Source organism: Sphingomonas sp. (assembly GCF_031372575.1).
In the GTDB taxonomy this organism is placed as follows: Bacteria; Pseudomonadota; Alphaproteobacteria; order Sphingomonadales; family Sphingomonadaceae; genus Sphingomicrobium.
Window position 1 is genome coordinate 1 of the sequence record NZ_JANMLM010000111.1, and the last position, 56,690, is coordinate 56,690.

The 56,690-nt window shown below is 63.9% G+C and carries 55 protein-coding genes and 2 pseudogenes (1 of these 57 running past the window's edge); 16 read left to right on the top strand and 41 right to left on the bottom strand.

The genetic code is table 11. From position 1 onward, the window contains the following. Positions 1–692, bottom strand: a pseudogene (locus RMN73_RS11240) (helicase); the annotation flags it as partial. 102 nt (positions 693–794) lie between these two features. On the opposite strand from RMN73_RS11240, the gene RMN73_RS11245 reads away from it, so the two are divergent. Then, on the top strand, positions 795–2,243 hold the full coding sequence (locus RMN73_RS11245; protein WP_309603421.1) for a M23 family metallopeptidase: 1,449 nt from the start codon (positions 795–797) through the stop codon (positions 2,241–2,243). Positions 2,244–2,301: 58 nt separating this feature from the next. Here RMN73_RS11245 and RMN73_RS11250 read toward each other — a convergent pair whose 3' ends face one another. From RMN73_RS11250 to RMN73_RS11290, 9 genes and pseudogenes are all read right to left on the bottom strand, one after another. Then, on the bottom strand, positions 2,302–3,564 hold the full coding sequence (locus RMN73_RS11250; RefSeq protein ID WP_309603422.1) for a DUF3422 domain-containing protein: 1,263 nt from the start codon (positions 3,562–3,564) through the stop codon (positions 2,302–2,304). Positions 3,565–3,842: 278 nt separating this feature from the next. Beyond that, positions 3,843–5,597 carry a D-aminoacylase gene (locus tag RMN73_RS11255; RefSeq protein WP_309603423.1) on the bottom strand — a complete coding sequence of 585 codons (1,755 nt, stop codon included), beginning with the start codon at positions 5,595–5,597 and terminating at the stop codon, positions 3,843–3,845. After that, positions 5,597–7,180 (bottom strand): serine hydrolase, encoded by a 1,584-nt coding sequence (locus tag RMN73_RS11260; RefSeq protein ID WP_309603424.1) that lies wholly within the window; start codon positions 7,178–7,180, stop codon positions 5,597–5,599. Before RMN73_RS11260 ends, RMN73_RS11255 begins: the two co-directional genes overlap by 1 nt. After that, the gene (locus tag RMN73_RS11265) at positions 7,177–8,295 is read right to left on the bottom strand and encodes a hypothetical protein (protein ID WP_309603425.1); all 1,119 of its coding nucleotides are present in this window, start codon (positions 8,293–8,295) and stop codon (positions 7,177–7,179) included. The genes RMN73_RS11260 and RMN73_RS11265 overlap by 4 nt, the downstream gene beginning before the upstream one ends. 5 nt (positions 8,296–8,300) lie before the next feature. After that, positions 8,301–9,358: pseudogene (locus RMN73_RS11270) on the bottom strand (DUF1611 domain-containing protein). Positions 9,359–9,362: 4 nt separating this feature from the next. Beyond that, on the bottom strand, positions 9,363–11,639 hold the full coding sequence (locus tag RMN73_RS11275) for a TonB-dependent receptor (RefSeq protein ID WP_309603426.1): 2,277 nt from the start codon (positions 11,637–11,639) through the stop codon (positions 9,363–9,365). Between the two features lie 109 nt (positions 11,640–11,748). Then, positions 11,749–13,029: a peptide MFS transporter gene (locus RMN73_RS11280; protein WP_309603427.1), complete on the bottom strand. Its 1,281-nt coding sequence runs from the start codon at positions 13,027–13,029 to the stop codon at positions 11,749–11,751. Next, positions 13,026–14,036, bottom strand: coding sequence for a dipeptide epimerase (locus RMN73_RS11285; RefSeq protein ID WP_309603428.1), 1,011 nt, complete (start codon positions 14,034–14,036; stop codon positions 13,026–13,028). The genes RMN73_RS11280 and RMN73_RS11285 overlap by 4 nt, the downstream gene beginning before the upstream one ends. Further along, a complete protein-coding gene (locus tag RMN73_RS11290) occupies positions 14,037–16,067 on the bottom strand; it encodes a serine hydrolase (protein WP_309603429.1) in 2,031 nt (676 codons plus the stop codon). A gap of 130 nt (positions 16,068–16,197) precedes the next feature. Here RMN73_RS11290 and RMN73_RS11295 point away from each other — a divergent pair, with 130 nt between their 5' ends. Then, entirely contained in the window at positions 16,198–16,872 is a 675-nt protein-coding gene (locus RMN73_RS11295) for an XRE family transcriptional regulator (RefSeq protein ID WP_309603430.1), read from the top strand. Next, complete coding sequence (locus tag RMN73_RS11300; RefSeq protein WP_309603431.1) at positions 16,869–17,339, top strand: hypothetical protein; 471 nt, start codon at positions 16,869–16,871, stop codon at positions 17,337–17,339. Before RMN73_RS11295 ends, RMN73_RS11300 begins: the two co-directional genes overlap by 4 nt. 571 nt (positions 17,340–17,910) lie before the next feature. Here RMN73_RS11300 and RMN73_RS11305 read toward each other — a convergent pair. The 5 genes from RMN73_RS11305 to RMN73_RS11325 form a co-directional block, all read right to left on the bottom strand. Then, positions 17,911–19,599 carry an ATP-binding protein gene (locus RMN73_RS11305; RefSeq protein ID WP_405051567.1) on the bottom strand — a complete coding sequence of 563 codons (1,689 nt, stop codon included), beginning with the start codon at positions 19,597–19,599 and terminating at the stop codon, positions 17,911–17,913. 83 nt (positions 19,600–19,682) lie between these two features. Beyond that, positions 19,683–20,438, bottom strand: a complete 756-nt coding sequence (locus RMN73_RS11310) for a TIGR02186 family protein (protein ID WP_309603432.1) — start codon at positions 20,436–20,438, stop codon at positions 19,683–19,685. Further along, positions 20,435–21,343, bottom strand: a complete 909-nt coding sequence (locus tag RMN73_RS11315) for a sulfite exporter TauE/SafE family protein (RefSeq protein WP_309603433.1) — start codon at positions 21,341–21,343, stop codon at positions 20,435–20,437. Before RMN73_RS11315 ends, RMN73_RS11310 begins: the two co-directional genes overlap by 4 nt. Before the next feature lie 61 nt (positions 21,344–21,404). After that, positions 21,405–22,559 carry a hypothetical protein gene (locus RMN73_RS11320; RefSeq protein WP_309603434.1) on the bottom strand — a complete coding sequence of 385 codons (1,155 nt, stop codon included), beginning with the start codon at positions 22,557–22,559 and terminating at the stop codon, positions 21,405–21,407. Continuing rightward, on the bottom strand, positions 22,556–23,959 hold the full coding sequence (locus RMN73_RS11325; RefSeq protein ID WP_309603435.1) for a glycosyl transferase family protein: 1,404 nt from the start codon (positions 23,957–23,959) through the stop codon (positions 22,556–22,558). Before RMN73_RS11325 ends, RMN73_RS11320 begins: the two co-directional genes overlap by 4 nt. Before the next feature lie 378 nt (positions 23,960–24,337). Between RMN73_RS11325 and RMN73_RS11330 the strand changes: the two genes are divergently transcribed. From RMN73_RS11330 to RMN73_RS11345, 4 genes are all read left to right on the top strand, one after another. After that, on the top strand, positions 24,338–24,526 hold the full coding sequence (locus RMN73_RS11330; RefSeq protein WP_309603436.1) for a Flp family type IVb pilin: 189 nt from the start codon (positions 24,338–24,340) through the stop codon (positions 24,524–24,526). 45 nt (positions 24,527–24,571) lie between these two features. Beyond that, positions 24,572–25,021 (top strand): hypothetical protein, encoded by a 450-nt coding sequence (locus RMN73_RS11335; protein ID WP_309603437.1) that lies wholly within the window; start codon positions 24,572–24,574, stop codon positions 25,019–25,021. Positions 25,022–25,058: 37 nt separating this feature from the next. Further along, positions 25,059–26,246 (top strand): 23S rRNA (adenine(2503)-C(2))-methyltransferase RlmN, encoded by a 1,188-nt coding sequence (gene rlmN / locus RMN73_RS11340; protein ID WP_309603438.1) that lies wholly within the window; start codon positions 25,059–25,061, stop codon positions 26,244–26,246. Positions 26,247–26,311: 65 nt separating this feature from the next. Then, the gene (locus RMN73_RS11345) at positions 26,312–27,589 is read left to right on the top strand and encodes a cyclopropane-fatty-acyl-phospholipid synthase family protein (protein WP_309603439.1); all 1,278 of its coding nucleotides are present in this window, start codon (positions 26,312–26,314) and stop codon (positions 27,587–27,589) included. On the opposite strand, the gene RMN73_RS11350 is transcribed toward RMN73_RS11345, so the two are convergent. Together RMN73_RS11350 and RMN73_RS11355 are read right to left on the bottom strand one after the other, a co-directional pair. Beyond that, the gene (locus RMN73_RS11350; protein WP_309603440.1) at positions 27,586–29,634 is read right to left on the bottom strand and encodes a S46 family peptidase; all 2,049 of its coding nucleotides are present in this window, start codon (positions 29,632–29,634) and stop codon (positions 27,586–27,588) included. The genes RMN73_RS11345 and RMN73_RS11350 overlap by 4 nt on opposite strands. 99 nt (positions 29,635–29,733) lie before the next feature. Further along, positions 29,734–30,363, bottom strand: coding sequence for a hypothetical protein (locus tag RMN73_RS11355; RefSeq protein ID WP_309603441.1), 630 nt, complete (start codon positions 30,361–30,363; stop codon positions 29,734–29,736). 92 nt (positions 30,364–30,455) lie between these two features. Here RMN73_RS11355 and RMN73_RS11360 point away from each other — a divergent pair, with 92 nt between their 5' ends. From RMN73_RS11360 to RMN73_RS11375, 4 genes are read left to right on the top strand one after another with little or no spacing between them, the layout of a single operon-like run. Beyond that, positions 30,456–31,703, top strand: a complete 1,248-nt coding sequence (locus RMN73_RS11360) for an argininosuccinate synthase (RefSeq protein WP_309603442.1) — start codon at positions 30,456–30,458, stop codon at positions 31,701–31,703. A 57-nt stretch (positions 31,704–31,760) separates the two neighbouring features. Further along, positions 31,761–33,311: a hypothetical protein gene (locus tag RMN73_RS11365; RefSeq protein ID WP_309603443.1), complete on the top strand. Its 1,551-nt coding sequence runs from the start codon at positions 31,761–31,763 to the stop codon at positions 33,309–33,311. Further along, entirely contained in the window at positions 33,295–34,941 is a 1,647-nt protein-coding gene (locus RMN73_RS11370; RefSeq protein ID WP_309603444.1) for a hypothetical protein, read from the top strand. Before RMN73_RS11365 ends, RMN73_RS11370 begins: the two co-directional genes overlap by 17 nt. Further along, a complete protein-coding gene (locus RMN73_RS11375; RefSeq protein WP_309603445.1) occupies positions 34,938–36,026 on the top strand; it encodes a glycosyltransferase family 2 protein in 1,089 nt (362 codons plus the stop codon). The genes RMN73_RS11370 and RMN73_RS11375 overlap by 4 nt, the downstream gene beginning before the upstream one ends. On the opposite strand, the gene RMN73_RS11380 is transcribed toward RMN73_RS11375, so the two are convergent. Together RMN73_RS11380 and RMN73_RS11385 are read right to left on the bottom strand one after the other, a co-directional pair. Further along, complete coding sequence (locus tag RMN73_RS11380; protein ID WP_309603446.1) at positions 35,919–36,344, bottom strand: GtrA family protein; 426 nt, start codon at positions 36,342–36,344, stop codon at positions 35,919–35,921. The two genes, RMN73_RS11375 and RMN73_RS11380, sit on opposite strands and share 108 nt — an antisense overlap. Continuing rightward, positions 36,341–37,087, bottom strand: coding sequence for a methyltransferase domain-containing protein (locus tag RMN73_RS11385; RefSeq protein WP_309603447.1), 747 nt, complete (start codon positions 37,085–37,087; stop codon positions 36,341–36,343). Before RMN73_RS11385 ends, RMN73_RS11380 begins: the two co-directional genes overlap by 4 nt. A gap of 82 nt (positions 37,088–37,169) precedes the next feature. On the opposite strand from RMN73_RS11385, the gene RMN73_RS11390 reads away from it, so the two are divergent. Further along, positions 37,170–38,951, top strand: a complete 1,782-nt coding sequence (locus RMN73_RS11390) for an AcrB/AcrD/AcrF family protein (protein WP_309603448.1) — start codon at positions 37,170–37,172, stop codon at positions 38,949–38,951. Here the strand turns inward: RMN73_RS11390 and RMN73_RS11395 are convergent. From RMN73_RS11395 to gluQRS, 9 genes are read right to left on the bottom strand one after another with little or no spacing between them, the layout of a single operon-like run. After that, positions 38,948–39,580 (bottom strand): MarC family protein, encoded by a 633-nt coding sequence (locus RMN73_RS11395; protein WP_309603449.1) that lies wholly within the window; start codon positions 39,578–39,580, stop codon positions 38,948–38,950. The two genes, RMN73_RS11390 and RMN73_RS11395, sit on opposite strands and share 4 nt — an antisense overlap. Next, positions 39,577–40,173 (bottom strand): hypothetical protein, encoded by a 597-nt coding sequence (locus tag RMN73_RS11400; RefSeq protein ID WP_309603450.1) that lies wholly within the window; start codon positions 40,171–40,173, stop codon positions 39,577–39,579. The genes RMN73_RS11395 and RMN73_RS11400 overlap by 4 nt, the downstream gene beginning before the upstream one ends. Further along, positions 40,170–41,042, bottom strand: a complete 873-nt coding sequence (gene folD, locus RMN73_RS11405; protein WP_309603451.1) for a bifunctional methylenetetrahydrofolate dehydrogenase/methenyltetrahydrofolate cyclohydrolase FolD — start codon at positions 41,040–41,042, stop codon at positions 40,170–40,172. The genes RMN73_RS11400 and folD overlap by 4 nt, the downstream gene beginning before the upstream one ends. Continuing rightward, complete coding sequence (locus RMN73_RS11410; protein ID WP_309603485.1) at positions 41,039–41,341, bottom strand: YggT family protein; 303 nt, start codon at positions 41,339–41,341, stop codon at positions 41,039–41,041. The genes folD and RMN73_RS11410 overlap by 4 nt, the downstream gene beginning before the upstream one ends. Before the next feature lie 50 nt (positions 41,342–41,391). Beyond that, the gene (gene egtD / locus RMN73_RS11415) at positions 41,392–42,339 is read right to left on the bottom strand and encodes an L-histidine N(alpha)-methyltransferase (RefSeq protein WP_309603486.1); all 948 of its coding nucleotides are present in this window, start codon (positions 42,337–42,339) and stop codon (positions 41,392–41,394) included. A 4-nt stretch (positions 42,340–42,343) separates the two neighbouring features. Then, complete coding sequence (gene egtB, locus RMN73_RS11420; RefSeq protein ID WP_405051569.1) at positions 42,344–43,582, bottom strand: ergothioneine biosynthesis protein EgtB; 1,239 nt, start codon at positions 43,580–43,582, stop codon at positions 42,344–42,346. Continuing rightward, positions 43,552–44,121, bottom strand: a complete 570-nt coding sequence (locus RMN73_RS11425) for a cob(I)yrinic acid a,c-diamide adenosyltransferase (protein WP_309603452.1) — start codon at positions 44,119–44,121, stop codon at positions 43,552–43,554. Before RMN73_RS11425 ends, egtB begins: the two co-directional genes overlap by 31 nt. A gap of 18 nt (positions 44,122–44,139) precedes the next feature. Beyond that, positions 44,140–44,346: an HIG1 domain-containing protein gene (locus RMN73_RS11430; RefSeq protein ID WP_309603453.1), complete on the bottom strand. Its 207-nt coding sequence runs from the start codon at positions 44,344–44,346 to the stop codon at positions 44,140–44,142. 10 nt (positions 44,347–44,356) lie between these two features. Continuing rightward, complete coding sequence (gluQRS, locus tag RMN73_RS11435) at positions 44,357–45,187, bottom strand: tRNA glutamyl-Q(34) synthetase GluQRS (protein ID WP_309603454.1); 831 nt, start codon at positions 45,185–45,187, stop codon at positions 44,357–44,359. A gap of 174 nt (positions 45,188–45,361) precedes the next feature. On the opposite strand from gluQRS, the gene RMN73_RS11440 reads away from it, so the two are divergent. From RMN73_RS11440 to RMN73_RS11450, 3 genes are all read left to right on the top strand, one after another. After that, on the top strand, positions 45,362–45,928 hold the full coding sequence (locus RMN73_RS11440; protein ID WP_309603455.1) for an HNH endonuclease: 567 nt from the start codon (positions 45,362–45,364) through the stop codon (positions 45,926–45,928). A gap of 28 nt (positions 45,929–45,956) precedes the next feature. Next, positions 45,957–46,532 (top strand): T6SS immunity protein Tdi1 domain-containing protein, encoded by a 576-nt coding sequence (locus RMN73_RS11445; protein ID WP_309603456.1) that lies wholly within the window; start codon positions 45,957–45,959, stop codon positions 46,530–46,532. A 185-nt stretch (positions 46,533–46,717) separates the two neighbouring features. Further along, entirely contained in the window at positions 46,718–47,215 is a 498-nt protein-coding gene (locus tag RMN73_RS11450; RefSeq protein WP_309603457.1) for an Hsp20 family protein, read from the top strand. Positions 47,216–47,262: 47 nt separating this feature from the next. Here RMN73_RS11450 and RMN73_RS11455 read toward each other — a convergent pair whose 3' ends face one another. From RMN73_RS11455 to argH, 3 genes are read right to left on the bottom strand one after another with little or no spacing between them, the layout of a single operon-like run. Further along, a complete protein-coding gene (locus RMN73_RS11455) occupies positions 47,263–48,138 on the bottom strand; it encodes a UTP--glucose-1-phosphate uridylyltransferase (protein ID WP_309603458.1) in 876 nt (291 codons plus the stop codon). Then, complete coding sequence (locus RMN73_RS11460) at positions 48,135–48,446, bottom strand: lipoprotein (RefSeq protein ID WP_309603459.1); 312 nt, start codon at positions 48,444–48,446, stop codon at positions 48,135–48,137. The genes RMN73_RS11455 and RMN73_RS11460 overlap by 4 nt, the downstream gene beginning before the upstream one ends. Further along, positions 48,443–49,819, bottom strand: a complete 1,377-nt coding sequence (argH, locus tag RMN73_RS11465) for an argininosuccinate lyase (protein WP_309603488.1) — start codon at positions 49,817–49,819, stop codon at positions 48,443–48,445. Before argH ends, RMN73_RS11460 begins: the two co-directional genes overlap by 4 nt. A gap of 16 nt (positions 49,820–49,835) precedes the next feature. Here argH and RMN73_RS11470 point away from each other — a divergent pair, with 16 nt between their 5' ends. Continuing rightward, complete coding sequence (locus RMN73_RS11470; protein ID WP_309603460.1) at positions 49,836–50,417, top strand: TlpA disulfide reductase family protein; 582 nt, start codon at positions 49,836–49,838, stop codon at positions 50,415–50,417. Between the two features lie 9 nt (positions 50,418–50,426). Here the strand turns inward: RMN73_RS11470 and RMN73_RS11475 are convergent, their stop codons facing one another. The 10 genes in view from RMN73_RS11475 to sufB are tightly spaced (at most 42 nt apart) and all read right to left on the bottom strand, a layout consistent with a single transcriptional unit that may run on beyond the window. After that, positions 50,427–51,191 (bottom strand): glutaminyl-peptide cyclotransferase, encoded by a 765-nt coding sequence (locus RMN73_RS11475; protein ID WP_309603461.1) that lies wholly within the window; start codon positions 51,189–51,191, stop codon positions 50,427–50,429. Beyond that, positions 51,191–52,015: a 2,3,4,5-tetrahydropyridine-2,6-dicarboxylate N-succinyltransferase gene (gene dapD / locus RMN73_RS11480; RefSeq protein WP_309603462.1), complete on the bottom strand. Its 825-nt coding sequence runs from the start codon at positions 52,013–52,015 to the stop codon at positions 51,191–51,193. The genes RMN73_RS11475 and dapD overlap by 1 nt, the downstream gene beginning before the upstream one ends. Continuing rightward, positions 52,012–52,686, bottom strand: a complete 675-nt coding sequence (locus RMN73_RS11485; RefSeq protein ID WP_309603463.1) for a pyrimidine 5'-nucleotidase — start codon at positions 52,684–52,686, stop codon at positions 52,012–52,014. The genes dapD and RMN73_RS11485 overlap by 4 nt, the downstream gene beginning before the upstream one ends. A 31-nt stretch (positions 52,687–52,717) precedes the next feature. Beyond that, the gene (locus RMN73_RS11490; protein WP_405051570.1) at positions 52,718–53,059 is read right to left on the bottom strand and encodes a HesB/IscA family protein; all 342 of its coding nucleotides are present in this window, start codon (positions 53,057–53,059) and stop codon (positions 52,718–52,720) included. Between the two features lie 8 nt (positions 53,060–53,067). Then, positions 53,068–53,541: an SUF system Fe-S cluster assembly protein gene (locus RMN73_RS11495; protein ID WP_309603489.1), complete on the bottom strand. Its 474-nt coding sequence runs from the start codon at positions 53,539–53,541 to the stop codon at positions 53,068–53,070. A 2-nt stretch (positions 53,542–53,543) separates the two neighbouring features. Next, positions 53,544–54,734 (bottom strand): cysteine desulfurase, encoded by a 1,191-nt coding sequence (locus RMN73_RS11500; protein ID WP_309603465.1) that lies wholly within the window; start codon positions 54,732–54,734, stop codon positions 53,544–53,546. Beyond that, positions 54,731–55,465, bottom strand: coding sequence for a SufD family Fe-S cluster assembly protein (locus RMN73_RS11505; protein WP_309603466.1), 735 nt, complete (start codon positions 55,463–55,465; stop codon positions 54,731–54,733). The genes RMN73_RS11500 and RMN73_RS11505 overlap by 4 nt, the downstream gene beginning before the upstream one ends. Next, entirely contained in the window at positions 55,462–56,205 is a 744-nt protein-coding gene (gene sufC / locus RMN73_RS11510) for a Fe-S cluster assembly ATPase SufC (protein ID WP_309603467.1), read from the bottom strand. Before sufC ends, RMN73_RS11505 begins: the two co-directional genes overlap by 4 nt. 42 nt (positions 56,206–56,247) lie before the next feature. Next, positions 56,248–56,637, bottom strand: a complete 390-nt coding sequence (locus RMN73_RS11515; protein WP_309603468.1) for a hypothetical protein — start codon at positions 56,635–56,637, stop codon at positions 56,248–56,250. Beyond that, a protein-coding gene (sufB, locus tag RMN73_RS11520) for a Fe-S cluster assembly protein SufB (protein WP_309603469.1) crosses the window boundary here: on the bottom strand, positions 56,634–56,690 show its 3' portion. The gene runs 1,425 nt beyond the window's last position; the window shows 57 of its 1,482 coding nt (coding positions 1,426–1,482); the start codon falls outside the window, past its right edge; the stop codon is at positions 56,634–56,636. The genes RMN73_RS11515 and sufB overlap by 4 nt, the downstream gene beginning before the upstream one ends.

The window sequence follows — 56,690 nt, forward strand, 5'->3', positions numbered from 1 at the left end:
AGGTAATCGACCTCGCCGCGCTGGAACATCGCCACCTGGGCATTGCGCGTGGCGGGCGACAATGCCCCCATCACCACTGCCGCCCCGCCCTTAAAGCGGCGCAGCATCTCGGCGATCGCATAAACCTGCTCGGCGCTGAACGCGACGATCGCCGAGCGCGGGGGCAGCCGCGACAATTTGGCCGATGGTGCGTGACGAAGAGTCGAGAAGCGCGGGCGGCTGACGATCTCCGCCTCGGGCAATAATTCGCGGATCATCGGGCGCAAGGTGTCGCTGCCGAGGATCAACGTCTCCTCGCGACCCCGCGCCCGGAGCAGCCGGTCGGTGAACACATGGCCGCGCTCGGGGTCGCTGCCGAGCTGTGCCTCGTCGATCGCGGCGAAGGCGAATTCCTTGGGAAAGATGCCTTCGTGCGTCCGGTCATCCCTGCCGCCGGTCACGGGCATGCTTTCGGCGGTGCACAACACATAGCGCGCGCCCTTGGGCACGATCCGCTCCTCGCCGGTGATCAGCGCGACCTGGTGTGCACCCTTGATCGCCACCACGCGTTCGTAAACCTCGCGCGCCAGCAGCCGCAGCGGGAAGCCGATCACGCCCGACGAATGGGCGCACATTCGCTCGATGGCGAGATAGGTCTTGCCGGTATTGGTGGGGCCAAGGATCGCCCTGACCAGGCTGTCGCCGTGCGGCATGACGCTAATTTGGCACGGGCCCCGCGAAGTGCAAGCGGTGATGGAAGTTAAAGTGGTTTTAACCTTGTTCGGCCACGGTCGCGCCAAGGAGTGAATGGGTCGATGCGCGAAGCGTGGCTGGGGCAAGGGTTTGGACGGGCGGCGGTGGCAGCACCAGTCGGCTTCGTGTCGTTCGACGCCCCGCGCCCGGCGGGTTCGCTGGTGGTCGATCTCGGCGAAAATCTGTTCTCGAACACTTGGTGGCGCGGGCTGGTGACGCTGGGCTTGCTATGCACCGCCGCCGCGCTGACCGCGCCCGATTTCGGGCCGCTCCCGGCGGGCCATGCGCCCTTTCTCTCCGGCGCTTCCCGAGCGCAATGGCGCGCGGTCGGGGTCGATTCCTTGTCGCGTGGCTCGGACAGCGGGATGCGGATGGCGCCCGGCGCGTTGGTCGAACCGCTGCAACAAGCGCCCGAGCGGACCGCGATCGACCTGTTCGCCACCCTCGGTCAGGACGGCTTGGCGCGAAGCCTCGCCCGGCTTGGCGCGTCGGATGGCGATGCGATCATTGCGGCTAACCTCGTCCACGCCGCCGTCCCACGCCTTGCGCCGGGAACCCAGCTCACTATCCGCCTCGGCCAGCGCGATAGCGCCGGTCGCCGCCCGGTCGAACGCCTTTCATTGCGCGCCTCGATGGAACTCAAATTATTGATCGAACGCGGCGCTGGCGGGCTCGGCCTGACGCGCATCGCGGTGCCGATCGACTCTGCCCCGATGCGGGTGCGCGGGGTCGCGGGCGACGGGCTCTACTGGGCCTTGCGCACCGCCGGCGCGTCGAGTGCTACCTCGGCATCCTATCTCAAAGCGCTGGCGCAGGAGATTGACGTTGGCGAGATCGCGCCCGGCGACCGCTTCGACCTGGTCATCGCCAGCCGCACCAGCGCCGATGGCCAGCGCCAGGAAGGCGATCTGCTTTATGCCGGGCTTGACCGGACAATGGGCGGCAAGTTGCAACTCGTCCGCTGGACGGCGGGGGGCAAACCCGTCTGGGTCAATGCAGCGACCGTCGGCCAGGTCCAGCGCCAGAGCGAAGGCATGATCTGGCCCGTCGCGGCGCGGATCAACTCGACCTTCGGCCCGCGCCTCCACCCGATCCTGCGCTTCGTGCGGATGCACCGCGGGATCGATTTCGGCGCGCATTGGGGAATGCCGATCCACGCCGCCGCCGACGGGCAGGTGGTCCGGGCCGGCTGGGCGGGTGGCTACGGCCGCCAAGTCCGCCTCGCGCACAGTGGCGGGCTGGCGAGCAGTTACAGCCACATGTCGAGCATGACCGTTTCGCCGGGCACGATCGTCCACCAGGGCGATTTGATCGGCTATGTCGGCTCATCCGGCCTCTCGACCGGCCCGCATCTCCACTACGAAGTGCTGCGCGATGGAGTCGCGATCAACCCGATGGGCGTCCGCTTCAGCGTTGCGACGCGCGGTGCCGACCCGGGCGCGGTCAGCGCGATCAAGGCGCGGCTGGCAAAACTGTTGAGGGTGGGGGCCAAGAGAGCGGAGCAATTTTGACACCGATATTGCCAGCTCAGCATCGAACCCCGCCCGATCAAGACGGCAGTAATGCGATCTAAGCGCGCGTCGCATGCAAGCGGCGGCGCAACCGCCAGAGCGCCAACGCCACGATGGCAAACGAGATCGGCACCGAAACCGCCACGCCGAGGTCATGGCGGACCCCGGGAATTGCCGCGAGGATGTAGCCGACTAGCGCCACCATATAATAGCTGATTGCGACCACCGAGAGGCCCTCGACCGTCTGCTGCAAGCGCAGCTGCAAGTCAGTGCGAGAGTCCATCGACGTCAACAGGTCCCGATTCTGTTTGGCGAGGGCAATGTCGATCCTGGTGCGCAGCAGCTCGCTGGTCCAGGCTGCGCGCTGCAGCAGATCCTCGATCCGCGCCGAGAAGGAATCGCAGGTCCGCACCGCCGGCATTAGCCGCCGCTCCGTAAAATCGGCCAGACTCTGGAAGCCGCGGATCGGAACAATACAAAGTGTGTCGAGCCGGTCCTTGCTAAGCTGCGCATAAGCGCGCGTCGCACTCATTCGATACCGGGTTTCGGCAGCCAGCCGAGCCAGTTCGGCGGACAGGAACGTAAGTTCGTCAAGGAGTTTGTCATCCTCGGAAGTTCGCTCGGACACGTCATGGGTCAGCTCGGCCAGACGAGCCTCCAGGCTGGTGACCGACGGCGTCAATTGCTGCGCCAGCGGAAGGCCAAGCAGCGCCATGTTGCGATAATTGCCGAGTTCCTGCAGCCGCAGAACGAGCTGCGCCGGCTCGTCGCGCTCAAGCCCACGGTCGAGCACGAGCAAGCGCCCGAACCCATCGCTGTTGAGCCGGAAGTCGGACATCACTTGGGCCAGTCCGTCGGCCACATCGCACGCGATGACTGCGTCGGGCGCAAACCAGCGTTCGAGCAGTGCGGGCGTTCTAGCCAACTCGGTATCAGCAACCAGTGCGACTTGGGTCGCACGAATGACGTCGCCTGGCATTTCGGCCAGCACGGACGATATCACCGGCTCGAACAGGTCAGGATCGAACGACACCTCGGCCTCGCCCGGACACAGCAGCGTGTACGTCGCGAATTCTGTGTGCCGTTCCCACACCAGTATAAAACCGGCTAGCTCAAACACGCCATATTTAGCCGAAATTGGGACAATTTCACGGGCCGATTTGGCGAGCGTGTCGATGTGGGCGCGCGCGTCTCCAGCCCCTCCTTCGCCGAGCACCGTGACGATCTGAACCAAACGGTAGGGCGCGGCAAAGCTCGGCAACCGGCGAAGGTGCATCTCTTCCGACAGCGCGGCGCGCAACGGATGGTTGCGAACGATCACCAGCGCTCGGCCGTCGCCCGCAAGGCCAAGCTCCTGCCGACGTTGACAGCGGCGCGGCCCATGCTCTCTTTTTCACGGTCCACGCAATTGACCCCTGGAATGCCGATTTGGTCCAACCGAGTTGCACCGTGCAATCCATGGACACGTCGGAGCTGGCGGAACGTCATTCGCCCGCCAACCCCCATCCCATGTGCTTGGATCGCGCTCAATACGACCTTAAGGCCACCATGGCCCCGGCGCTTGTCGTGATGGAGTCGCAATCAACCCGTCAGTTAGCTTTACTGCACTTGGCGTTTCGAGCATGCACCGCCGTCCGGCCAGCCGGTCCAGCCAGCGCCCTTGACGAAGCGGCCCGGGGTGGCGCCGGTCGGCTCACCCCCTTTGAGAACCTGGACACCGTTGACGAACACGTCGCGTACGCCGGTGGCATATTGCATCGGCTTATCGAAGGTCGCGTGATCGGCGATTGTCGCTGGGTCGAACAAGACGACGTCCGCCGCCATTCCGGGCGCGAGCTTGCCGCGGTCGCTGAGCCCGAGGTTCGTGGCGGGGAGTGACGTCAGACGCCTGATCGCGTCGGCCAGCGGCGCGGTCTTCTCGTCGCGGACATATTTGCCGAGGAAGCGGGCAAAATTGCCGTAGGCGCGCGGGTGCGTAGAGGATTTGAGGAACACGCCTTCGGGGGCCGAGGCTTCGGCGTCTGAGCCAAAGCTGACCCAGGGAATTGCGGTCTGGCGCCGGACATTATCCTCGTTCATCAGGAAATAGATCGCGCCGGCGCGGCCCTGGTCGGCGAGTGTCAGGTCGATCACCACTTGCTCGGGCGTGACGCCGCGCGCTTGGGCAATCTCGGCAATGGTCTTGCCGATCAGCGGCTTGAGCGATGGCTCGACGACACCCGCGAGGCGGATGCCGTCGGGACCGGCGTGAAAATAGAGATTTTCCCAGCTCGTTCCGGGCTTGCCCATCTCGCGCTTGATCCGCGCGACTACCGCCGGATCCTTGAGCCGCTTGAGCATCGCTTCGGTGCCGCCGTCCTGGACCCACGGCGGCATCGACGCCGCGACCCCGGTGCCGCCGGCGGTGTAGGTGTACATGTTGGCGGTGATGCGCAGGCCCGCGGCGCGCGCCGCCTCGACCCGCGCAATAACCGCATCGAGTTTGCCCCAATTGGCCCGGCCCGCCTGCTTCAAATGATAGATTTCAGCCGGAGCGCCCGAGCGCCGCGCGATCTTGATCAACTCGTCCACGCTCTCGACCAGGCGGTCGCCTTCGGAGCGCATGTGGCTGATGTACATGCCGCCGCATTTGCCCGCTTCGCTGACCAAGGCGACTAGCTCGTCGGTCTCGGCGAAGCTCGAGGGCGGGTAGATGAGCGACGAGCCGACACCCATCGCGCCTTCTTCCATCGCCTGTCGGACGAGGCCGCGCATCCGGTCGAGTTGGGCGGGATTCGGATCGACATCGCCCTCGCCGAGCACATGCTGGCGCACCGTTGTCGCGCCGACGAACGAAGCGATGTTGAGCGAGGTGCCCTTGCGCTCGACAAAGTTGAGATAGTCGCCGAGCGTGGTCCACTCGATCGGGAATTTGACGTCGCCCTGCTGCTTGACCGCGAGCGCCTTCATCTTGTCGGTGAGCGGGCCCATCGACCACCCTTCGCCCATCACTTCCAAGGTGATGCCCTGGCGCAGGTCGCTTAGCCCGCGCGGGTCGACCAGCAGCGATTCGGTCGCCCAGCTGAGCATGTTGATGAAGCCCGGCGCGACCGCGAGCCCGCGCGCATCGACCAGCCGCGGCGCACTCGCCTCCTGAGGTGGACCTGCATAGACGATGCGGTCACCGCTGATGCCGACATCGCCGATGTAGGGCGCGCCGCCGCTGCCATCGTAGATCGTACCGCCGCGGATCAGCAGATCATAGGATGGTGTCGGTGCTGGCGCCGCGCCCGGCGAAACTTGCGCCGGAGGAGGCAGTGTTGCGCAGCCGCTCGCGAGCGCCATTGCGGAGACCGCTGCAAGCCATTTCAACATCACTTCGCCCCCTGGCTGGCCGCCGCAACCGGCGTGAAATCGAGATCCTGATAGTCGAAGCTGAAATCGGCCAGCGGCGACACCGCCTTCATCCTCACGCGGTCGACCTTGCCGTCGGCATCGATCGAGAAAGTGACATAGGCGGGTTCGATCCAGCGCAGCGCTGGCCGAGTCCGGAAGGTGTCAAATTGGTGGTGGGTGAGCACGCTGTCCATGCCGGTCGAATGCGGAAACTGGATCGCCAGCGATTGACCCGCGCGGCGCACCTTGATTGCGCCATACCAAGGATCGGCATAGTCGCCGACGTAGCGGTCCAGCGGAAGCGACGGGCCGACCCGCGCTGGCTTGGCCTGCTGTGCACCGACCAGCTTGGCGGCTCCGGCCAGCCGCGCCTGCTTGTAGGCATGATATTTTTCCGGCCACTGGCCAGGCGCAAAGCCAAGGTAGTGATCGAGCAATTCGAACATCAGCCCGCGTACAATCTGGCCTTCCTCGCTGTTGACCGCGATCGAGAAGCCGACATTCTTGGCGGGGATGAGCACCACCGTTGTCAGCGAGCCGAACACCGCGCCGCCGTGCGCAATGATCTTCGCGCCGCGATAATCCTGCACGTCCCAACCAAGCGCATAGGCGTCGTAACTGGGCTGAGTCAGAGCAAATTCGGGCGGGCGCTGATCGATCGGCTGAAGGGTCACGGGGGTCCACATCTGCTTCGATTGTTCGGCCGAAAATAGGCGCGCGCCGCTTTCCGGAATTTGGCCGTGCGCCAATTGGGTGAGCAGCCACCGGGTCATGTCATTGGCGCTGATCGCGAGCCCGCCGGCGGGCGCGGCGTTGCCGGCGAGTGTCGCTTCGGCACCATAGGGTTGCTGCCGCCCTATCCCGACGATCGGCCCGTCAAAACGTCCGTGCGGGTGCGCGCGGTCGGCGGTCGCCTGAAACTCGGCATTCGACTCGGTCGACCGGGTCATGCCCAGCGGCGCGAACACGCGATGGTGCATGAACTTTTCCCACGGCTCGCCGCTGACCGCCTCGACCAGTTCGCCCGCCACCATGTAGAGGATGTTGTCATAGGCATAGGCGCTGCGAAAACTGGTCGCGGGCTTGATGAAGCGCAGCCGGCGGACGGTCTCCTTGCGCGTCAAGTCGCTGTTGGGGACGAACAGCAAATCGCCCGCGCCGAGCCCAAGGCCGCTGCGGTGGACAAGCAGGTCGCGCACCGTCATTTCGCGCGTAACCCACGGGTCCCACATGCGGAAGTCGGGCATGTGGTCGATGACCCTGTCGTCCCATTTGAGCTTGCCCTGATCGACCAGGATGGCAAGCGCGGCGACGGTGAACGCCTTGCCGGTAGAGCCAGTGCTGAAAATAGTGTCGGGGCCGACCGCAGCTGGCTTGCCGATCTCGCGCACGCCCCAACCCTGCGCCAGAGTCGGCTTGCCGTCCTCAACGATGGCGATCGATACCCCGGGTGCGCCATAGGCAGTGCGGAGCTGCTCAACGCGCTGCTCGAACCCTGCGGGCGGGGCGGCGAGCGCGGGCGTTGCCAAGGCGATCAACGCCCAGGTGAAAGCGCGTCTCATGCAATCTGCTCCTGTTTCAAACGGGTCAGCTGCCACACGCCCAGCGTCAGAACGGGTATTACGTAAACGGCGATGAGGACATAGGCCAAGGCTCGGTATCCGGTGGCGATCAACGCGACGAGGCCAAAGCGGTCAGCGACGAACATGCAGCCGATCAGCAGCGCCAGCGCAATCGCGAGGCGCGCACGGTTGCTGAGCGTGATCCCACGTCGATTGAGTAAAGCGCGGGCGATCCGCTCGTTGATCGCATGGACCGAGCTTGCGCCGCTTTCGAGCAGCGCCGAAAAAATCATCAGCTGGAACAGCAGATGAAACACCGGAATGTCGAGCTGCTGGAGGAGAAAGTCCGAAGGCAGCGTCGCGCCCGCGATCTCCGGATAGAAGCCGATCATCGCGATGAAGAATAACAGCGCCGGGAGCGTCGCTAGCGGCCCCGCGATCATCCCCGCGACGATCGCATCGCGGTCGCTGGTCAGGTGGCGGATAACGGGCAGGATGACGACCGCGCCGATCAAATTGTAACCGGCGTAAACCGTGCCACCGCTGAGCCACCCGGTCATCGGTCCGCCGCTCTCGAAACCGGCGCCGATGCGGTCGCCGAAATGGGTGAAGGCGAGCAGGATAAAGAGAGCGTAGACCGCGTAGAGCAGGTAGGAGACGTAGGCGAACATGCGCTCGACCGACGTATTGCCGAAGGTCACCACAGCTACGATCGCTGCCGCCAGCGCGGCCGTACCGACGATCGCCGGAAGCCCGAGCAGCGAGGCGCCAATCGCGCCCGCTGCCGCGCCGTAAACTGCGAGAATGAGAATGATGAAGAGCACATAAGCGCCTTCGAACAGGAACCAGCCGGGACCAAGTAGCCGCTTGAAGAACGTGACATAATCCCACGCCTTAAAGTGCCGCGCGAATAGAAATGTGACGCTACATACCAGGCTGAAAATGAGGGTCGCTACAAGGATCGCGGCAAGCCCGCCCCACGGCCCGCTGGGCAGGAAGAACTCGGCCAATTCGCGCCCGGTTGCATAACCGCCGCCGATCACCACCGCCTTGAAGGCCAGCCCGGGCAGCCAGTAGCGCTGAAAGCGAGTGGGGGCGGCTGCGGTGCTGGCCATGGGACTCATGCCGCGCAGGCATCGAGCAGCGCCTTGAGCCCGATGCCGCGCACCGGATCGGCGACCGGCAGTCCGGTACGGCGCGCGGTCTCGGCGATGACCTGCGCTGCGTCATCGTCACTCAACGCCGACGTATTCAAGCTCACGCCGCGGCAGCGGATCGCGGGGTTGGTTAGCCGCCCCGCTGCCACAGTCTGGGCAATGACCTCCTCGATCGACGGCATGCGAAGCCGGCCAGTCCGAGGACATGCGTGCGTCCGGGGTCATGGCAGACCACGAACAGGTCGGGCTGGCTGCCGTGGAGCAGGCCAAGTGTTACCGCGGCATAAGATGGGTGGAACAGCGAGCCTTGCCCCTCGATCACGTCGAGATGATCGGGCGGAGCGTCGGGGCTGAGCAGTTCGGCGGCACCGGCGACAAAGTCGGCGACGACCGCATCGATCGGAATGCCGGCACCGGCAATCATGATGCCGGTCTGTCCCGTCGCGCGGAAATCGACGTCGAGCCCGCGCGCGGCGAGCCCGCGAGCAATCGCCAGGGCGGTATATTTTTTGCCCAGCGCGCAATCGGTGCCGACCGTCAGCAGCCGCTTGCCCGAGCGCTTGCGGCCGGTCGCGATGGGAATGTCCGCTGGCGGCACCCGCACGTCGATCAACCGGCGGCCGAGGCGGTTGGCTTCGGCCGCCAGCGCCGCGATGTCGGTCAGTCGGTCATGCATGCCTGAGATGATGTCGAGCCCCGCACCCAGCGCGTCGACCAGCGTCGGCAGCCACTGCTCGGGGACGTGCCCGCCGCGCGTCGCGACTCCGATCAACAGCGCCCGAGCTCCTCGCTCATACGCCTCGCGCGGGGACAGTTGCGGGAGGCCGGTGGTGACGCCCGCGCCGGGCAAAGCGAGTTCTCCGACACAGCGATCGGGTGCCCAGTCGCGAAGGCCGAACGCGGTCTTTGCATAGCCCGGCTCGATCGTGTCGCCGAGGAACAACAGACAGGGCGATGGGATCGAGCTTGTTATCCTTGCCGCCGCTTCTTTCGGGGGCGAGGCTGTCGCGCTCAATCCCATCGAATCACAACCCGGCTGTCAGGCTCAGCCCAATAGTGCGCGGGCGAATCACACCAGTGCCGATGGCACCATTCGGATAGAGCGGGAATCCGCCGAAGACACTGGTCCCCGTAACCGACGTGCGACCAGCGCTATTGCCGAGATTTTTCACGTAAGCATCGACCGAGAAGCGGCCGAAATCGAGTCCCGCTGCTAGATCGAAGATGCCATAAGCCTTGATAGTCCGTTGGCGGTCGGCGAAATCCGGATCGAAGTTGGATTTCTGCCGCGACAGATGGCGCAACGATGCCCCGACATGAGCGTCGATGTTGGAATTGAGCGCCCAATTGTAATCGGCATTGAGACCGAACGAGAAGCGCGGCGTGAAAGGCAGGCGATCGCCGTCCAGTCCGCCCACCTCGGGCGGTGCGTCGTCGGTCAGCCGGGCATTGGTATAGGCCCCGTTGAGCGACAGGTTGAGCCCGGTCAGTGGCCGCGCGGTCGCGGTAAATTCGAAACCGTCGCTCTTCGCCTTGCTGCCATTGGTATTGACCCCGAAGCCGTTGACGACGGCGAACAGCTGAATGTCGGTCCAGTCGATGTGGAATAGCGCCGCTTCAAAGCTCAACCGACGGTCGGGCGACTGCGCCTTGACGCCCACTTCATAGCTGATCACCGAATCCGATCCGTAGGTAGTCGGCGTTCCGGGAGGAGCGCCCGGCGGAAGCACGTTGGGACCGCCTGGCCGGAAGCCCTTGGCAACGCGCGCGTAAAGCGAGACATTGTCGCTTACTTCGAACCGCGGCGCGACCGAGTAAGTGAACACATTCTCCTTCGACCGGGCCACCGGGAAATCGTTGAATCCGCCGGCCAACGCACCATCGCTCACCTGATGCGCCGATTGCTTATTGTGGCTGTAGCGGCCGCCGAAGTCGATATCGACGCGGTCGCCGAGATGAAGTGTGATATTCGCGAAGCCGGCGATTTCCTCATATTTGGAATCGAGGCTGACATCAGCAAGTACCGGCAGCCCCGCGATGCGGTTCAGCGTGCCAGGATCGACCGCGACGAATTCCTGAAGAATGACCCCTTTCTCATTGGTGTAATAGGCGCCGACCAGCCAATCAAACAGGCGCGACTCGCCAGCCAACCGCACTTCCTGCGTGAATTTTTTGCTGTCGGTATGCTGACCCAGGTACAATTCATTGGGCGCACCAAAGAAAAACGCTATCAGCGGACTTAGCGCGAATGTGAAATCGCCCAGCGACGACTGCTTCTGGGTGTTGTAGCTGGTCGAGCTGGTCAGCTCCCCAATGCCAAGGTCGAAGGTTCCGGTAGCATTGTAGACACGATATTTGACATCAGTGAACTGCGGCAGGAATTGCGACTGACTGAGACGCCCATAAAAGCGCTCGAGCGTTGCCGGATCGGCTTCGATGATCGATGGCGCGTCGGCTTTGATATCCTGCGCCAATGCGGTCAGGCGAAGCGAGATCCCGGCGCTCGGCTTGAACAGCAAGGATGCCCGCCCGCCGTAGCTGACAGTATCGTTGATATTCTTGTCGAAATCGGATCCGCCAGACCCGATCGAATCGATGAAGCCGCCATATTTGCGATAGGTGCCGGAAGCCCGAATGGCGAGCGTTTCGCCAAGTGGAACGTTGACCGCGAGATTGGCGAGGTAACCCGCCTCCCCGCCCTTAGTGGTCTCGATCCCGGCGCGGCCCCGCACCACCAGCTCGGTAGTGGATGGCAGTCGGGTGACGAATTTCAGCACGCCGCTTAGCGAACTGGCACCGTAAAAAGTGCCTTGGGGACCGCGCAGCACCTCAATCCGGTCGAGGTCAAACGTATCGAAATCACCCGCAAGTACGGCGGCATTAACCAGACCACTGCTCGACCCGAACGGAGTTTCGTCCATATAAATGCCAACGGTCGAGGCAACGCCACCGGTGTTGACGCCACGCAGCACTAATCGTCCAGCGCCGGGCGTGCTCTGATTGAGCTGAAGGCCAGGTACCAGCTTTAGATAATCGCTGAAATTATCGGCATGCTGCGCTTCGAGCGTTGCGCCGGACACAACCGACACTGATTGGGGGACCTCAATGGTTGTCTGGGCGCGTTTCTGAGCGGTGATGATGATTTCTTCTTCGGAGCTGGCCGGGGCCGGGGCAGCTGCCCCCGCTTGACCATCGGTGACCGGCTGCGCTTGCGGCTGCGTTTGCGCGCCGAGCGCTGGAGCAGACGCTAATGACGCGGCAAGTCCCGTCGTTAGCATCAACGTGGTCCGAAAATTGATCATATGCTGCCTCCCCTAGCTGGACTTTGTTGCAAAGACCTTGTCCGGCGTTCATCCCCGTGCCTCGTCTTTCCGTCCTGAATAAGACATTATTGTCTCAATTAGAAAATTGTCAATCTGAATTGAGTTTCGACGGAAGCTTGACTCTCGGCATCTCGGGGAACGCGCTGACCGCCCGCAGTAGGATGGCCGCGCCACCCGAGATTGCAGCGAGGAGCAGGAAGTAGCTTCCGTGGTCGAACCGATTCCATAAGGTCCCGACAAGCCCGGCGCTTAGGCTGCCGGTGAATATTACCAGGAACCAGGCGGCGACGGTCGTCGCGCCGAGATGCGGCGGCGCGAGACGTGCGAACAGGCCCAGGCCGGTGGGAAGGATGAACAGTTCGCCGAAGGTGAACACGAGGAAGAATAGCGCGAGCCACCCCCAGTGCGCGACGCCGCCGTCGCCCAGCCCGACTACCCCGGCAAGGAGCAAGTAAGCGAGGCCAACGAGCAGGGCACCGAACGACATTCGGCGGATCAGCGATTGGCGAGTCTCCGTCGCGCTGTGTCGGCGCCAATAAGCGAGCAAAGGCGGGGTCATCAAGATGACGAACAAGGGATTGAGCGACTGGAACCAGGTCATCGGGATCGCGAAGCCTCCGGCCGCGCGGTTAACCCCGCAGACGGCCCAAAGCGCGACGGTGTTGCCAACCTGTTCATAGGCGGCGCGGAACACGGTCACTGACAGCGCGATTCCCGACAGGAGAAGGATTGTTCGCCGGTCAAAACCGAGACGGCCTTCGGCCTCAGCCTTTGGCGCTCGCGGCTGCTCGGACGGCAGATGCCGCTTCCCCGCAATGTAGATGATCAGGCCCGCGACCATGCCCACGCCTGCTGCGCCGAACCCGTAATGCCAACCGTAAACCTCGCCCAGCGTCCCGCAGATCAGCGGCGCGAGGAAGCCGCCAATGTTGATCCCGACATAATAGACGTTGAAGGCCCAGCTCCGGCGTGGATCGCCGCGTTGATAAAGGTCGCCGACCTGGCTCGGCAGGCTTGGCAGGAACAGCCCGTTGCCAATCGCGATCGCGCCTAGCGCGGCGTAGAACAAGGATTCGAATGCCATCATGAAATGGCCGACTGCCATGATGCTGGCGCCGATGATGACCGCCTTGCGCTTGCCGAGGTAACGGTCGGCGATGACCCCGCCGATGATCGGCGTGAAGTAGGCGCAGGCGGTATAGGTGCCGTAGATGAACGAGGATTGCGCCTGCCCGATGAGCAATTGCTTGGTCATGTAATAAACCAGCAGAGCGCGCATCCCATAGTAAGAGAATTGCTCCCACATGTTGGTCAGGAAAAGGACCGTCAGGCCGCGCGGTTGGCCGAACCAGCGTTGCTCCTCGCTCACGCTGCGAGCAGCTTTTTCGTTCCCCAGACCTCGGGTCCAGCAGTGACCATGCCGTCGGCGTAGGTTACGCCGGGCTGATGATCCTGAGCAAGGAAGATCGGGCCGTCGAGATCGACGATGTCGCAGCCCTGGCCGAGCACAAAGGCGGGCGCCATGGCGAGGCTGGTGCCGACCATGTTGCCGACCATGACACCAAGACCGAGGCGGCGCGCTTCGGCGGCCATCAGCAGACCTTCGGTCAAGCCGCCGCACTTGTCGAGCTTGATGTTTACGACGTCGAACCGCCCGACCGCTGGAGCGACATCGTCGAGCGTTAGCAGGCTTTCATCGCCGGCAATCGGGATCGCCGAACGATAGTGATCTAGATCAGCTTCGCGCCCGCGCGCCAACGGTTGCTCGAGCAGCGAGACGTTCAGCCGGGCAAGTGCCGCAACCAGCGGGTCGAGTTCCTCGATGACGAATCCTTGATTGCCATCGACGCCCAGCCAGACATCCGGTCGCGCCGCCCGGATTGCTGTTACCCGTTCAATATCCAGTTCGAGATCACCGGTCAGCTTGACCTTGATAGACTTTGCGTGGGCATATTTTAGCGCGCCGCTCGCCATCACCTCGGGCGCATCGGCACCGAGCGTGAAGGTGGTCCTAAGCGGCAACGGCGGCGCTTGCCCCGCGAGATCCCATACCGGCTTGCCCGTTCGTGCCGCCTCAAGCTCCCACAAGGCGCAATCGACCGCGTTGCGCCCTCCGCCTGGTGGCATCAGCCTGCGCAAGTCATCGCGGGAGACGCCCGCCTCGATTACCGGGCGCGCTTTCTCGATCGCCGCAAGCATGTGCGCAACGTCGTCGCCTAGGTAATAGACTCCACCGCCCTCGCCGCGTCCGTCAAGCTCGCCGTCGCGCAGGGTGACCACGACGACGGCCGAGGTTTCGAACACATGGCCCGAAATTCGGAACGGCACCTTGAGCCTGAGCGTCTCGCTCGCAACCTCGAGCGCAATGCGGCCCACTTAGTAACTCACGCTCATCGCCAGCAGCCCGTAGCGGAGTGCGACATAGAGAATGACCAATGTCGCGAGGACGATCAGCACGCTCCATAGTTTGCGCGTCCAGCGGCGGCCATCATTGAGCGTCAGCCAGGCGTTCCATGCGCTGATCCCGACCGCGCCGACGAACACGATCGCGCCGAGAATCTGCAGCACCCACAGCCACAAATCGAAGCTCCCGGCGAGATTCTCCAGATCCTTGAACAGCAAGGTAACGAGCACGCCCCAGCCGGCCAGCACCAATAAGTTGGCGGCGGCCATGATACGCGTCGCGCGATAAGCCTGCAGCGCGCGTCCGCTAACGCTCGGCGCAGCCTTATAGCGGCGTCGGACGTACCAGGTGACTGGCCAGTAGAGCAGCGTCAGCAGCAAGATTACCAAGCTCGCGTAGAGGGCTGGTTTTAGCCACGCGCCGGACAGGCTCGCGGGGACCCGGTCGAACACCATGAATGGCGAGATTTCGTCAAAGCTCCAGCGGACGACCTTGCCCTCGACAACCTGTGCCGCAAGCTTCTGATGGCTATACTTGTCCTGCCACATGAAGGGCGTGACCTCGACCCACTCGCGCGGGCGGCCGTTGGCGGCGGTCAGCGCGGGAATCACCAACTCGCCTTTCGGCCCGACCGAAACTGCGGTTTGTCCGATCAGATTGAGCAGCGAGACAAAGCCATGATCCTCGCGGCGGCTATTCTGCCACAGCCCGGCCATCATTTCCGAATGTTGGCGCGCAAGTTTCGCGGGGACAATTGTCGGGTTGGCGGGAGGAGCTGGGAAATAGCGATCGGCGAAATGTTCAAACATCGCTTCACGCAACGGTCCCACAGCACCGCCTTTGCCGGGACTGTTGAACGACACGTAGAAGCCAACGTTGTCGTTGATCAACAAATGCAGCGAGGTGTGGAAAGCGGAGGTATCGCCCAAATGACCGATCACTTCGCGCCCGTTGGCGTTTGTCTCGAAGAAGCCAAGCTCCATGCGGTTGAGCCCGGGGAACAGCGTGCGCGGGTTGATTTTGTCCAGTGGGCTGTTGTGCATCATGGCTGCAGTCGCGGGCTGTAATATACCGCGGCCGTTGGCGAGATGCGCGATCATGAAGCGGCCCATATCGGCGCCGCTCGCGGACAGCGATCCAGCCGGGGCCGGGCCGATCAGCTCGAAGCCCTTGGGGTCGGCACCGGGCGCTTGATAGCCGACCGAAACCTGTCCCTTGAACTGCGCCGGAAGCGGCTGGCGGAAGGTCGAATTGCGCATTCCGAGCGGTGCAAAGACATGCTGGTCGAGATAATCGTCGAAGCTTTGGCCCGACGTCCGCTCGACCAGATAAGCCGCCAGCGCTGTCGCCCAGTTGGAATAAGCAGGGGTCGTTCCAGGCGCATAAATCCGCTTCGGCGTGTGCGCTTTCAGATAGTCGCCGAGCTTGCGCACCTTCTTGGCATCGTAGAAGATAATTTCCTTCGACGTTTCCTGAAACCCGCCGGTGTGAGTCATGATTTGGCGCAGCGTCACGGGCTGACCTTCGAACGGCGGAATCTTGAAATCGAGGTAGGTATTGACGTCCTTGTCGAGGTTGAGTTTACCCTGCTCGACCTGCTGCATGACCGCCGTCCAGGTGACGAGTTTCGACACCGATCCGGGGCGGAACAAGGTGCGCTCGGGATCGACCGGGGTGCGCTTCTCAAGGTCCGAGTAGCCGAATCCGCGCGCGGTCAGGAACTGTCCGTCCTTGACGACCACGACCACTGCTCCGGGAATGTCGCTGTTGTGCAACGCATAAGGCATATAGCCGTCGAGCCACGCGTCGAGGTCGCTCTTGGTGAGCGCGTGCGGCGCCGGTTCGCCGCTGACTGCGGCCGCGGAAGGCTGGCCGGTTCGCGGCGCGGCGAGAGCGAGCTTCGCAAGCGAAGGAGGAGCGCCGATTTGCGCGCTGTCTTGCGCGATTGCGGCGCCGCCCAAGAGAATCAGCAGACCGCAGCGAATCGCTCGCCAATTTCGCATTCTTATTCCCCTTATCGTCCGTCCGGGATTGCCCCCGGCGGTCGCAGCCCATAGACTCGCGCACTCACTCCAATTAGGACCACTGTTATCCTGATTGGAGAATTCGTCAACTCATTAGGAACGTCGCGCTATGGTAACCCCCGTTCCCACTCTTGGTGTTCTGCTGCGCAAGCTGCGCAGCCGCCACGGGTGGACGCTCAAGCAAATGAGCGAGAATAGCGGGATCCCGCTCTCGACCCTGTCGAAGATCGAGCATGACCGGCTGACGCTGACCTACGACAAGCTCTACCAGGTGAGCCAGCGACTCGGCATTCCGATCTCTGAATTATTTGCAGAGACCGGTCAGGATACGGCGCCGACAGTGACCGCGCGCCGCAGCCTCGGCGACATCGACCAGGCGCTGCACGTCGAAACGCCCAATTATGATTATTATTTCCTGTGCACCGAACTGCGCCGCAAGCGGATGATTCCGGTAATCACCAAAATCCGCGCCAAGACGTCCGAGGAATTCGGCGAGCTGGTCCATCATCCGGGCGAGGAATTCATTTACGTCCTGCAAGGCTCGATTGTCGTCAACACCGAATTCTACGATCCCGTGGTGCTTGCCGCGGGGCAGTCGATCTATATCGATTCGAGCATGGGCCATGCCTATCTCGCGGCCGAAGGGTGCAACGAAGCCGAAGTCCTTGGCGTGATGTCGAGCGGCGGCGACGACCTTCAGGAATCGCTGATGTCGATTCACGATGCCCATGGCGGACAGCGCAACGGCGTTGCTCCGGGGGCCGTCCGCACGGTGCCGCAATGATCGGCGCACTGTTCTTGTTGGCTGCCGCGCCTGCCGCGCCAATCCATCCGCCGGAAATTGAAGCACATCTTGCGCCGATTGTTGGCGATTGGACCCGGTTGGGGAAGGAAACGACCTACCGCGACCATTGCGTGTGGTACGATCGTCACGCCTTTGTCGTATGCAGCCTCACAGACAGCAGCAGCGGGCTCCGCGTCGAGGCCATCGTCGGCTATTCAAAGGACGGTGCGCGTTACACCTATCAAAGCTTTAGCAACGACGGCGGCAGCCATATCCAGTACGGCTATCCGCTCGGCAAGAACGGCATCGTTATGACGGACGAGCGCAACGTCGAAGACAAGCCGGTACGCCTGACCACCTCGATCATCCCGCTGCCCGACGGCCGCCTGCGCATGACCCAGGACCGATCGGTCATGGGCGGCCCGTGGCAGCAGGTCGGCGAAGTCACTTACGTGCCCCGCAAGTGATCGTTGGTGATCAAGGATCAGGAGGCTTACTGCTGTCTACGTCGGACGGGGTATTTGCCTTATACCTGCAAACGGCGGTTCCCTACAAAACACGCCCACTATGAGTCCGTCAGCTTTCGGCCAGAAGAAGTCGCTTAACCCTGTTTCGCTAATGTCCGATTTCCATCCATAACGGACGTTAGCCATCACGGCCTGAACGCAATCAACAAGCCCCTTCCAATGTAGGATTTCGCCTGTCAGCGTGGCGGCGCACGACTCGATTGTGCCGGCTTCCTTCGACAGGCTCAGGAGATGCTTTCACCGCGTCAGCGAGAACACCCCGAATCCGCCGCCGGACCGCGATTTTGCTCGGTTTGCGACGCTCTTGACGCGCTTTTTGCGCAATTTCGTCGCAAATCTGCCGGGGCATTGGCGGGTTTCTGCGGAAAATAGGATAAATGGTCGCTCACCCTTGGTCTTTTGCGACCTTTGTGACTTTACGCGCGACCTTCGCCTACCGCCCGTGCCCGCGCCAGCGCTTGCCCAGGGCGGTTTACCGCCCGTGCCCGCGCCAGCGCTTGCCCAGGGCGGTTTACCGCCCGTGCCCGCGCCAGCGCTTAATCGTGCGGTCGATGATGCCGGCTTCGCCGCCGGTCTCGCGCCACAAAGCCGCGAAGCTCGGGTCGGACGAGGCGGGGCGTTTTTCGGGCTCGAGATCGTCGAACCGGACGCGGATCGGGATTGCGACGCCTTCGCCGCAGACGATGCATTCGCGGTTACGCAAGGCCGGGATGGCATCGAGGAAGCCGCGCGCGCCCTCTGGCATGGCGGCACGAACGCAGGCCTGATCGCGGTCGTTGTTGAGGCGCATGGCGATGATCGTGCCGCACTGTGACAGCACGCCTTCGGCTAGATCCGACGGGCGCTGGGTGATCAGCCCGAGCGAGACGCCGTACTTGCGGCCTTCCTTGGCGATCCGCTCGAGGATCTTGCGCACCGCCTGGCCATTGGCATTCTCGTCCTTGGGGACGTAGCGATGGGCTTCCTCGCAGACCAGCAGCAGCGGGCGCTGCGCCTCGGTACGCGACCAGATGGCATAATCGAACACCATCCGGGCGAGGACCGACACGACCACCGACGTAATCTCGCTCGGCACGCCCGAGACATCGACGATCGAGATCGGCTTGCCGAGCGCGGGAAGGCGGAACAATTTGGCGCAGAAACCGGCCATCGTGTCGCTGACCAGCATGCCTGAAAACATGAAGGTGAAGCGCGGATCGGCGCGCAGCTCGTCGAGCTTGTTCTTGAGCCGCTGGTAGGGCGTGGTGTCGCCGGCGCGGTCGAGCTTGCCCATTTCCGCGGTCAGCACCGCCGACAAATCGGTCAGCAGATAGGGGATCGGCGAGTCGACGGTGACCTTGCCATATTGTTCGATATTCTTGCCGCGCGTGCGGGCCGCGAGCAGGCACTTGCCGAGGATGTCGGCGTCGCGCTGGCGTTCCGACCCGTCGCTGGTCAAATACACTTCGCAATGTTCCTCGAAGTTCATCAGCCAGTAGGGCAGCTGCAGATTGTCGACGTTGAACAATTCGCCGCAATCCTTGAACGCCGCCGAATATTCGCCGTGCGGATCGATCATCACGATGTGCCCTTCGGGCGACAATTGCGAGATTCGGTGGAGGATCAGGCTGACGCTGGTCGACTTGCCGGTACCGGTGCTGCCGAGCACCGCGAAATGCTTGCCGAGCATCGGATCGACGTAGAGCGCGCCGCGAATGTCATCGGTCGGGTAGACCGTCCCGATTTCGATATGGGCTTCGTCCGAGGCAGCGAAGATCGAGCGCATGTCTTCGGTATTGACCGGATAGATCGGGCTTCCCGGGATCGGGTAACGGGTCACACCGCGGCGGAAATTGACCATCCGCCCGCCGCTCGCCATCTGGCCCTCGCCAAGGAAATCGACATTGGCCAGCACTTCGCCCGGCTTGCCCGCGCGCATCGTGCGGACGTTGGCGATCAGCCAGGCATTGGCGACCTGCACCTTGATCTGGCTGCCGACCTGCCCGGCCATCGCCACTGACATGTCGGGGCTGGTCGACAACTGATGGAGCAAGGCGGCGTCCATGCTGACCGCCGATCCCGAGCCGGCAATTTCCTGGACAATGCCGATCGCGGGCATCTTGCCGCCCGCCACCGGAACCGCGGTCCCGGATTGCGCGCCGTCGTCGCTGAAGCTCGACAGATGGTCGACGAATTGCTGCAGATTGGGTTCGTCATTCATGCCGGCACGCACCTTGGTCAATTGAGTTGCCAAGGGAGTAACCGACGGCGGTTAAGATTTTGCTGACGACGCCTGTTGTCGGCTTAGGCGCGCCGGGCGAACAGCCACGCGGCGAACCAGCCGAGCCCGAGCGACAGCAATACTGCGGCAAGACCGTAGAGAAATGCATGGCGCTGCGCCGCGACCGCGATGAACCGCTCGAACCCCGACTTGCCAATCTCGATCTCGCGCGTGGCCGCGGCGACCACCCGGCCATTGTCGATCAGGAAGGTTTCGGCGGTGTAGGTGCCGACCGGCACCTGGCTCGGGATATTGATCCGCGCCCGGTACAGGACGTGCGCGCTAATCTCGACGCCTTTGGGATCCTCGGCATAAAGCCGCTGGCGTTTGCGCAGGTCGAGCAGCCCGGCCTCGAACCGCCGTTCCTTGTCGGGCTGGGCACCGCCCCCCGGCGACAGCTGGAGGTCGCGCAGCCCAAGCTCGTAAATCGCGGCGGTGCGTTCATCGACCAGGTCGCGCACCGGGCGCGACGAGGCGATCGCGTAGAAGGAAGGCGCCGAGCGGAAGCGGTGCGAATCGGCGTTCATCCAGATGCCGGCAATCTGCTGCTTCTCGCGCACCAGGATCGGTTCGACCGGGCCCTTGACCACCACGGCGATGTCGAGCGGCTTGGTCGGGGCGCGGCCGCCGGGATAGAGGATCGCGCCGAACAGCAACAATTGGGCGCCGTTGAAGCTGTAGCGGATTTCGATCGACCGGGCCGACACGTCGGGTACCAGCACCGGCTTGGCCGCGCCGAGCAGCAATGGCGCGGCGAGCAGGATCGCGAGCCGCTTCACAGCCCTGCCACGGTGAAAATCTCGTCAGGTCGCCAGGCGAGGCCGAGCGCCATCCGAAGCGCGACGGCCAAGATGATCAGCGACAGAGCGAGGCGCAGCAGGTCGGGCTTCATCCGGGTGGCGAGGCGGGCGCCATATTGCGCCCCGATCACGCCGCCCAATAGCAACAGGCCAGCGAGCACGATGTCGACCGACTGGGTGGTCAGCGCGAGGATGAAGGTGGCCACCGCGCTGACCGCGACGATCATCACCAGACTGGTGCCGATGACGACCCGCGCCGCCATGCCGAGGATGTAGATCATTGCGGGCACGAGGATGAACCCGCCGCCGATTCCGAGCAGGACGGTAAGTATGCCGGCGATGAAGCCCAGCGCCATCGGCGCGAGCGGGGAGATGTACAGGCCCGAAGCATAGAAGCGCCAGCGCAGCGGCAGGCCGGCGACCCATTTGTTGTGGCGTTTGGGTGCGGCGCTGGCGGTGGCGCTGACCCAGCCGAGCGCGACCAGGGCATCCTTGAGCATCAATCCGCCAATGCCGCCGAGCAGGATGACGTAGAGAAAGCCGATCAGGAGATCGATCTGGCCGCTGTTCTGGAGCAAGCGGAAAATGCCCGCCCCGGCCAGCGATCCAAGCAGGCCGCCGGCGATCATCACCCCGCCCATCCTGAAATCGACCCCGCCGCGCTTCCAATGGGCATAAGCGCCGGAGACCGATGCGCCGGTGATCTGGGTGGTTGCAGAGGCGACCGCGACGGTCGGCGGGATGCCGTAGAAGATCAGCAATGGCGTGGTCAGGAAGCCGCCGCCGACCCCGAACATCCCCGACAGCAAACCGACCACCCCGCCGAGCGCGATGATCAGCAAGGCGTTGACCGACATGCCGGCGATGGGAAGGTAAATGTCCATGAAGCCGCCGCCACGCTAGCGCCTGACGGGACCGCATTCTAGCCTTTGGCCAAGTCTAAGATCAGAAGTCCGCTGCCAACGTCAGCGCCGGGCCCGATGGCGGCGCGGCATTGCCGACCAGTCGCTGGCGATAATCGGCATGGACCTTGATCCCGCGGCGGACATCCATGCTCACCCGTGGCCCGACATCGAGCCGGTACAGCCCGGGCTGGGCCGCGCCCCACACGCCGATCCCGGCGGATATATTGCGCCAGATCGGCCGGGTCAGCGTGGCCCCGCCGTCGACAAACAGGTCGCGGCGACGCATCCCGACGACGCCGCCTTGGATATAGCCGTCGAGAAAAATCTTGTTGAACAGGGGGCGGTGGTAAATCCCGCCTTCCGCAAACAAAGCGAAGGCTGACCGTCCGCCAAACCGTCCTAGCCCTTCGCGGCGCTCGGCGTTGAGGGCGACCGGAATCGATCGGAACGGCTGATAGCGCACCCCGGCGGCGACTTCCGCGCCGCGCACCCCGCCCGCCGACGAGCTTGAGCGAAGCGACACGGCCAGCGCCTCGTTGAAGCGATAGGTCAGCCGCGCCCCGGCCTGGCTGCCGCCCAATGTCCCGCCGCTGGCGAGCGAGGTGGTCGGGATAATCCCCTTGCCGACGCCGCGCAGCAACGCCCAGGCGCTAAGCTGCAACCGGTCGAACCGCGCGGGCTTGATCGGGGCGGGGGTGACCGCAATGGGTCCGCCGCCACCACTTCGTCTGCCGGGCACGGGCGGGGTCGAATATTGCGGCCATGGCTCGGGCTGTAGCGGGACGTAATAGACCGGCTGCGGATTGGGCATCAATCCCGCCCAGCCACCGCTACTGCCACCGCCACTCCCGCCGCCTATGCCGCCGCGCTGGGCCGGGGCCGAGACTCCGGCCGGCCAATATGCGGGGACTACAATCGTTCGCTGGCCGGGCGGATAAGCGGGGTAAGCGGTTGGGTAGCCGCTATAGGAAGGGCCGTAGCCCGGGCCATAAGCTGGTCCGTAATAAGCGGGCTGCGGCACCGGGTCGGGCGGCGGCGGGGGATCGAAGTGGGTCTGCGGGGCGCTTGGCAGATTGGCCGCCAACGGGCTGGGTGGCGCAACCGACGTGCTGCCGGGAAAAAAGCCGAGACTTGCCGCGCGAACACCGACCCATGCAAAGACTGCAAGTCCGAGGAAGCGCAGCGAATTGCTCATCCGACAGGCTCCTTGGCGATGCGCTCCCCGGCCATGCGCTCGTCGGCGGGAAAGATATGGCGGGTTTTCTCCCATGTCTTGGGGCCGCCCTTGGCGTGGAGCGCGACCGCGCGCTTGACCGCGAGCATGGCAATGACATTGCCGACCAACAGCCGCGGGATCGACAGCAGGCCCTGGCCGATGCCGTAGGTCGCGGTGACGAAACCGAAGCGCATCGCGATCCGCCACGCCAGCAGCACTGCATTGATCTTGAGCAGCCCCATCAGCAGCGGCGACGCCGCAAGCGCCACCGGCGCGCCAAGGCCTGCCGCAATCCACAATTGCAGCCACAGCAGGATGGCGACGTAACCCGCGATCAGCAGTAGCGCCGCCAACGGCCCGCGCCGGTCGCGCATCCGCATCCAGCGCTCACCAATCCCGCCGCTCCACCCCAGCCGTTCCCACCCGGCCAGCGCGATTCCGCCGATCCAGCGGGCCTTCTGGCGCACCGCGGCGTCGAGCGTTGCGGGGAAGTGGCCCCGACTGGAGACAATCGAGCGACTTCCCGCCACGACGGGAATGCGCACGAACATGGTCTTGTCGGCAAACGCCCCGACGCGCAGGCCGAGCTCATAATCTTCGGTCATGCATTGCGCCGCGAACGGGTGGCCATGATTGTCGGCCGCCAGGCGGGCAATGGCGTCGCGGGCGATGGCGCAGCCGACCCCGGCGAGCGGGATCGACGCGCCAACCGCCTCGCGCACCACCAGTTCCTTGCCGTGGCTCTCGGCAAATTCATCGCAATAATGGCCGCTGATCCAGCGTGATTCGGGGTCGGGCAGCGGGATCACCGGCAATTGCACCAGCGCCGCTTTTTCGGTCATCACGTCGAACAAAGCGAGTTCGAGCGGGTGGACCAGATCCTCGGCATCGTGGAGCACGATCGCCTTGGCGATCCATGCACCGCGACATTCAGCGGCGAGCAAGGCGTCGTACAGGCGGTTGAGGCAGTCGGCCTTGGTGGTCGGCCCATGTTCCTCGACCAGCACGGCCTCGACCCGCGGGTCGTCGACCTGCCCGATCGCGGCTTCGGTCAGCGGGTCATTGGCGTAAAAGCCGACGAAGATGCGGTAATCACCGTCGCCCCAGCGACGCAACGTCGATCGCAGCATGTCGGCGATCACCGCCGATTCGTCCCACGCCGGAATGAACACCGCGATCCGGCCCGGCTTGGCGGGTGCAGGCAGACTGGCGGCGAAAGCGCGGGGGTAGCGGCTGTATATTGCGAGCGATCGCCACAGCCGGCGCGCGAAATAGATCAGGTCGACGACCAGATCGTCCACCGCAAACAACAGGAAGCCAACTGCGGCGAACAGAGCAAGCTCTGCCGCAATGTCGGTCAGGATAAACGCCAGGGACATGGGTACGCGCTCCGTCGGCTAAACTGAGGCGCAGTGAAGATTCGTGGTTAAGATAGCTCGCATGCCGCCCCCAATATTGTGAGTCGTTAACACCGAGCGAGCGAAACATGTCACATTGGACTTAACAGAACAAGAACAACCGTGATGGAGGTATCGCCGGCGATCCGCGACGGTTGGGGCGGGCTCGGCGCGGCGCGACCCGATTAACAATCGACCTGCCCCAAAACAGGGCATTGTTTAACTTTCATTAACAAGCTCGCTTGACTTTTAGTTCACCATTTCGCAGAGGCGAGTTTGGCGTTTCGAATGCGTCAATCCGATCATTTTGAAGTGCTGCGGGGGGCAAAGTCCGGCACGCTTCAGGCAAGGGTGCGGGCCATGAACGACCGTCGAGGATTGCTTAAAAATCGCAACGGGGCCGCGGCCGCGGAATATGCGCTGGTGCTGGCGATTGCCGGCGCTGCGCTGACCTTTGGTGCGCTCGCGCTTGGCACCGCAATCACCGATTCGGCCGGCAATGACAGCCAGTGCATCGCCGCCACCGCCTCGACCAACGCCGACTGCTGATCCTTAGCACTTGATTTCGCCCGCTCGACCCCGGACGAGGGGCTGATGCTGACCGTCTCGCTCATCCTGTCCCTAACGATTGCTGCCAGTGGCGACTGGGCGGCGTTCGATCGCGGGGGTTCGTGCGAGGCGGTATCACGATCCTTGTCGGTGCCGCGAAAAGGCGACGATCAGCCGCGGGTCGCCATCACTTTCGATCGCGCCGGATTGCGCCGCGGGGAAGTATCGGTCCGGTTGCGGCGGGCGGTGCGACCGGGATCATCGGTGATCCTGACGATCGGCGAGCAACCCTTCCTGCTGCCCGGGCGCGGCGGCGATGCCTGGAGCCGCGGGCCGCGCCAGGAAAGCGCGATCATCGCCGCGATTCGCCGCGAGGCCGGGATGCGGGTCGAAGCGCGCGACACGGCTGGTCGGCGGACGGTCGATCGTTACTCGCTCGGCGGCGCACCGACCGCGATCGATGCGGCCGCTGCCCGGTGCGCAAGCAAGCGCTAGAAATTTCGCCACAATCCCACTACATGGCGGCTCATCCATGAGCGCCGATACCACCCTGATGTCGATCCCCGGACCGGCCGACCCCTTGCCCGTGCCCCGCGCGGCGGTTCCGCGCGCCGATGGCAAGGTCGAGCTGATCGGGCTTCCCCGCGAGAAGATTCGCGCGGCGTTGGAGGGTGCCGGGCTCGAGCCCAAGCAGGCCAAGCTGCGCGCCAAGCAGATCTGGCACTGGATCTATAATCGCGGGGTCGGCGATTTCACCGCGATGACCGATGTCGGCAAGGCGCTGCAAGCGTGGCTGACCGAGCGGTTCGTCGTTACCCGGCCCGAAGTGATCGAGGCGCAAGTGTCGACCGATGGCACGCGCAAGTGGCTGCTCCGCACGCATGATGGCCATGATTTCGAAATGGTGTTCATTCCCGACGCCGACCGCGGGACCTTGTGCGTCTCGAGCCAAGTCGGTTGCACCTTGAACTGCACCTTCTGCCACACCGGGACGATGAAGCTGGTGCGCAATCTCGATCCGGCGGAGATTGTCGGTCAGGTGATGCTGGCCCGCGACGCGCTTGGCGAATGGCCGTCATCGCAAGAGGGGCGGATGCTGACCAACATCGTGATGATGGGGATGGGCGAGCCGCTGTATAATTTCGATAATGTTCGCGATGCCTTGAAGATCGTGATGGACGGCGACGGGCTTGGGCTGTCGAAGCGCCGGATCACATTGTCGACCTCGGGCGTGGTGCCGATGATGGCCCGCGCGGGCGAGGAGATCGGGGTCAATCTGGCGGTTTCCCTTCACGCGGTAACGAAGGAAGTGCGCGACGAGATTGTGCCGATCAACCGCAAATATGGCATTGAGCAATTGCTGCAGGCGTGCGCCGATTATCCCGGTGCCAATAATGCGCGGCGGATCACGTTCGAATATGTCATGCTCAAGGACAAGAATGACAGCGACGCGGATGCGCGCGAATTGGTGCGGCTGATCCACGCTTATGATCTGCCCGCCAAGGTCAACCTGATCCCGTTCAATCCGTGGGAGGGTTCGGCCTATTTGTGCTCGACCCCGGAGCGAATCAAAAGCTTCTCGAGCATCATCTTCGCCGCCGGAATTTCCGCGCCCGTGCGAACTCCCAGGGGGCGCGACATCGACGCCGCCTGCGGCCAGTTGAAGACCGCCGCCGAGAAAAAGAGCCGCGCCCAGCTTGATCGCGAAGCCGCCGCTTAAAGTCCAAGCGTAACTATTGCAGTGTTTGACCGAATAGTTAGGCTTACTCGCAAGGAGAATTCGGCATGGCGCTGATTGACAAATTGCTCGGCAAACTGATCCGCAAGGGCCAGCTGACTGTCATCATGCCGGGCGGCGAGCTGCATGTGTTCGGTCCGGGCGGCGGCAAGTCGCTGACGGTCCGCGTCGCCGATCGCAAGACCGCCTTCGCCATCGCGCGCAATCCGCGCCTCGGCTTGGGCGAGGCCTATATGGACGGCAAGGTGACGGTCGATGACGGCGACATCCTCGACCTAATGCAATTGATCATCGGCGCCAATCCGTGGGAAGCGAAGGGCGGTGGCCGCAAGGCGCTAAACAAGGGCAAGCGCAAGTGGATCAACCTGTTCCGCCGCAACGAGGCCAAGCAATCGCGCAAGAACGTCGCGCATCATTACGATGTTGGCAACGACCTCTATCGCCTGTTTCTCGACGATGACCTGCAATATAGTTGCGCGTACTTCACTGACCCGGGCAACAGCCTGGAGCGGGCGCAGTCAGACAAGAAAGCGCACATCGCCGCCAAGCTCAACCTCAAGCCTGGCCTGAAGGTGCTCGACATCGGCTGCGGCTGGGGCGGGACCGCGCTTTATCTGAACCGCGTCGCTGACGTCGACGTGCTCGGGGTGACGCTGAGCGAGGAGCAATTGAAGGTCGCCCGCCAGCGCGCTGCGGACGCCGGGGTATCCGACCGGGTCAAGTTCGAGCTGATCGATTATCGCTCGGTGACCGGCACCTATGACCGGATTGTCTCGATCGGCATGTTCGAACATGTCGGAGCCAGGCATTTCGACGAATTCTTCGCCACCTGCCGCGAATTGCTGACCGACGACGGCGTGATGCTGCTTCACACGATCGGCAAATATGGCAAATCCAGTGCGCCCGATCCGTTCACCGACAAATGGATTTTCCCGGGCTATCATTTGCCCTCGATCAGCCAGCTTTCCGCGTCGACCGAGAAGATGAAGTTCATCATCAGCGACTTCGAGATTTTGCGGCGGCACTATGGTTATACGCTGACCCATTGGCTGCGGCGGACGCAGCAGGCCAGGGCCAAGATCATCGCGCTTTACGACGAGCGCTTTTACCGGATGTGGGAATTCTACCTCGCCGGCGGGGTGGTTGCGTTCGAAAATGGATCGATGTGCAACTTCCAGGTGCAATATGTCCGTGACCGCAACGCGCTGCCGATAACCCGCGATTACATGATCGAGGCTGAGCGACGCTATCGCGAGATTGGCGACGCGCCACCGCCCGCTCCAAAACCGAAGCGAGCGCGCGCTAAGAAACTGACGCCTGCTTAGCGGCCCCTGAGCTCGGCCACCAAGGCCGGAGCGGGATAAATATGCTCGAGCGCTTGCTGGATGGCGTCGGTCGAGACCGCGACGGTGCGGTTGATCGTCCCGTCATAGCCGTAATTGCCGCCGAGCGAGTTGATGTTGCCATCGAACGCCGCGCCGATCACCGCACCTGACTTGTCGATCACTGGCGATCCCGAATTGCCGCCGATGATGTCGTTGGTCGTGACAAAGTCATAGGTCGCCCGGCCGTCGATCTTGGCGCGATTGGCGATGAACGCGGGAGGCAGGTCGAACGGATCGGCGCCGGTCGCGCGGTCGAAGGTGCCCGCCAGCACGGTTCGAGTCGGAACCATCTGGCCACGCTCCATCCAACCCGCGACCTTGCCGTAACTGACGCGGAGCGTGAACGTCGCGTCGGGATATTGGGTCGCGCCATAGGCCGCGAACCGGGCATCGGCGAGCTTGGCCTGGGCAGCGGTCAGCGGTCCGTCGACCTCGGCATCGAAGCGCTTCTGCAACCCGCGATCATTGGCATCGAGGGTCCGCGCATAGACGATCATCGGATCGGTCGAGGCGGCGATTGCGGCCTGGCCCCCGTCCCACAATGTCTTGCGCACGGCGGGATCGGCCAGCTTGGTGCCGCCGACCAGCCGCGCGGCGAGCGCTTCTGGCGATTCCTTGCCGAGCAGCAATTTGGTCTGGGGATCGTCAGCGCCGAGATATTCACGCGACTTGGACAGCGACCAGTCCATCGTCAACTGGTCGAGCCACGGAGTGATGGGTCGCTCGTCGAGTAGCCTTTTTTCGACCAACGGAAGCGATGAATCCGAATAGCCTGGATAGCGGTCGGCATTGGGCTTGGTCCGCTCGGCGGCGGCGCGGACCAGGGTCATGGCATAACCGAACAGATCGCCCGACGGCGTCGAGAAGCGGCGCGCGATGTAGAAGTTGCGGTAGGCGCGCATGGCCGCATCGACTTCGGTCCACGGATTGGCACTACCGGCGGTCAGCGTGCGGCGCTGGAGATCGGCTTCGGCGGCGGCCAGCTTGCCGGTGAACGCCGGATCGCCGAGCGCCTTGACCCGTCCGATCTGGACCTTGAGGCTGTTTTCGATCCCGCCCAAGGTCTCGAACGCTTCACGGTGACGCTCGGGGCTTTGCGCCATCGCGGTGATCAGGCGGCCGCGATATTCTGAAAAGGTCGCGAGCGTGATCGGCAGCGCCACTTCGCGCTGGAAGGCAAGCTGCGCCTGGGTTTGCAAACGGGCGGTCGATCCGGGGTTGCCGACGACGAACGTCGCTTCGCCATCGATCGGTGCGCGCGCTGCCCATTTGAGATGCTGCGGGGTCGCGACCGGCTTGCCATTTTCGTAGGCGCGCAGGAAGCTGGCATCCATTGAATAGCGCGGGAAATTGAAATTGTCGGGATCGCCGCCGAATTGCGCGGCTTGCGCTTCGGGTGTCCACACCAGCCGGACGTCGGAATATTTGCGATAGGTGTAGAGTTTGTACTGGCCGCCACCGTAGAGGCTGACGACCTGGCAGCGGGTCGTCGCGGTTTCGGCGCAACCCGCTTTTTCGATATCGGCGATGACCGCCGAGCGCGCCTTGACCGCGGCCTCGCCCTTGGCAGCGCCGATTGCGGCTTTGACCCGCGGCGTTACGTCGGCGATTGAGGTCACCACCTCGGCTTGCTGTCCGGCGCACTTCAACTCACGTTCACGGCTGACGGCGGTGTAGCCAGTCTTGAGCAGGTTGTTGGCATCAGTCGAATTGTCTTCGGTGCAGCCTGCGACGCAATGATGGTTGGTCAGGATCAGCCCGTCGGGCGAGACGAAGCTGGCCGAGCAGCCGCCGGTCAGACGCACTGCCGCGCCGCGCACTTTGTCGAGCCACGCCTGGTCGGGCGCCCAGCCGTAAGCGGCCTTCATCTTGGCGGCGGGGAAAGCGTCGATCGTCCACATGCCCTCGTCGGCATTGGCGGCGGCGAGGGGGAGCGAAACGAACGACAGGAAGGCGGCAGCGCGCGCAATGCGGTTGGAAGACAAGATAATCCCCTTGAGGCTGGATGGTCGCGGCGCAGACTGCCCGAAAAAAAGGGCCCGGCGCAATGCCGGACCCTTGGTTATTCGACGAAAGGCGGAGGCTTAAAGCGTGCGGCCGCGCTGAAGCTTCATTTGCCCGTGCATCGCCTTGCGTTCGTCGGGCGTCACCTGCCCATTGTGATCGGCATCGGCACGATCAAACCGCTGCAGCGACGCGGCGGTCAATTCCTGAAGCGAGATGCGACCATCATTATTGGCGTCGGCCATCTTGAGCATATGCGCGCCCATTCCGCCGCCGCCCATCCGGTAACCGCCGGCCGGACGATCGCCCGGCATGACGGTCGGCGCGGTGCCGCGGCCACCCATGCTTTGCCCACGCGGTTGGCGAAAGCTGTCATATTCCGAGCGACTGATCATGTTGTCGCGGTTGCGGTCGAGCCATTCGAACGCAGCCTGTTGACGACGTTCCTTGCGTGCGTCGCGTCCGTGGTTTTGCCCGCCCATCGCCTGCATCTCATCCGCAGCGATGAAGCCGTCGCGATTGGAATCCATCTTGGCAAAATGTTTTTGCGCCTTGGCAACGACCTCCGCGCGGGTCTGGACCCGGTTGCCGCCCCCGTCTTGCTGCGGCATGTTCATCGCCGGGGTCTCCACCGTCGGCGGTTGCATGCCTTGCGCGAAGGCGGCACCGGCCATTGCCATTGCCGCAGTACCAATCAAAAACTTGGTCATGATCGTCTCCCTCATCAATGCTGAACCGGGAATAAACGCCGCTTCCTGTATCGCGCTTGAATGGCGCGGTGCGTGGTGGCAAGCGGCTGGCCATGACCCAGACCCACTTTCCCGACCAAAAGGTGCGCCGCGTTGTCCTCGCTTATTCTGGCGGGCTCGACACCAGCGTGATCCTCAAATGGCTCCAGCAAACCTATGGCTGCGAAGTCGTGACCTTTACTGCCGATCTTGGCCAGGGCGAAGAGATCGAGCCGGCGCGGGCGAAGGCGCAAGCGATGGGGGTCAAGCCGGAGCATATCTTCATCGACGATTTGCGCGAGGAATTCGTCGCCGACTACGTCTATCCGATGATGCGCGCCAATGCGCTTTATGAAGGGTTGTATCTGCTCGGCACCTCGATCGCGCGGCCGCTGATCGCCAAGCGCCAGATCGAGATTGCGCGCCAGGTCGGCGCCGATGCGGTCAGCCACGGCGCGACCGGCAAGGGTAACGACCAGGTGCGGTTCGAGCTTGGCTATTATGCGCTGGCCCCCGACATCAAGGTCATCGCCCCGTGGCGCGAATGGGATTTGACCAGCCGCACCGCGCTGATCGACTTTGCCGAACAACATCAGATTCCGGTGCCCAAGGACAAGCGCGGCGAATCGCCATTCTCGACCGACGCCAATCTGCTGCACACCTCGTCCGAGGGCAAAGTGCTCGAGGATCCATGGGCCGAAGTCCCGGATTACGTTTACTCGCGCACTGACGATCTGGTCGCTGCCCCCGACACGCCCGAGGAGATCGCCATCACCTTCAAGGGCGGTGACGGGGTCGCGGTCAATGGCGAGGCGCTGAGCCCGGCGATGCTTCTGACCAGGCTCAACGCGCTCGGCAAGCTGCACGGCATCGGCCGGCTCGACCTGGTCGAGAATCGCTTCGTGGGGATGAAGTCGCGTGGGATGTATGAGACGCCGGGCGGGACGATTTATCACGCCGCGCACCGCGCAATCGAGCAATTGACCCTCGACCGCGGGGCAGCACATCTCAAGGATGAGCTGATGCCGCGTTATGCGGAATTGCTCTACAACGGCTTCTGGTTCAGCCCCGAGCGTGAGATGTTGCAGGCGGCGATCGACCTCAGCCAGTCCAAGGTCGATGGTGAGGTGCGGATGAAACTCTACAAGGGCGGTGTCCACATCACCGGGCGGCGTTCACCCAACAGCCTTTACAGCGAGAAGGTCGTGACCTTCGAAGACGACGCCGGCGCTTATGACCAGCGCGATGCCGAAGGGTTCATCAAGCTGAACGCGCTTCGCCTCCGCTTGCTCGGGCGGCGCGACGGCGGCACAGGGGCGTAGGCGACGGCGCATCGCCGCCCGCAAATCTGACCGGGTGCGAATGAAGGGGGCGAGGGAATGAACGCAGGGGCGGCACGACAGGGGCGACCACGATCGGCGCTCACCCTGCTCGACAGTCGCGCCGCCTTCGCGCTGTTGGTTCTGCTATCGGCGATTCCGCTGCTCGGGCCGGACGTCTCGCCATTGGTCGATGTCCCGGGCCACATGGCGCGCTACCGCGTGATGCTCGGCACCGATGCGGCGACGCTTGGCCAATATTATTCGTTCGAGTGGAAGCCGATCGGCTACATCGGGTTCGAGCTGTTGGTGTCGCTGATCGCGCCGATCACGGGGCTCGAGCCAGCGGTCAAGCTGCTAACGATTGCGATCCCGATGATCGCCGTCGCCGGAATTCTCAACCTGTCGCGGGTCGCACACGGATCGGTCCAGCCGAGCGCCTTGTTCGCCGTTCCGCTCGTCTATCATCTGACCTTTCTCTACGGCTTCCTCAATTACACTATGGCGATGGCGCTGATGCTCAACGCGCTGGCGCTGTGGCTGTGGCTAGGCAAGCGCGACCAGTTACGCCTTCGGGCGTTGCTGTTCGTGCCGATTTCGGTGTCGATCTGGCTGTTCCACGTGATTGGCTGGATGGCGCTTGGGCTGGTCATCTTCATGGCCGAATGGGCGAGCCGGCGGGAACGGGGCGAGCCGCATTTCCGCGCGATCCTGTGGGCCGCCGTATCCTGCCTGCCGATGTGCTTGCCGATGCTCGCCTTCCTCAACTGGAGTCCGGCCGGGGGCGGGGCGGCCGACGGGATCTGGATGAGCCTCCGGGCCAAGCCGTTATGGCTGCTGACGGTGTTGCGGGACCGCTGGATCATGTTCGACCTGGCCTCGGTCGCGGTCCTCCTGGTGATGCTGTATTACGGCTGGCGCAGCCCGGTGCAGCGCTATAGCCGGCCCTTGCTGGCGGCGGTTGCGGGCCTGTTCGCCTTGTTCCTGGTGATGCCGTTCCAGCAGGCTTTTGCCGATGCGCGGCTGGCCCCCTATCTGTTCATCCTGGCATTGGTTGCGATCGGCCCGGCCAAGGCCGATCGTCCGGTATCGAACAATTTCCTGCTTTACGCCGGACTTGCCTTTGTTCTGGTGCGGATGGTCGGCGCGGCGATCAGCATCTCGATCGAATGGGACAGCTGGAAACAGCGGCTCGTGGCGCTCGACCATCTGCCCTACGGCAGCCGGGTAGTCGCCTTTTCGACTTTTCCGTGCGAGCAGGGATGGCGGATGCGGCGGAGCGGCCACATTGCGGGCATGGCGGTGGTCCGTCGCGGCTCCTTCTCCAACGATCAGTATAATCTTGGTCCAAGCGCGCTGCTGACGGTCAAGGAACGCGGTCTTGGCCGGTTCGCGCTCGATCCGTCGCAGGCCGTGGCCGATCGTCATTGCGGGGCTATGATTGGCGACCCGACGCTTGGCGAATCGCTCGCCGAATTTCCGCGCGACAAGTTCGACTATGTCTGGCTGATCGATCCGCAGTTGCGCCCGGGTATGGCTCGCGGGTTGCAACCGGTGTGGAGCGACGGGCGCGATATGGTGCTCAAAATCGACCATGACCGTGGATCCTGATCCGCCGCCCGGTGCGACCCCGGCGCAACGGCCGATAGTGGGGTTGCCGCACTTGCTGGCGAGCGAGCCAGCACCGCCGGCCGCGCCCAAGGGCGAGCCGCGCCCGTGGTGGGAAAGCCGCGCTTTCGTCGCGGCAATGATCGCGCTTGCGTTCGTGCCGTTACTTTATCCCCCGGTCCCGCCCTTGGTTGACCTGCTCGGTCACATGGGGCGCTATCGGGTCGAACTCGACGTCGGAAGCTCGCCCGACCTGCAGCGTTATTACAGTTTCCAATGGCATTTGATCGGCAATCTCGGGGTCGATCTGCTGATCGTCCCGCTGGCCAAGTTGGTCGGGCTGGAAATGGCGGTCAAACTGATCGCGATGAGCATTCCGCCGCTGACGGTTGCCGGCTTCCTGTGGGTTGCGCGGGAGGTGCACAACCGGTTGCCCCCGACCGCGGCACTGGCCTTGCCGTTTGCGCTGTCGCACCCGTTCCTGTTCGGCTTTCTCAATTACACGCTGGCGATGGCGTTGGCGTTCCTCGCCTTTGCGTTGTGGCTCCGGCTCGGTCGGCTGGGCAAGACCAGGCTTCGGGCGATCCTGTTCGTACCGATCAGCTTTCTGCTGTTCGTCTGTCACACCTTCGGCTGGGGGACGCTTGGCTTATTGTGTTTCTCGGCCGAGGCAGTGCGCCAGCATGACAAGGGCATCAGCTGGTGGCGGGCCGCGCTCAAGGCTGCGCTGCATGCGCTGGTGATGGCGGGGCCGGTGGTGCTGATGCTGGTGTGGCGAAGTGACGTTGCCGGCGCACCAACCCACGGCTGGTTCAATTGGGTTGGCAAGGGCCAATGGGTGGCACAGGCGTTGCGCGATCGCTGGCAATGGATTGATATTGCGATCCTGGTGGCGATCGGGCTGTGCGGGCTGCTCGCGCTGGCGACGCGTTGGTTCACTTTGTCGCGCAACCTCGCTTTCTCGGCGATGGTGCTCGCGGTCGCTTTTGTGCTGCTGCCATGGACGGTGTTCGGTTCGGCCTATGCCGACATGCGCCTCGCGCCGTTCGTGCTGGCGGTGATCGTGTTGGGGATCCGGACCAAGTCCAGGCCGCCGTTCACGTTCGCCAGCGTGCTTGCGGTCGTCGCGACCAGCGTGTTCGTGGCCAAGGTTGCGATCACCGCCACCAGCCTGGCCATCGCGTCCGACCGGCAGGATCGCCAGCTAGCCGCGCTCGATCTTGTCCCGCGCGGCGCGGCCCTGGTCTATCTGGTCGGCCAGCCCTGCACCACGATCTGGCCGTTGTTCCGCGAATCGCATCTTGGCGCGATGGCGATCGTGCGGCGTCATGCTTTCTCTAACGACCAATGGGCGATCGACGGCGCCAATCTGCTTACGGTTCATTACCGCCCGGCGGGACATTTCCGCGCCGATCCGTCGCAAATGGTCAGCGATCAACGCTGCAGGCGCCCCAAATCGCCGCCGGTCGACCTGGCGATGCGGGCGATCCCGCGGAGCGCGTTCGCCTATGTCTGGCTGGTCGATGTCCCGCGCTTCGACCCCGCCTCGCTGGCTGGCTATCGCGAAATCTGGCGCGGCGAGGGCAGCGCCCTCTATGCGAAGTCGTCGCCAGCCGCCAAAGAGGCACCATGACCGCGCTTTCGATCGTCATTCCCTGCTTCAACGAACAGGAATGCCTGCCCACTTTGCACCAGCGGCTGACCGCTGCCGCGACCGCCGCCGTCGGCAGCGATTATGAATTGGTGCTGGTTAATGACGGGTCGAAGGATCGCACCTGGTCGATGATGCAGGAATTGGCGGCGACCGATCCCCACCTCGTCGCGATCAACCTGTCGCGCAACCACGGCCACCAACTGGCACTGACCGCAGGGCTCGACCTGGCCCGGGGCAAGACCATCCTGATTATCGACGCCGACTTGCAGGACCCGCCCGAGCTGCTCGGCGACATGATCGCCACGATGCGCCGTGAAGCGGCCGACGTGGTCTATGGCGTGCGCACCCAGCGCGCTGGCGAAACGCGCTTCAAACGCGCCACTGCCCACGCTTTTTACCGCATGCTCGCCGCCGCGACCGAGGTCGAAATTCCAGTCGACGCTGGCGATTTCCGGCTGATGAGCCGCCGTGCGCTCGACGCCCTGTTGGCAATGCCCGAACAAGCGCGCTTCATCCGCGGGATGGTGGCGTGGATCGGCTTTCGGCAGGTGCCCTTCCCTTACAATCGCGACGAACGTTTCGCCGGGGTGACCAAATATCCATTGTCGAAGATGATCCGCTTCGCGCTTGATGCGCTAACCGGCTTCTCTTCGGCCCCGTTGAAGCTCGCGAGCCACGCCGGACTTGCGCTGGCGTTCGGATCGCTGCTGATCATCCTCTACATCCTGTTTGCCTGGATGGGCGGCAAGACGATCCAGGGCTGGACCTCGCTGATGCTGGTGGTGGTGGTGCTTGGTGCGGTGCAGATGTTCGTGCTGGCGCTGATGGGCGAATATATCGGGCGGCTCTACAGTCAGTCGAAGAACCGACCGCTCTATATCGTCCAGGACATTGCCGGTGGTGGCGCGGCGCGATTCGGCAGCGAACGCCTTGGCAGCGGCTTGGGGATCGTCGCTTCAGCGGAAGGTCCAGCGGCGGTGGAGCCAGAAGGTCATCAGCGGAGTGAGCGCGATATTGGGGATGATCGGCCACCAGGTCGCCCCGCCCAACCGCTCGACCAATAACCACACCCAGAAGCTGTTGATCGCATAACCGACCAGATTGACCGCGACGAAGCGCAAGCCCATCCGGCCATGATCGTCGCGATCCCCGTGGCCGGCAAAGCTGATCCAGCCATGTGCGAAATAGCCAACGATCACCCCGACGATCCACGCAATCGCAATCGCCACCAGTGGCGAGGTCGTGCGGGTTTCGGCCAGCGCATAATAAATTGCCTGGCCACCAGCCGTGATTGCCGCGCCGATGACGGCGTAGCGGATCAGCTGGAGCAAGGCGGCGCGCTGTTTGGGGTCGGCGAGCGCGCGATCGATGCGGTTCTTCACCGTCTTGCGGCGGCTTCGATCTTGGCCTTGGCCATGGCGATCGGCTTGACCAGTGCGCCGGGGATCATCCGCACGGCGGCGCGGCGCAGCAGCCACTTGAAGTCACCGCCAATGGTCAGCGGCTGATCGTCGGGCACGCGGGTCGCGAGCATCGCCGTGGACAGGCGCTTCTGCCCGGCGGCGTTGGCGTAAACATAGCTGTTGAAGCGGTACCAGGCCATGACGCCATCCTTGCCGACCAGACCCGGACGGACAAAGTCAAATGCCGCAAAGCCATGCGCGGCGAACTTGGCGCGCCAATATTCGGGCGGCTGTTCGTTGACATGATGCTCGCCACCTTGGTGCGGGACCGCCGCTGAAAAGAGGATGACATCGCCGTGAGTGATCAAGTTGTCGACGAACAGATCGGCCTTGGCGTGGGGCAGATGCTCGGCTACTTCGAGCGTCTGGACGAGGTCAAACTTGCGCTTGAGATCGAGCGGGGTGGCGAGGTCGTGGGCGAGGAAATTGCCCGCCGGGATCGCCAGTTGCTGCAAACTGACATAGTCTCCATCGACCGCAATCACGTCCTTCACGCCCGCCGCCAGCCACTCCGCCGCCCACGCGCCATGACCCGCGCCAATGTCGAGCAGGCTGGCGATTTCCATCTCGGGAAGCAGCAATCCGGCCACCGCGCGCGCCGATCGGCGCGACCCGGCGTCGATATAATCGTAGAAGTCATGGCTATATTGATGCTCGATCATTCGCGCCCGAACCTGCTTCTTGGCTTGCTGTTAAGTGCTGGCACGCTAGAGCGCGAAACCTAATCAAGTGCAAGGATCAGCGGTGCCCGAACGGTTTGTGACCATCATTGACCGGCATTGGCGCAGCCTCGCGATCCTCGCCTGGGCGTTGTTAGCCGCCTGGCTTATCTATTCCAAGTGGAACAATATCGCCGGATTCGTACTCAGCGACACCGACGACAATATGCGCATGGCGCAGGTCCGCGCGTGGCTCAACGACGGGCAGGGCTGGTACGACCTTCGGCAATATAAGCTCGACTGGCCGACCGGGGCGAACATCCACTGGTCGCGGCTGGTCGATTTGCCGCTGGCCGGCCTGATCCTGATCGGACGGCTGTTCCTGACCGGCCCGCAGGCCGAGCAATTCGCCATCGCGGTGGCGCCATTGCTGCCGCTCCTGTTGCTGATTTTCGCCTTGTCGCTGACCGTCCGGCGGCTGGTTCATCCCGCCGCGTGGCCCCTCGCGATCATCTGCCTGTTCTTTGCCGGATCGGCGACCGGGCAGTTCGTACCGACGCGAATCGATCATCACGGCTGGCAGCTGGCTTTTCTTGCGCTGGGCATTTCAGGGATTGCCGACCCGAAGCGCGCGCGGGGCGGCGCAGTGCTCGGCCTCGCTGCGGCGCTGTCGCTCAGCATCGGGCTCGAATCACTGATCTACATCGCGCTTGGCGGCGTCACGATGGTGCTGTTCTGGGTTGCCGAGCGCGATGAGCGGCGGCGGCTCGCGACTTATGCCGGCAGTCTGGCCGGTGGATGCGCGGTTGGTTTCCTGGTCTTCGCTTCCTATGCCAATCGCCTGCCGGTGTGCGACGCTTTGTCGCCGGTGTGGCTGGCCGATGCACTGCTTGGCGGCGCGTTGATGCTCGGCCTCGCCTGGTGGTCGCCGGCCAAATGGCAGGTGCGGCTGGGCGGCGCATTGGTCGCGGGCCTGATCATTGCTGCGTTTCACGCACTGGCCTGGCCGCATTGCCTGACGCGCCTCGAAGGGGTCAGCCCCGAGGTCACCAAATTGTGGCTCAGCCATGTCCGCGAGGCGCGCCCAATCACCCAGCATGGCTGGCGGATCGGGCTGATCATTCTCGCGCTTCCGGTCGCCGGGCTGATCGGCTGGGGCGCTTTGGTCTGGCGGCATCGCATCAACCCCGACCTGCTGCGCCGCTCGCTCGGCGCGGCGGTTCCGGCGTTTGCGGCAGCTGGCCTGTTATTCTGGCAGGTCCGCGTCGGACCCGCGTCGCAGGTGCTCGCTGTTCCTGGCGCGGTCACTTTGGTCGCGATCCTGGCGCCGATCGCCTTCCGGTCGAACAATAGCGTGGTCCGGGTCCTTGGTACCGCGCTCGCGGTGCTGAGCGGGCTCGGCGCTCTGGTTCCGTTAGGGATCGATTATGTCGCCCCGGGCAAGCCACAAACAATGCGCGATCGGATGATTGCCAAGGCCAATTCATCCTGCCCCTCGCTCAAGGCGATGCGCCCGGTGGCCAAGCTTCCTGCGGGCACGATCTTTACCTTTGCCGATCTCTCGCCGCGGCTGATCACCGTCACCCATCATCGGGCGATTGCCGGCCCCTATCACCGCAATGGTCAAGCGATCCTCGATTCGATGATGCTGTTCCGCGGCTCGCCCGACAATGCGCGCGCCTTGCTCGCCAAATATCACGCCGATTATCTGATGACCTGCCCGCTGTTCAGCCAGGCGACGGTCTATTCCGCCGAAACTCCCAAGGGCTTTTATGTCCAGCTTGAAAAGGGCCAGGTGCCGAACTGGCTCGAGCCGGTCGATCTGGGCCCGAAGTCGCCGCTCAAATTGTGGAAAGTGAAGCCCTAACCCGCGAGGCCCGGAAGGCTGCGCTCAAGCCCGTCGAGCACGAACTGCGCGGCGAGCGCGGCGAGGATGACGCCGAGGATGCGGGTAATCATCGCTTCCAGCTTGGGGCCGACGAACTTCATCAGTGGCCCGGCGGCGAGCAAGGCGAGCAAGGTCAGCGCCAGTACTGCGGTCATCGCGCCGAAAACGATCAAGCCCTCGACGGTGCCTTCGGCGCGGGCGCTCATCAGCATGATGGTGGCGATCGATCCCGGCCCGGCGATCATCGGGATGGCCATCGGAAACACGCTGATGTCGTCGGCGTCGGGGGTGCCCTTCAATCCCTCAGCACGCTCCTCACGGCGTTCAGTGCGGCGCTCGAACACCATGTCGAGCGCAATCATGAACAGCATGATCCCGCCCGCCAGGCGGAAGGCGGACAGGCTGATGCCCAGCGTCCGGAGCAGGGGTTCGCCGAGCAACGCGAAAAACATCAGGATGAACCACGCCACCACCACCGACCGGACTGCCATTGCGCGGCGATGCCTAGAGTCGGTGCCAGCCGTCAGCGATGCGAAAATCGGCGCGCAACCCGGCGGGTCGATGATCACCAGCAGGGTGATGAAGGCGGTGGTGAATAATTCGGTCATTTGGCGGACGCGGCCACCTTGTCTTCGATCACCATCTGGTAGCGCGCGCCATTCCATTGATAGATTAGCAGGCGACGCTGGCCGCGCGGACCAACGTTGATCAGCCACGCCAGCGACTGGTCTTTCGAATGCTGCGACTTGGCCAGAATCACGCCGCTCGGCTTGCCCTTGCATGACGCGATGAAGGGCGAAATGTCGCCGCCTTCGCCGCGCGCGAACTTCTCGGGTTCACCGGCGTCGTAAATCCATTTCCAGCTCCCGTCGGCCTGCCGCGTCCAGATGGTGGTGAAGTAACCGACCGCCTTGCCATAGCCGCGCACCCACGGCCCGGTATTGACCGCGACCGTCCCGTCGCAGCTGACATAGCTTCGCCCCGGCCACCAATAAACGCTGGTCGGCGGGTCGGCGCGATCCTTGAGCCAAGCCTGTGCGTTGACCCGCTCGGGAACGAACATCGCTGCATCATCGGCGGCATATTTGCGGAAGGCGGTCCACTGGCCGATTTTCTGCGCGTCGGCGGCAAAGGCGCGCTCGGCGTCGATCGCGGTCATTGGCGCGGGCGCGGCCACGACGAGTAACAAAGCCAGGATCATAGCGACTTCTCCATCTCGAGTCCCTCACGGCGGGCGGCGGACACCAGGGTATTGCGGATCAGGCAGGCGATGGTCATCGGCCCGACCCCGCCCGGCACCGGCGTAATTGCGCCGGCGACCTGCGATGCGGATGCGAAGTCGACATCGCCGGTCAGGCCTTCTTCGGTGCGGTTGATGCCGACGTCGATTACGGTCGCGCCGGGCTTGAGCCAGTCGCCGCTAACCATGTTGGGCCGACCGACCGCGGCAATGACGATGTCCGCCCCGCGCACGACGCCGGGCAAATCGCGGGTGCGGCTGTGGGCAATGGTCACGGTGCAGCTAGCCGAAAGCAGCAACAGCGCCATCGGCTTGCCGACAATGTTCGACCGACCGATCACTACCGCCGACTTGCCTGACAAATCGCCAAGCTCGGCCTGGAGCAATTTGAGGCAGCCCAGGGGCGTGCAAGGGACAAAGCCGTGGAGGCCGATCGCCAGTCGCCCGGCATTGACCGGCGAAAAGCCGTCGACATCCTTGTCGGGATTGATGCGGGTGATGATGACATTCTCGTCGATCTGCGGCGGCAGCGGCAACTGGACCAAGATTCCGTCGACCGCTGGGTCGGTATTGAGCGTGTCGACCAAAGCGACCAGCTCGTCCTGGGTGGCGGTGGCGGGAAGGCGATGCTCGAAGCTGAGCATCCCCGCCTCGATCGTCGCCTTATGCTTGGAGCGGACATAGACCGCGCTGGCCGGATCTTCCCCGACGAGCACCACCGCGAGCCCCGGCGCGCGGCCGGTGGCGGCATGAAATCTGGCGACTTCGGCGCCAACCGTGGCGCGGAGTGCGGCCGCAGCGGCTTTGCCGTCGATGATCCGGGCGGTCATACCGCCGACGAAGCAAGGTCCATCGCCGCCCCGGCGAGCAATTTCTGAAGCACCATGATCAGCAACAGAATCACCAACGGCGAGAAATCGAGCCCGCCGAAATCGGGCAATATCTTGCGGATCGGGCGATACAGCGGGGCCGTCAGTCGGTCGAGCGCCGTGGCGAACGAGCGGACGAACGGGCTGTTGAAGTTGAGCACGTTGAACGCCAGCAGCCAGCTGAGGATCGCCTGGACGATGATGACCCACCACAATACGCTGAGCAGCATGATGGCGATCTGAAAGAGCGAAAGAGCGATGTTCATTCCCGCGCTCTAGCCGCCCTCGGCGACGCGGGCAATTGCAGGCGTCAGGGCGCAAAGCGATCCGGATGCGCCTCGCACAGGATGATCACGAACGCTTCGTGCGGCGCAAGCCATTCGGTAATCGGGGTCCAGCCGCCGGCGAGCAGCAGCAATCGCGCGCCACGCTGGCCATATTTATGGCTATTTTCGGTGTGGATCGAACGTCCTTCGGCGAAAGCGAATTGCTGCCCCGCGACGCTGAATTCGACATCGCGTTTGGCGACCAGATGCATTTCGATCCGCCCCAGCATGTCGGCCCAGCGCGCCTCATGCGCGAAGGCATCGACCGGGATGTCGGCGTCGAGCTCGCGGTTGATCCGTTCGAGCAGGTTGAGGTTGAACTGCGCGGTCACCCCCTCGGGGTCGTTATAAGCCGCGACCAGTCGGTCGACCGGCTTGATCCGGTCCATCCCGATCAGCAGCTTCGACCCGGTGCCCAATATATCGCGGAAATGGCCGAGCAAGGCCGCCGCGCTCTTGGGCACGAAATTGCCGATCGTCGATCCGGGGAAGAAGCCGAGGCGGTCCAACCCGTCGATCTCGCTTGGTAATACAACGTCCTGGGTGAAGTCGCCGATCACCGGGTGAACCGCGACCCGCGCATGGTCGGCATCGACCACCGCCGCGCTGGCTTCCAGATACTCGCCCGAAATATCGATCGGGACATAGGCCTTGGGATGCACGGCCGCGAGCAGCAACGGGGTCTTGGTCGCCGCGCCCGCACCGAACTCCACCACCGCTCCGCCCGGCGCGACATAGGTCGGCAAATCGACCATTACCTGCTCGAGCAAAGCGGTCTCGGTCCGGGTCGGATAATAAGCCGGCAGCCGCGTGATCTCGTCGAACAATTCGGATCCGCGCCGATCGTACAGCCAGCGCGCGGGAATCGCCGGCACCGGCTCGGCCAGCCCGCGAAGCACGTCGGCACGGAAAGCGGGGTCGATCTCGACCATCGTGTCAGGCGTCTCTTGCAAGTCGAACTCCGGTAAATTGCCAGCGCGCGGCCGGGGGAAAGAAATTGCGATAGGAAGCGCGGCTATGACCACGCGGGGTGGCGCAGGATGCGCCCTTCAGCACGAACTGCCCGCACATGAACTTGCCATTATATTCGCCGACCGTCCCCTCCTCGGGCGTGAATCCCGGATAGGGCAGATAGGCGCTCATCGTCCACTGCCAGCAATCGCCAAACGGACCGCCGCCGGGGCGGGGCAGGACGGAGCCGGCATTATCGAGCTGATGGCCGCTATAGGGATCGGCGCCGTCGAACATTGCCTCCCATTCGGCCTCGGTCGGCAATCGCGCGCCTGCCCAGCGCGCGAAGGCGTCGGCTTCGTAATAGCTGATCATCACGACCGGCGCGGCGCGGTCGATCTCGCGGCGGCCGGCGAGGGTGAAATACGACCCGTCATCGTTCCAGTAATGCGGCCGCCCGATGCGATTGGCCTGGACCCAGTCCCAGCCTTCGCTCAGCCACAGGTTCGGGTCGCGATAGCCGCCGTCGGCGATGAATTGCTGCCATTCGCCATTGGTGACGAGGCGGTTGGCGATGGCGTGGGGGCTGAGCAAGGCGCGGTGGCGCGGGCGCTCGCAATCGAAGGCAAATGTGGGGCCGGTCGCGCCAATCTCGACGATCCCCTCGCGTCCCGACAGCCACGAGATTGGCTCGGTCGAATGGCACGGCGCGGGCGCAAGCTCGCCATAGGCCGGCTCGAGCGGATTCTCCGCAAAGGTCGCGAGAATGTCGGTCAACAGCAATTCCTGATGCTGTTGCTCGTGCTGGATGCCGATCTCGACCAGTTTCAGCGCCGCCTCGGGCAGGCCAGGCATCGCATCGGCCATCGCCGCATCGACCACCTGCCGCCAGCCGCGCACCTCGTCGAGGGTCGGGCGGCTGATCATCCCGCGGCGGCAGCGCTCGTGGCGGTCGCCCTCACCATTGTAATAGCTGTTGAACAGGAACGGCCAGCGTTCGTCATGGAGCTGGTATCCCGCCACATGGTCGCGCAGCACGAACGTCTCGAGGAACCAGCTAGTGTGCGCCAAATGCCACTTGGCGGGCGAGGCGTCGGGGTGCGGCTGGATTGTCGCGTCGGCGTCGGACAAGGGCTCGGCCAGTGCCAGCGTCAGCGTGCGCGTGGCCGCTAGCCGCCCCGCCAAATCCTCGCTTACTGGCCGCGTGTCGCGCCGGGTTGCCACAGCACATCGCCCCCTTCAGTTGCCGCCACCGAACGCGCGGCGACGAACAAATGGTCCGACAGGCGATTGAGGTAAGCGATGGCGTGGTGATTGACTGCTTCGCTCGCCATCAGCGCAACCGCCGCCCGCTCGGCCCGTCGGACGACCGCGCGCGCGACATGTAGCGCCGCGACCGCGCCCGATCCGCCGGGCAGAATGAAGCTGGTCAGCGCGGCCAGATCGGCGTTCATCACGTCGATCCCGCCCTCGATCCGCGCGACCTGGCCGGGCGTGATCCGCAGCGCGCCCTCAATCTCGCCGGGGGTGGCGAGATCGGCGCCAAGGTCGAACATCTCATTCTGGATCAGCCGCAACCGGTCGGCCAGTATCTCATGCTCGTCGTCGAGCGCCGCGATGGCGACCCCGATGAAGCTGTTGGCCTCATCGACCTCGCCGATCGCGGTCAGCCGCAGCCCAGCCTTCGACGTGCGGCTGCCGTCGACCAGCCCCGACGTGCCGTCATCCCCGGTGCGGGTGTAAATCTTGTTGAGCTTGACCATCGGTCGGAAAGCGGAGCGTCAGCCCCGACCGCCGCCGGCGGCGAGCAGGATCACCACCACGATGACGATCGCGATGCCCTGGAACAGCACCCGTTTCTGCATGTAATTTTGCTGGATCGCACCCGACGCGTCCTTGCCATTGGCCATTGAAATGACCCCGCGGACGAGGACGTAAGCGGTCGCGCCCATGGCGACGACGAGGGCGATGATCAGCAAGGTGTTCATAAGGCCCTATCTAAGCAAGGATGAAGCGGAATCCTAGGGGCAGTTCGCCGCGTCCCAAGCGGGCGGCGAGCGCCGGGCCGTCGACCCCCGCATCGCGCAGTGCGGCGAGTGTCGGCGCAAGGTCGCGCTTGGCCAGCCGCCGGCCGTCGTCATGTGCGACAATCGGGTGATGGAGATAGCGTGGCTCGGGCAAACCAAGCAGCATCTGGAGTAGTCGCTGGACCGGGGCCGAGGGCCGCAAATCCGCCCCGCGCACCACCAGCGTCACCCCGCTCGCTGCATCATCGACCACGCAGGCGAGGTGGTAAGCGGCGGGGGCATCCTTGCGGGCGAGGATAACGTCGTCGATTCGGGCAGACGTGAATTGCGCACCGTCGGCTTCGGTCCATGTGGGCACCGCCGCCAACGCGATTGCCTTTGCACTGTCGAGCCGCCAGCTGTGCACCGCCGCCGCCCGCCGCGCCGGATCATCGGCCAGCCCGCGACACGTCCCCGGGTAGGCCGCCCCGACTTCGCCATGCGGCGCGCTCATCGCTGCGGCGATATCGGCGCGGGTACAAAAGCAAGGATAGGCCAGCCCCTGATCGCGCAGTTTCTCCAGCGCGCCGGAATAAATCTCGGTCCGCGCGGACTGGACCAACACCGCGCCGTCCCACGCAATCCCCAACCACTGCAAATCCTCGAAAATGCCGTCGATAAATTCGGCCCGGCACCGCCCCGCATCCAGATCCTCGATCCGCAGCAAGAATTGTTGCCCGGCCGATCGCCCGACGATTGCTGAGTAGGCATGCCCCAAATGCAGCCGCCCACTTGGGGACGGCGCGAAGCGCGAAGTGATCACTGACGTAACATCAAGCTTGACCGCGACTCTGCAATGGTTGATTCATCATCCTGTCACGCTGGCTTGGCATCCAGCTGGTCACAAGGGAAGCGGCCTGGAACGGCCTCTCCTCCTTGCGTGCGACGGGGCCGGGGGAGAGCCGTTCGGGCGACCGAACGAAAGGCTCTGCGCGTCGTGTATCATTCCGATCTTATCCGCCATCCCGATGGCTGCCCTGCCTTGGTGCTCAACGCCGATTACACGCCGCTGAGTTACTATCCGCTCAGCCTGTGGCCGTGGCAGACCGCGGTCAAGGCGATGTTCCTCGAGCGGGTCGACGTGGTCGCCCATTACGACCGCGAAGTGCATTCGCCCAACCATACGCTCAAATTGCCGAGCGTGATCGCGTTGCGCTCGTTCGTCCGGCCCAATGAATATCCGGCGTTCACGCGGTTCAACCTGTTCCTGCGCGATCGTTTCTGTTGCGTCTATTGCGGCAGCCACAAGGAATTGACCTTCGACCATGTCGTCCCGCGCGCGCAGGGGGGGCGGACAACGTGGGAGAATGTCGCCACCGCCTGCGCCCCGTGCAACCTCAAAAAAGGCGGCCGCACTCCGCGCCAGGCGAGCATGCCGATCCACCGCGAACCGATCCGCCCGACCAGCTGGCAATTGCAGGACCACGGCAAAAGCTTCCCGCCCAACTACCTCCACCGCAGCTGGCGCGATTATCTCTATTGGGACATCGAGCTGGAGGCGTAGAGGGCCAACTGACGGCAAGGAGTGTGGCATGTTTGATCGCCTAAAAGCGCGGCTTGGGGGCAACGTAAATTCCACCGGTCCGACTGGCGGAGACCAAGAGCGAATCTTCCTGGATGGCGCGTATCGGCTCCACAAAACCGAAGATGTATCGCGTTTCACAGCATTGGCCGTTGATGCCTTCCCTCAATTTCAGCAGCGTATCACGTGCTTCGGGGCTAGTTGGCTAGGCTGCCAGTTTGCGACCGACGAAGCCAGAATCGTCGGTGGGGATCGCCAGATTTTGCTACTGGAGCCTGGCACTGGTGAAGCGCTGGAAATCCCGGTTGGCTTCAGTGCATTTCACGACAGCGAACTCGTTCAACAATCCGACGCGGTTGCAGCCTTCAGCTTTTTCAATGCGTGGCGTGCGGCTGGTGGCGAAGCGCCGCAGTACGACCAGTGCGTCGGCTACAAGCAACCGTTATTTCTCGGTGGATCGGACGATCTGTCGAACCTCGAGATCACTGACTTCGATGTTTACTGGAGCATCGCCGCCCAGATCTTGCAAAAGGTGCGCGGTTTGCCAGCCGGCACATCGATGCGACAGATCGGGATTGCCGATTAGCGGGCGGCGTTGACCGGGGCGCTGACGAATTGCATCGCCGTGTTTCGTTTTTGCCCCGTGCTGAGGTGTCTTGAAACCCGTTTGGTCCTTCCTAAATCCGCGTCCGCCGGTCGCCAATTGGGGCCGGCGACGGGGCGTCGGCTCCAGCCTTCGCTCCGCCACGTTGCTCAATGGAGGACAGGACAATGCGTAGTGCTTTTGACTTTTCGCCGTATCGTCGTTCGGCCATCGGCTTCGACCGGTTGTTCGACATGCTCGAAACCAACGCCGCGAGCCCGACGCAGGAGAATTATCCGCCGTTCGACCTCATCCAGCTGGACGAGAATGAATATCGGATCGACCTTGCCGTGGCCGGGTTCAAGCGCGATGAAATCGACATCACCGCGCAGCAGAACGTGCTGGTGGTTGCCGGAAAGAAAGGCAATGGTGACGATCAGACCTTCATCCACCGCGGGATCGCGACCCGCTCGTTCGAGCGCCGCTTTGCGCTGGCCGACCATATCAAGGTCCGCGACGCCGATCTCAAGGACGGCCTGCTGTCAGTGACGCTGGTGCGCGAGATTCCCGAAGCGATGAAGCCGCGCCGGATCGATATCGGTGGTGCCGAACGGCCGGCGATCGGTGGCGACGAGCGCCAGTCGGACTCGACCCGGACGATCGAAGCGGAAGTTCAGCCCGCCTGACGGGCAGCGATCGGATGTCCCCCGGAGCTTCGGCTCCGGGGGCATTCCTAGCGCAGGGGTAACAAATGCCTGGCCGCCTCGGCCACCCGTGTGCCGATCTCCGGATCGTCGAGTGCCAGCGCCAGATTGGCCAGCACGAAGCCCAATTTGTCGCCGCAGTCGTGGCGCACCGCGTCGACTGTCACCGCGTGGAAGGGCTGGGTGCCGATCAGTTTGGCCATGGCGTCGGTCAGCTGGATTTCGCCGCCCGATCCGGGCTCGGTCGCGTCGAGGATTGCCATGATTTCGGGCTGGAGGATGTAGCGGCCGATTACGCCGAGGCGCGACGGGGCGGCGGCGGGGGCGGGTTTTTCGATGAGGCCGAGCACTTGGGTGCGGTTGCCGTCGATCTCGCCCGGGGTGATGATGCCATAACTCGCGGTCCGCTCCGCCGCGACTTCCTCCGCGCAGACGATGTTGCCGCCGAGGTCGTTGTACGCTTCGACCATCTGCTTGAGCGCGCCAGGGGTTCCGGCCATCAGATCATCGGGCAGCAGCACCGCGAACGGTTCGTTGCCAATGATATGGCGCGCGCACCAGACGGCATGGCCAAGCCCGAGCGCCTGTTGCTGGCGGACGCTGACGATCTCACCAAAGCCGGTCCGCGCTGCCTCGAGCGCATGGAGGCTCTTGCCGCGACCGCGCATCGTGGCTTCAAGTTCAAAACCGACGTCGAAATGATCCTCGAGCGCGCCCTTGCCGCGACCAGTGACGAAGATCATCTGCTCGATCCCCGCCGCGCGCGCTTCTTCGACAGCGTACTGGATCAGCGGCTTGTCGACGATGGTCAGCATTTCTTTGGGAGTCGATTTGGTCGCGGGCAGCAGCCGCGTGCCGAGCCCAGCCACCGGGAAGACGGCTTTCCGAACCGGACGAATGCTCATTTGGGGTCGCTCAACGTCGGCTTTTCCGACGATGTCGGTTCGGCGGTTTCAGGCAAAGGCGCGGCACCGCCGTCGGGCGGGGGCAGGTCGAAGCGGTCGGCCTTGCGCGGGACCGATTTCTTCAAAATCTCGTCGACCCGCTCGGGGTGCGAATCGACCCTTGGCGTGAGCAATTCCTCGGCGGTCGGGGCGACCTGCGCCATCGCCGGCTTGACCGGTAGCGCCTCGCCCTTGGGCGGTTTCAATGGGCCAAGCGTGCCGCAGCCGGTGAGCGCGAGGGCGGCAATCAGGATCGCGATACGCTTCATGCTCTACTCCGGCGCGCCGCCCGCGCGGCTGCGATCGCTTCTGCTACCCTGATCGGCGCTGTCCCGCCAGCCGAGGTTCGCGATGCGACCGACGCCTCGACCGACAGCCGGGGCAGCGCGGCCTCGGCAATGCGCGGATCGATCGCTTGCAGTTCGCTGAGGCTAAGCTGGTCGAGCGCCTTGCCGCTGGCCTCCGCCGCCGCCACCGCGCTGCCCGCGATGTGATGCGCCTCGCGGAATGGCACCCCCGCCTCCCCAGCCAGCCAGTCGGCGAGGTCGGTCGCGGTGGCGTGACCGGCGGCGGCCGCAGCGCGCATCTTGTCGGGCACGAAGATGAGGTCGGCGATCATTCCCGCCATCGCTGCCAGCCCCAAAGTCAGATGGTCGTGCGCGGCGAACAACGGCGGCTTGTCCTCCTGTAAATCCTTGGAATAAGCGAGCGGGAGTCCCTTCAACAGCACCAGCAACGACACCAAATTGGCGATGATACCCGCGCTCTGGCCGCGCACCAGTTCCGCCGCATCGGGGTTGCGCTTGTTGGGCATGATCGAGCTTCCGGTCGACCAGGCGTCGGGCAATTTCACGAATCCGAACATCGGGCTCGCCCACAAGATGATCTCCTCCGCCAGCCGCGACAGATGGACCGATGTCAGCGCCGCCGCATGGAGATAATCGACCACGAAATCGCGATCCGACACCGCGTCGAGGCTGTTCGCGCTCGGTCGGTCGAACCCCAGTTCTGCCGCGACCGAAGCGCGATCGAGATCGAACCCGGTCCCTGCCAGCGCCGCGCTGCCAAGCGGCGATTCATTCATCCGCACCCGCGCATCGGCAAAGCGGCTGCGGTCGCGGCCAAGCATCGCGAAATAGGCCATGAGGTGATGGCCCAAGGTCACCGGCTGGCCTGACTGCAAATGCGTGAACCCCGGCATCACCGTCCCGACATTTTGCTCGGCCCGATTCAGCAGTGCTTCCTCAAGCGCGTCGATTCCGGCAAGCGCTTGGTCGATCGCGGCGCGAACGAACAAGCGAAAGTCGGTCGCCACCTGGTCGTTGCGCGACCGCGCGGTGTGGAGCTTGCCCGCGACCGGCCCGATGAGCTCGGTCAGCCGGTGTTCGACATGCATGTGGATATCCTCGAGCGCGGGATCCTCGACCAATTTGCCGTCGGCATATTCGGCCGCCACTTGGTCCAGCCCAGCGTCGATCGTCGCCGCTTCCTCGCCAGATAAAATGCCCTGCCGCCCGAGCATCGCGGCATGCGCCTTTGACGCGGCGATGTCCTCGCGCCATAGCCTTTTGTCGACCGCGATCGAGGCATTGATCTCGCGCATCACCGCGGCCGGGCCGCCGTCAAAGCGCCCGCCCCACATTGGATTGGAATTGCCTGTGCCTGTCTCGCCGCGGCTGATCGTCTTGCTCCTCATCGGCCTCATCGCTGCCGGCTGCGATAGGCAAAAGGCCGAGGCGCCTCAAGCACAAGCCACCAATGACGCCGCGCCCGCCGCGCCTGCCGCAACCGGCAAGGGCGTCGACCGCAACCACAAGGGGGAGGCCGCGCCGACGGCAATGTTCAAGAACCCCGACGACGGCGACTTCAATATCGCCAAGTTCAAGGGCGTGCCGGTGCTGGTCAATCTGTGGGCCAGCTGGTGCGCGCCATGCGTCAAGGAATTGCCGACGCTCCAGAAACTCGAGGCAGCGCAGGGCGCCGACGGCAAGCTCGCAGTGATTTCGGTCAGCCAGGACAGCGCGCCCAAAGGGTCGGTCGACGCCTTCTTGGCGGAGAAAAACATCGGCAAATTCGCCGCCTACCGCGATCCCGAGATGGCGCTGACCAGCGCGCTCGGGGTGCAGATCATGCCGACCACGATCCTCTACGACGCGGCGGGCAAGGAAGTATGGCGCTTCACCGGCGATCTCGACTGGACCGGGGCAGAGGCGACCAAGCTGCTCGCCGAAGCGCAATAAGCGCCCAGCCTATCGCGCCGTCGGCAGCTTGATCTGGAACAGGGTCGGCCAATTCTTGCCGGTCACGAACAGCCGGCCCTTGGCTTTGTCGAACGCAATTCCGTTCGGGACCGCGTCGGGGTCGGTCGAACCGATGCGTCGCGACAATGCGCTGACATCGATCCAGCCCTTCACCCGGCCGGTCGCCGGATCAATCCGCGCGATCATGTTGGTCATCCAGATATTGGCCAATATCTCGCCGCGGACATATTCGAGCTCGTTGATCTGGCGCACCGGCTGGCCATTGGCGGTGACATTGAGGGTGCGGACGACCTTCAGGCTCACCGGGTCGAGAAAGCGCAGCATTGGCGTTCCGTCGGACAGGATGATGTTGCGGCCGTCCTTTGTCATGCCCCAGCCCTCGCCGCTATAGCGGAAGGTGCCGAGCTTGCGGAACGTCTTCAACGACCAGCGCGTGCCGACACCGCCATGCCAGATCACATTGAGCAATTGGTCCTTCCAGTCGACCAACCCTTCGCCGAACACGCTCGGCGACAATGTAACGCTCTGCAGCGTGCGGCCGGTCACGAGATTGGTCTTTCGGATGGAGGATTGACCTTCGCGCCCGGTGCTTTCGTAGAGAAAGCCGTCGCGATAGAGCAAGCCCTGGGTGAAGGCGTCGGTGGCGTGCGGGTAGGTGCGGATCACCTGCGCCGCCTCGACCGGAAGCGCCGCCTTCGAAGGAACCGGGGCAAGCGCGAGCATCGCCGCGACGATCAGGCCAAGGCTCCGCATCAGTCGCGCAGCAGTTCGTTGATGCCAGTCTTGCTGCGCGTCCGCTCGTCGACCGTCTTGACGATCACCGCGCAGGCCAGGCTCGGGCCGCCATCCTTGGCGGGCAGGGTGCCGGGGACCACCACCGAATAAGCGGGAACGCGGCCGTACATCACCTCACCGCTGGCGCGGTCGACGATCTTGGTCGACGCGCCGAGGAACACCCCCATCGAGATCACCGCGCCGCGCTCGACCACCACCCCCTCGGCGACTTCGGACCTGGCGCCGATGAAGCAATCATCCTCGATGATCACCGGCCCCGCCTGCAGCGGCTCGAGCACCCCGCCGATCCCGGTCCCGCCCGAAATATGGACGTTGCGGCCGATCTGCGCGCAGCTTCCGACTGTGGCCCAGGTATCGATCATCGCCCCCTCGCCGACATAAGCGCCGAGGTTGACGAAGCTCGGCATCAGCACCGCATTGGGGGCGATGAAGGCGCCCTTGCGGACGATCGCGCCGGGCACCGCGCGAAACCCCGCCGCGCCGAATTTGGCCGCGTCCCAGCCAGCGAATTTGGACGGCACCTTGTCCCACCACGCCGCGCCGCCGGGGCCGCCGGGGATCTCGGCCATCGCGTTAAGGCGGAACGACAGTAATACCGCTTTCTTGAGCCATTGATTGACCTGCCAACCGCCATCGACCGGCTCAGCCACCCGCGCCTGGCCCGAATCGAGCAACTCGAGCGCCGCATCGACCGAATCGCGCACCTCGCCGGTGGTCGCCGCGCTGATCGTATCGCGCTGTTCCCAGGCCAAATCGATGACGGTCTGGAGTTGATCGGTCATTGGTTGCTTCCTTGTAAGATCGTCTGGAGCCAGTCGCCGACGTCGCTGATGACATGGTCGATGGCCGCGGGGTCGGCGTCATGATCGCCGTGGTCGGAGCCATTGTCGACCCATACCGTCGTCATCCCCAGCGCCTTGGCGGGGCGCAAATTCTTGGCCATATCTTCGACCAGCACCGCGCGCGCCGGATCGATATCGAATCGATCGACCAGCAAGCGATAGCCGTGGGCGTCGGGCTTGGGCAGATAATCGCAGGCGTGGATGTCGACCAGCCCGTGGAATTGATCGCCGATCCCGATCGCGCGCAGCACGCGGCCAGCATATTCCGCATCGCCATTGGTGAATACGAACTGCCGCCCCGGTAGCGCGGCGAGCCCGCGCGCCAGTTGCTCGTCGGGCGCCACCCGGTCGAGCGCGATCGCATGAACATCGTCGAGGAAATGCTTGGGGTCGACATCGTGATGCTTCATCAGCCCGGCGAGCGTCGTCCCGTGATCGCGGAAATAGCCTTTCTGAACCCGCCGCGCCTCGACCGGTTCATGCCCCGTCACCCGCTCAACATAGGCGGTCATTCGCGCATCGATCAGGTCGAACAGCCGGGTCGATGCCGGGTACAAAGTATTATCGAGGTCGAAGATCCAGTCATCGACATGGGCAAAGCGCGGGTCCATCGCCCGCCGCCTAGCGGGGAAATGCGCGGCGTTAAACGGTAAAACTCTCGCCGCACCCGCACGCGCCCTTGGCATTGGGGTTGGCGAAGGTGAAGCCGGCGGCGAAATCATCCTCGACCCAGTCCATCACCGACCCGACGAGGTACAGGATCGACCCGCCATCGACGAAGAACGTCCCGCCGGGAGTCTCGATCATCTCGTCGAAGGGAACCGCTTCGGTGACATAATCGACCGAATAAGCCAGCCCCGAGCAACCACGCCGCGGTGTGCTGAGCTTGACCCCGATTGCGTCGGCGGGAGCGCGCGCCATCAAGTCGGCGATGCGCTGCTCGGCGGCGGGCGTCAGGGTGATCGCTGCAGGGCGAATTCGCATTGGCTTGTTCATAGCATTCCCAATTCGAGCCGTGCCTCGTCGCTCATCTTGCTTGGGTCCCACGGCGGATCCCACACCAGTTTGACTTCGGCATCGCGGATCCCCGGCACCGACAGCACCCGCATCTCGACCTCGCCGGGCATCGATTCGGCGACCGGGCAATTGGGCGTGGTCAGCGTCATGTCGATCACCGCGTCGCCATCGGCATCGACGCGGACGTCGTAAATCAGCCCGAGCTCGTAAATGTTGACCGGAATTTCGGGGTCGTAAATCGATTTCAGCGCCTCGACCACCGCTTCCTGCAAATCGCCGCCGGGCCCGGCCACATCGGGCGCAGGCTTCTCGGCGGCGAGGAAACCGGTGAGGTAATCGCGCTTGCGCGCAAAATTCTCTGCGAGGCTTGGCTCGGGGGTCAGGCGGGCGCGCGGCGGGGTGTCGACCGAGTCGACCTCTTCCACCTCGATCTTCTTCTCTTCGCCCATGTTCATCCGAATATCCGCTTCACTGTGTGCAGCCCCTGAACGAGCGCTTCGATGTCGCTAGCGTCGCTATGCGCCGCGAAGCTCGCCCGAGCGGTCGCGGGAACCCCGAGCACTTCCATAAGCGGCTGCGCGCAATGGTGCCCGGCGCGAACCGCGACCCGTTCGTCATCCAATATGGTGCCGATGTCGTGCGGATGCACCCCGTCGACCCCGAAACTGACGATCCCCGCGCTATCCTCGGGGCCGAACAGGGTCACGCCGGGGATGCTGCGCAGCGCCGCGCGGCACTCGCCGACCAATGCCGTTTCATGTGCGTGCAGCGCGTCGAGCCCGATGTCCTGGGTCCAGTCGATCGCCGCGTGGAGCCCGATCGCGCCGACGATATGCGGCGTCCCAGCCTCGAACCGCGCCGGCGCGTCGAGGAAGCTGGTCTTCTCAAACGTCACCTGGTCGATCATCGCCCCGCCGCCCTGATAGGGCGTCATCGCGTTGAGCAACTCGCTCCGGCCCCACAGGCAGCCGATCCCGGTCGGGCCGTAAAGTTTGTGCCCCGAATAAACGTAAAAATCGCAGTCCAGATCGACCACGTCGATCTTCAGCCGCGGGGCGGCCTGGCAGCCATCGAGCAACAGTTTCGCACCGACCTTATGCGCAATCGCGGCGGCGCGCTTGGCGTCGAGGATCGATCCGAGCACGTTCGAGACATGCGCGAAGGATAGGATGGCATGGCTCTCGTTGGCCATGCGCTCGGCCGCATCGAGGTCGATCCGCCCGTCGTCGGTCAACGGCACGACGTCGATCGCGTAGCCCGCCAGCTGCCACGGGACGATGTTCGAATGATGCTCCAATGCCGACAGCAACACCCGTTTGCGCATGCCGTTGGCGAACCGCGCTGCGATCAAATTGATCGCTTCGGTCGCCCCGCGCGTGAAGATCAGTTCGTCGGCCTGCCCGCCGATCAGCGCCGCAGCAGCGTCGCGCGCCGCCTCGAAGCTCTGGGTCATTGCCGCCGACCGTTCGTACACCCCGCGATGGACGGTCGCATAATCGCGGCCATAAGCGTTGGTGATCGCGTCGATCACCGCCTGCGGCTTTTGCGCGGTCGCGGCGCTGTCGAGATAATGCCAGCCGGCAATTGCGGGGAATTGGTCGCGGACGCTTAGCGCCGAATTGAGGCGGGTGGCGATGTTCATGCGATCCTCCGCAATGCCGCGCGGGCCAGGTCGGCAATCGCCTCACCGCCCTCGGCCTCGTCCCACAATCCACCGACGAACCCTTCGAGCAGCAACGCCCGCGCCGATGCCGGGTCGAGCCCGCGCGCGGCGGCGTAGAATAGTTGCTCGCGGTCCAGTTCGCCGACCGTCGCGCCATGCGCGCATTTCACGTCGTCGGCGTAAATCTCCAGCTCGGGTTTGGCATTGGCCTGAGCCCCACGGTTTAGCAGCATCGCCTTGATCGACTGCTCGCTGTCGCTGTGCTGCGCATTGCGCGCGACCGCGACCTTGCCGAGGTACGACCCGACCGCCTTGCCGCCAAGCACGCTGCGCACCATTTGCCGCGACGTTGCCGACGGCTCGAGATGGCGGACGATGGTGACGATCTCGAGGTTGCTCGACCCGCCACCAATGTTCGCCGCATGCAGCGAAAAGTCGGCGCCTTCATGGAGCGCAACATCAATCTCGATCCGCCCGTAAAGCGCCGCCGTGTTGAGCGCAAAAATGCTCGCCGACGCGCCAACATGGAGAGTCATTTGTACGCGCTTTACCTGCACGTCTTCGCCGCTCGGCAACCAGATTTGCTGCACCTTTTGCTGCGCAGCAATTTCGATGACTTCCGGCGCCGCAAGCTCGCCCCAAACCGCCGCCAATGCCGCGACATCGGCATAGCGAAACGCTTCGTCTTTCCTGGTCGGAAGCGCGTTCAAGCTGCCACCTCCGTATAGCCTTCGCGCTCGAGCTGCCGCGCCAGCTCGGGGCCGCCGCTGCGCGTGATCTTGCCGCGGTCGAGGACGTGAACGCGGTCGGGCGTCACATAGTCGAGCAGCCGCTGGTAATGCGTGATCAGCAGCACCGATTTGTCGGGGCTGCGCATGATCGAATTGATCCCCGCGCCGACCGCTTTCAACGCATCAATATCAAGACCGCTGTCGGTCTCGTCGAGGATCGCGAGCTTGGGGGCCATGATGCCCATCTGCACCATCTCGGCGCGCTTCTTCTCGCCGCCCGAGAAGCCGACATTGACCGGCCGCTTGAGCATCTCCGCATCCATCCCCAGCGTCGCCGCCTGCGCCTTGGCGAGGCGGATGAATTCCGCGCCCGACAGGTCGGCTTCCCCGCGCGAACGCCGCTGCGAATTGAGGCTTTCGCGGAGGAACTGGAGATAGGACACGCCGGGGATTTCGACGGGATATTGGAAACCTAGGAACAGGCCAGCGGCGGCGCGTTCGTGGGGTTCCATGCCGAGCAAATCCACGCCGTCGAACGTCACCGACCCCTCGGTCACCTCATACCCCGGCCGGCCGCCGAGCACATAGGCGAGCGTCGACTTGCCCGCCCCGTTCGGCCCCATGATCGCATGCACTTCACCGGTCGGTACGGTCAGCGACAGCCCGTCGAGGATCGGCTTGCCGGCGACCGTCGCGTGGAGGTTTTCAATTTTGAGCATTCTTTTAAAACTCAATTTCATCAGTCTTGCAGGTTGGACAAATCATTGATCGACACGAGGCGCTGGTCCGGGTTTGTAAGCGGCGAACGCGTCGATTTCGTCAAACGTCTTCTCAACGAGCGCGCGGCGCTGTTTCTTGGGAACAGCCCTGACCTTCAGCATTTCGTTCGCACGATCCATTTGGCGCTCGCGAATTTTTGAGCAATCGTCACCCTGTCGAATGTCATCCGGGTTGAAAGTCGTCCCTGAGTCTCCACTGCGTAGAACGGTACCTTGCGATGCCGTCTTGCAAGCAAAGTATGTGACAGCCGCAGGCGCGATCTCGTCCGGAATATTGAGCGAAGGCCCGTTTACCGTGACCGTTTTGGTCACCGTCGCTTCTTCCTGTGCAGGCGCAAATGCCGCCGCCAAAAGTGCTACGAAAAACGTCAACCCACACTCCCCTCAAGCGAAATCCCCAGAAGCTTCTGCGCTTCGACCGCAAA

Bases quoted from the DNA above. Each gene is read 5' to 3' on its own strand.
- RMN73_RS11245 (WP_309603421.1), top strand. From the start codon at position 795: ATGCGCGAAGCGTGGCTGGGGCAAGGGTTTGGACGGGCGGCGGTGGCA.
- RMN73_RS11255 (WP_309603423.1), bottom strand. From the start codon at position 5,597: ATGTTGAAATGGCTTGCAGCGGTCTCCGCAATGGCGCTCGCGAGCGGC.
- RMN73_RS11260 (WP_309603424.1), bottom strand. From the start codon at position 7,180: ATGAGACGCGCTTTCACCTGGGCGTTGATCGCCTTGGCAACGCCCGCG.
- RMN73_RS11265 (WP_309603425.1), bottom strand. From the start codon at position 8,295: ATGGCCAGCACCGCAGCCGCCCCCACTCGCTTTCAGCGCTACTGGCTG.
- RMN73_RS11275 (WP_309603426.1), bottom strand. From the start codon at position 11,639: ATGATCAATTTTCGGACCACGTTGATGCTAACGACGGGACTTGCCGCG.
- RMN73_RS11290 (WP_309603429.1), bottom strand. From the start codon at position 16,067: ATGCGAAATTGGCGAGCGATTCGCTGCGGTCTGCTGATTCTCTTGGGC.
- RMN73_RS11295 (WP_309603430.1), top strand. From the start codon at position 16,198: ATGGTAACCCCCGTTCCCACTCTTGGTGTTCTGCTGCGCAAGCTGCGC.
- RMN73_RS11300 (WP_309603431.1), top strand. From the start codon at position 16,869: ATGATCGGCGCACTGTTCTTGTTGGCTGCCGCGCCTGCCGCGCCAATC.
- RMN73_RS11305 (WP_405051567.1), bottom strand. From the start codon at position 19,599: ATGAATGACGAACCCAATCTGCAGCAATTCGTCGACCATCTGTCGAGC.
- RMN73_RS11315 (WP_309603433.1), bottom strand. From the start codon at position 21,343: ATGGACATTTACCTTCCCATCGCCGGCATGTCGGTCAACGCCTTGCTG.
- RMN73_RS11320 (WP_309603434.1), bottom strand. From the start codon at position 22,559: ATGAGCAATTCGCTGCGCTTCCTCGGACTTGCAGTCTTTGCATGGGTC.
- RMN73_RS11325 (WP_309603435.1), bottom strand. From the start codon at position 23,959: ATGTCCCTGGCGTTTATCCTGACCGACATTGCGGCAGAGCTTGCTCTG.
- RMN73_RS11330 (WP_309603436.1), top strand. From the start codon at position 24,338: ATGAACGACCGTCGAGGATTGCTTAAAAATCGCAACGGGGCCGCGGCC.
- RMN73_RS11335 (WP_309603437.1), top strand. From the start codon at position 24,572: ATGCTGACCGTCTCGCTCATCCTGTCCCTAACGATTGCTGCCAGTGGC.
- rlmN (WP_309603438.1), top strand. From the start codon at position 25,059: ATGAGCGCCGATACCACCCTGATGTCGATCCCCGGACCGGCCGACCCC.
- RMN73_RS11345 (WP_309603439.1), top strand. From the start codon at position 26,312: ATGGCGCTGATTGACAAATTGCTCGGCAAACTGATCCGCAAGGGCCAG.
- RMN73_RS11355 (WP_309603441.1), bottom strand. From the start codon at position 30,363: ATGACCAAGTTTTTGATTGGTACTGCGGCAATGGCAATGGCCGGTGCC.
- RMN73_RS11360 (WP_309603442.1), top strand. From the start codon at position 30,456: ATGACCCAGACCCACTTTCCCGACCAAAAGGTGCGCCGCGTTGTCCTC.
- RMN73_RS11365 (WP_309603443.1), top strand. From the start codon at position 31,761: ATGAACGCAGGGGCGGCACGACAGGGGCGACCACGATCGGCGCTCACC.
- RMN73_RS11370 (WP_309603444.1), top strand. From the start codon at position 33,295: ATGACCGTGGATCCTGATCCGCCGCCCGGTGCGACCCCGGCGCAACGG.
- RMN73_RS11375 (WP_309603445.1), top strand. From the start codon at position 34,938: ATGACCGCGCTTTCGATCGTCATTCCCTGCTTCAACGAACAGGAATGC.
- RMN73_RS11385 (WP_309603447.1), bottom strand. From the start codon at position 37,087: ATGATCGAGCATCAATATAGCCATGACTTCTACGATTATATCGACGCC.
- RMN73_RS11395 (WP_309603449.1), bottom strand. From the start codon at position 39,580: ATGACCGAATTATTCACCACCGCCTTCATCACCCTGCTGGTGATCATC.
- RMN73_RS11400 (WP_309603450.1), bottom strand. From the start codon at position 40,173: ATGATCCTGGCTTTGTTACTCGTCGTGGCCGCGCCCGCGCCAATGACC.
- folD (WP_309603451.1), bottom strand. From the start codon at position 41,042: ATGACCGCCCGGATCATCGACGGCAAAGCCGCTGCGGCCGCACTCCGC.
- egtD (WP_309603486.1), bottom strand. From the start codon at position 42,339: ATGGTCGAGATCGACCCCGCTTTCCGTGCCGACGTGCTTCGCGGGCTG.
- RMN73_RS11425 (WP_309603452.1), bottom strand. From the start codon at position 44,121: ATGGTCAAGCTCAACAAGATTTACACCCGCACCGGGGATGACGGCACG.
- RMN73_RS11430 (WP_309603453.1), bottom strand. From the start codon at position 44,346: ATGAACACCTTGCTGATCATCGCCCTCGTCGTCGCCATGGGCGCGACC.
- RMN73_RS11445 (WP_309603456.1), top strand. From the start codon at position 45,957: ATGTTTGATCGCCTAAAAGCGCGGCTTGGGGGCAACGTAAATTCCACC.
- RMN73_RS11450 (WP_309603457.1), top strand. From the start codon at position 46,718: ATGCGTAGTGCTTTTGACTTTTCGCCGTATCGTCGTTCGGCCATCGGC.
- RMN73_RS11455 (WP_309603458.1), bottom strand. From the start codon at position 48,138: ATGAGCATTCGTCCGGTTCGGAAAGCCGTCTTCCCGGTGGCTGGGCTC.
- RMN73_RS11460 (WP_309603459.1), bottom strand. From the start codon at position 48,446: ATGAAGCGTATCGCGATCCTGATTGCCGCCCTCGCGCTCACCGGCTGC.
- argH (WP_309603488.1), bottom strand. From the start codon at position 49,819: ATGTGGGGCGGGCGCTTTGACGGCGGCCCGGCCGCGGTGATGCGCGAG.
- RMN73_RS11475 (WP_309603461.1), bottom strand. From the start codon at position 51,191: ATGCGGAGCCTTGGCCTGATCGTCGCGGCGATGCTCGCGCTTGCCCCG.
- dapD (WP_309603462.1), bottom strand. From the start codon at position 52,015: ATGACCGATCAACTCCAGACCGTCATCGATTTGGCCTGGGAACAGCGC.
- RMN73_RS11485 (WP_309603463.1), bottom strand. From the start codon at position 52,686: ATGGACCCGCGCTTTGCCCATGTCGATGACTGGATCTTCGACCTCGAT.
- RMN73_RS11490 (WP_405051570.1), bottom strand. From the start codon at position 53,059: ATGCGAATTCGCCCTGCAGCGATCACCCTGACGCCCGCCGCCGAGCAG.
- RMN73_RS11495 (WP_309603489.1), bottom strand. From the start codon at position 53,541: ATGGGCGAAGAGAAGAAGATCGAGGTGGAAGAGGTCGACTCGGTCGAC.
- RMN73_RS11500 (WP_309603465.1), bottom strand. From the start codon at position 54,734: ATGAACATCGCCACCCGCCTCAATTCGGCGCTAAGCGTCCGCGACCAA.
- sufC (WP_309603467.1), bottom strand. From the start codon at position 56,205: ATGCTCAAAATTGAAAACCTCCACGCGACGGTCGCCGGCAAGCCGATC.